This is a genomic window from Cupriavidus sp. GW821-FHT02F09, from assembly GCF_059421605.1.
The window spans coordinates 1-57,443 of record NZ_JBWKVH010000004.1 but is presented as its reverse complement, the minus strand read 5'-3'; the positions used below and the strand labels follow the sequence as shown (position 1 = coordinate 57,443).

The window sequence follows — 57,443 nt, the reverse complement described above, 5'->3', positions numbered from 1 at the left end:
AGGCCATGATGGCCTTCTGGTACCACTTTGCCATCCTGTTCGAGGCGCTGTTCATCCTGACCGCGGTGGACGCGGGCACCCGCGCCGGGCGCTTCATGCTGCAGGACCTGCTGGGCAGCTTCGTGCCCTCGTTCCGCCGCACCGACTCGCTGCCGGCTAACCTGATCGCCACCGCGCTGACCGTATCGTTCTGGGGCTACTTCCTGTACCAGGGCGTGGTTGACCCGCTTGGCGGCATCAACACGCTGTGGCCGCTGTTCGGCATCTCCAACCAGATGCTGGCCGCGGTGGCGCTGGTGCTCGGTACCTGCGTGCTGGTGAAGATGAAGCGCGGGCAATACGCCTGGGTCACCCTGGTGCCCACCATCTGGCTACTGATCTGCACGCTGACCGCCGGCTGGCAAAAGCTGTTCGACGCCGATCCCAAGGTCAGCTTCCTGACCCACGCGGCCAAGTTCAGCGACGCCATCGCCCAGGGCAAGGTACTGGCCCCGGCCAAGTCGATGGAGCAGATGCACCGCATCGTCTTCAACGACTACCTGGATGCCGGGCTGTGCGCGCTGTTCATGTTCGTGGTGCTGTCGATCGTGTTCTACGGTTTCAAGACCGCGATGAAGGCCCGCGCGGAAAACCGGCCGACCGACCGCGAAACCCCGTTTGAACCGATGCCGGCTTCGGCTTCGGCACAGCATTGAGTGCGTGCGCTGGCCACCGGCCAGCGCTCACCCGATGTCGGGATTGGAATTGGATTTGGAAACAGGAGATCCATCATGCTTGAGCAACTTGGAACCATGGGACGCTACCTGGGCCAGTCCCTGCGCCTGATGGTGGGTTTGCCGGATTACCAGACCTATGTGGCGCACATGGAGGCCACCCATCCCGACCGCGAGCCCATGACCTACGAGGCGTTCTTTCGCGAACGGCAGGAGGCCCGCTACGGCGGGGGGCAGGGAAAATGTTGCTGATCTGCACGTGGCACGCGGTTCGCTCAGGGGGGGAATGCGAGTGCGCGTAGCCGCACAACAGTCCTAACCCCGTAGTAACTCCGCGCTTCACGCCGTTAAAGAACGGGCCGCCAATTCTGGCGGCCCGTTTTACGTTTCTGCAGCGGTTACAGGGCCTTACACGTGGTTACAGCAAGCTCGCGGCTACATCTCTACACTTGCGTCACAGTTGCTCAACCCAAGGAAGAAGAACATGTCTCGGCATCCCGTTCGCAGTTTCACCCTGGCCATCGCCCTGGCGGCATCCGCGCTGCCGGTGTTTGCGGGCGATATGAATAATGCCCTCGGCGGCGCACTCGGCGGTGTCGCCGGCGCGGCGGTCGGTGGCGCGCTCGGCGGCTCGACCGGTGCGGTGATCGGCGGCGCGGTTGGCGGCGGCGCAGGCGGTGCGGTCACGTCCAACCGCCGCGAGCGCACTGGCGCCATCATCGGCGGCGCGCTGGGCGGTGGCGCAGGCACGGCAGCGGGCAACGCCATGGGCGGGCGCACCGGCGGCCTGCTGGGTGCAGCGGTTGGCGGCGGTGCGGGCGCCGCGCTGGGCGGCAACGTCTCGCGCAGCAACTCCTACGCGGACGAGCGCGGCCGTGGCTATCGCGACGACCGCTACTACCGCAGCGGCTACAAGCGCAAGCACGGCCGTGGCCACCACCATCACGACGACTGATCTGGCTGGCGCAGGCGGGGATCATCCCCCGCCCGCCGGCAGCCGGCCTGCGATGCCGGCAACAAGAACGGGCCATGACTGGCCCGTTTTTTTATGCCGTGATTTATGTCGCTGCGGCCCGAAAACCTCGCCGGAGGTATCATGCATCACCCGACACCGACAAGCGTGTACAACAAAGCGGTGCCCCAAAAGCAAACACGCCCGTACCGGCGTGGTACGGGCGTGTCCTCCAGTTAGTACGGAGAAGGCGCTTTCGCACCCTCCCCGTCGGCCTGTGGAGATCAGCCGAAAGGGGCGAAACCGCCATAGGACGCGGTTCCCGCCGACAGGCCGCCTGAATTACAGGGCAGCGGCGCCGTCGGTAAATACGTCGAACTTGCCGGCACGGGCGCCGTCGGTGAAGCTGTCGAACTTGCCAGCCTTGCCGCCGTTGCTATAGACCGAGGTCTGGGTGGCGCGGGCGCCATCGGTGTAGGGGTCGAACTTGCCGGCCTTGGCAAAGGCGGGGGCGGCGGTCAGGGCGGCTGCGAGCGTGGTGGCAGCGGCGATCAGGGCGAAACGTTGGCTTTTCATGATTGAATCCTTTCCACAGGCAGGACACCTAGTCTTCTCAGCAGCCTTCGCTGCAATGCGGCATCCGATGGCTCCATATTAGGTATTTCCCTGATATGAATAAACATTGCCCCCGACAATGATTAGTTGTAGTTTCAACAATAAATAACCCACTTTCCGTAAAAGTTCGCGGGCAAGACTGGAGACTATGTCATGGACCGGTTGCAATCGATGCGCGTCTTTTCCAAAGTGGTCGAACTGGGCAGCTTTGCTCGTGCAGCGCAACAATTGGAAATGTCCAATGCGGTAGTCACGCGCTACGTAGCCGACCTGGAGAGCCACCTTGGCACGCGGTTGCTGAACCGCACCACCCGCAGCCTGTCGCTGACTGACGCCGGGGAGACCTACCTGCAGCGTTGCCAGCAGATCCTGGAAGATGTGGAGGAGGCCGAATCGGTAGTGACGGCGCGCAGCCAGTCGCTCTCGGGCACACTGCGGCTGGTGGCGCCGGTGATGTTCGGCCTGCACCTGCTGCCCGCCACGCTGGCACGTTTCCAGGCCCTGTATCCCGAGGTGGTGTTCGACGTGCTGTTATCGGACCGTATCGTCGATATCGTCGAAGAGGGGCGCGACGTAGGCGTGGTGTTGTCCGACCTGGGGCTGGGCTCGCACCTGGTGGCGCGCCCGCTGATCTCGGCAGAGATCATCCTGTGCGCCTCGCCAGGCTACCTGCGCCAGCACCCGCCGCTGCGCCAAGCGCACGAACTGACCAACCACCGCTGCATCGCGATGCGCATCCCCACCGCTGAGCATGAATGGACGCTGTCGGGCCCGGAGGGCGAGGTAACGGTGCCGATCCGCCCGGGCCTGCTGTGCAGCAATGCCGAGTTGGCGCACCAGGCGGCGCTGGCCGACATGGGTGTGGCGATGCTGTCTGCCTATCTGGCGCGGCCGAATATTGAAGCGGGGCGGTTGACGCACATCCTCCAGCAATACCGACTGCCGAAGCGCGATGTCAGCGTGGTCTATCCCAGCCGCAAGTTCCTGCCGACCAAGGTCCGCGCCTTTATCGATTTCCTGCTCGAAGAGGGCAAGATCCGCAACGACAACCAATAAGGGGACCGCAGGATCGAGGGCTACTAAAGGGGGGGAAGGGAAGCGCGGAGCCGGCGTCCTGCCGGCTCCGCGAGCAACTCACTCTTCCTCGGCGTCGGCCGTGGCTTCGTCGTCGGCGCGGGACTTGCCGGTAGCGCGCTTGGCTGCTGGCGTCTTGGCCGCGGCTTTCTTCGCTGCGGGGGCCTTCTTGGCGGCTGGAGCTTTCTTGGCCGCCACCTTCTTGGCCGGCGCCTTGGCCTTGCTCACCGTTTCGCCAGCCTGATCCTCGTCGCCAGCCTTGGCGGACGCGGTCTTGGCCGCGGCGCCCTTGGCCGCCGTCTTGGCGCCCGCCTTGGGCTCGCGTGCCTCGAACTCGAAGCCGATCTTGCCGTCCGGCTGCTTGGCCAGGAAGGCCTTGAAGTTGCGCCCGGTGCGCGATGACTTGAAGCCGGTCAGCAGATCCGTACGGCCCGCGCCCAGCAGCTTGCCGATCTGCTCGCGCGAGATCTCCTGCTGCAGGATGATCTTGCCCGTGGTGAAGTCGCAGCTCTTGGGCACGGCCACGCTGTTCTCGCACACGTACTTCATGCCGTGCTCGTAGACCGAGCCACCGCACTTCGGACAAGCGCCAACCGCTTCCTGGCCGCTGAAGTCGACCGGCTCGCCGTCGTTGTCGTCGTCATTCTGGCCGAAGTCGAATTCCATCTTGTAGTGGCCTTCGTCGTCCTTGCCCAGCTTCAGGATGGCGGCAAACGGCCGGCCCATCTTGCTGCGGAAACCCTGCAGCGGACCGATTTCCTTCTTCAGCAGCAGTTCTTCGACTTCGTCGATCTCGAACTGGCGCCCACCCGGGATCTTGCTGATCGAGAACTCGCACGCGGTGCAGGCAAAGCGGCGGTAGTTCTCCTTGACCTGGCTGCCGCACTGCGGGCACGGCGTGGCCAGCGTGGCGTAGTCGCCCGGGATGGTGTCGCTGTCGTATTCCTTGGCGCGCTTGACGATCTGCTGCGTCATCTGCGCGATCTCGCGCATGAACTCGTCGCGCTTCAGGCCACCGCGCTCGATCTGCGACAGCTTGTGCTCCCATTCGCCGGTCAGCTCGGCCTGGGTCAGTTCCTGCACGCCCAGGCCGCGCAGCAGCGTCATCAGCTGGAAAGCCTTGGCGGTGGGAATCAGCTCACGGCCTTCGCGCACCAGGTATTTCTCGGCGAGCAGCCCTTCGATGATGGCCGCGCGCGTGGCTGGCGTGCCCAGGCCCTTGCCGGCCATGGCCTCGCGCAGCGCGTCGTCGTCCACCAGCTTGCCGGCGCCTTCCATGGCGGACAGCAATGTGGCTTCGTTGTAGCGTGCGGGCGGCTTGGTGGTCAGCATCACGCCGTCGACCTTGTCGACCTTGACGCGCTCGTCCTTGGCCACCGCCACCAGGTTGGCATCGTCGCCCTGGGCTTCACGCCCGTAGACCACCAGCCAGCCGGGATTGACCAGGACCTTGCCTTCGGTCTTGAAATGATGGCCCGCCACCTCGGTGACACGAGTGGTGACCTGGAACTCGGCCGCCGGGAAGAACACCGCCAGGAAGCGGCGCACCACCAGGTCGTACAGCTTCTGCTCGGGCTCCGAGAGGTTCTTCGGGGCTTGCAGCGTCGGGATGATAGCGAAGTGATCGCTGATCTTGCTGTTGTCGAAGATCTTCTTGTTGGGCTTGATCCACCCGCTGGCCAACACCTTCTTGGCATGCGGCAGGTAGTTGGGCGAGCTCTCGGCCAGCATGTCCATGGTCTGCTTGACCGTGTCCATGTAGTCCTCGGGCAGCGCGCGCGCGTCGGTACGCGGGTAAGTCAGCACCTTGTGCTTTTCGTACAGCGCCTGGGCCAGGCCGAGGGTGTTCTTGGCCGAGAAGCCGAAGCGCGAGTTGGCCTCGCGCTGCAGCGTGGTCAGGTCGAACAGCGCCGGCGACTGCTGCGTGGACGGCTTGGACTCTTCGGTGACGGTGCCGGTCTTGTCACGGCAGGCCGCCACGATGCTCTTGGCCTCGGCCTCGCTCCACAGGCGCGACTCGCGCGTCTCGGGATCGAACTCGCTCTTCTTGAACTTGGGGTCGAACCAGCGGCCTTCGTAAAGGCCGGCGGCGGCGATGAACTCGGCGCGCACTTCCCAGTAGTCGCGCGGGACGAACTTCTTGATCTTCTCTTCGCGCTCTACGACGATCGACAGCGTGGGGGTCTGCACCCGGCCAACCGTGGTCAGGAAGAAGCCGCCGCCCTTGCTGTTGAACGCGGTCATGGCGCGCGTGCCGTTGATGCCCACCAGCCAGTCGGCTTCCGAGCGGCAGCGCGCGGCGTCCGCCAGCGGCAGCATGTCGGCATCGTCGCGCAGGCGGGCAAAGCCGTCGCGGATCGCCTGCGGCGTCATCGACTGCAGCCACAGGCGCTGCACCGGTTGCTTGGCCTTGGCATGCTGCTGGATCAGGCGGAAGATCAGTTCCCCTTCGCGCCCCGCGTCGCAGGCGTTCACCAGACCGGTAACGTCCTTGCGCTTGATCAGGCGGTTGAGCACCTTCAGCCGCGACTCGGTCTTGGCGATGGGGCGCAGGTCGAAGTGGGGGGGAATCACCGGCAGGTTGGCGAAGCTCCACTTGCCTCGCTTGACTTCGTATTCGTCCGGGGCGGCGATTTCAACCAGGTGGCCGACGGCCGACGAAAGAACGTAATCGTCACTTTCGAAGTATTCGTCATGCTTGGTAAAGCCCCCGAGGGCACGGGCTATATCGGCAGCAACCGATGGCTTTTCCGCGATGATGAGGGCTTTTGACATGGATCGGGTCCTTGCTGGCCGCACTCTGGCGGCCTGCGAATTGTTGCCACTAAGGGCTCTGCACTATATGTAAACAGCGAGCTTGGGGCTTTGAGGCGCCAATAATAAGCGCGGTTCCGACGGCGGTGCAAGCAAGCTGCCGTCGCCGTCGCCGTCAAACAGGCGCTGCTGGCATGTGGGCCGGCCCTGAACAGCCACCGCCCACTTCGTTTTTTGACTGCGATCCGGCGCTCATGCTCCTGGCTTGCGCCAGACGCCGATGACCGGGGTTAGTCGTCGTTAGCGTGCGGCGCCAGCCACTCCAGCACGTTCGGCACCGCTGCGCCGGCCGTTGGCACCATCGCCGCGCCGCGCGCCAGCATGCGCTCGAGCACTTCAATATGCGGCAGCAGCGTGCCGTAGAACTGCGGCGCGCCGCCCGCCGCGGGTTGCACCAGCAGCGTCGGAAAATTATCGATATCGAGATCGCCCAGCTGGTCGGCATGGGTTTCGATATCGATCCAGACGAAGCAATCGCCGGGAAACCGGACGGCAAGCGCCGCGAACGCCTCCTGGTAGGTCCCGCAGGTGCCGCACCAGGCTGCGCACAGGCAGGCTACCAGGCGGCCTTGCGGACGCGCTGCCAACACCTGGGCGATTGCGCCCGAGTCCTGCTCCGGAAAGTAAACGGTCATGATGGGGGAAACATGAGCCTTTTCAGGCACGGGAAATCGTTTGATTGTAGCGGTCGCCAGGAAATCCGTATTTCGGCCGGCGGTACCAGGGTCGCTCACTAGCTTACCCGGCGATAGGCATTGCCCGGCAGCCGCTCCACCGAGCCCGCCAGTTCCAATGTCAGCAGGCTGGCCACCACTTGCTCGGGCGGCAGGGCAGTGCGCGCACACAGCGCGTCCAGCGTGACGGGGTCGTGGGTGAGCGTCAGGCCCAGGACATCGTCCAGCGCCGGCATGGGCGCAGGCGCCACCGGCCGGGCGGCATCCCCGGCCATGCCGAGTTCCTCGAGCACATCCTGCGCGGTTTCCACCAGCTTGGCGCCCTGGCGGATCAGCAGGTGGCAACCCTTGGACAGCGGCGCATGGATCGAGCCGGGAATGGCATAGACCTCCCGTCCCATCTCGGCTGCCAGCCGCGCGGTAATGAGCGACCCCGATCGCGCCGCCGCCTCCACCACCAGCACGCCGCGCGCGAGCGCCGCGATGATGCGGTTGCGCTGGGGAAAGTGGTGGCTGCGCCCGGGCATGCCAAGCGCAAACTCGCTGACGATGGCGCCATGGGCCGCGATGCGGTGGGCCAGGTCGCGATGGCGAGCGGGGTAGACCAGGTCGGCACCGGTGCCGATCACCGCCACGGTGCCGCCAGCACCTTCCAGAGCGCCTTCCAGAGCCCCCTCGTGCGCTGCGCCATCGATGCCCAGCGCAAGCCCCGACACCACCGTCAGCCCGGCGCCGGACAACACGCGGGCAAAGCGTCGCGCATCCTCCGTGCCCTGCACGGTGGCGCTGCGCGCACCGACCATGGCAATGGCCGGGCCGCCAAGCGCACCCAGCTGGCCTTTGACGTACAGCACCAGCGGCGGGTCGGACAGATCCAGCAAGGCACGGGGATAGGCGGCATCGGCCAGCGTCACCACATGGTTGCCCGGCTCGGCGGCCCAGGCCACGGTGCGCTCGACCAGCGCCATGGTGACAGCATCGGGCGGTGCCAACAGCGCCCGGGCTTGCTTCTCGGGGATGACCGCCGCCAGTGCGCTGACGGTCTGCGCCAGCAGCTGGTGCGGCAGCCCGAAGGTGGCCAGCAACTGGCGCAAGGCTCCTGTGCCCAGGCCACGGGCACCGGTCAGCCGCAGCCACGCCTCGATATCGGCAGCGCTGCGGGTGGTGGGCACCGGCGCCGGGTTGGCGCCGGTTGCTGCCAGCCCGGTCAACGCGGCGAAGTCACGCGGTCGCCCACCTCGATCGCGTTCGAGGCATCGGTGACCAGGGCATAGGCCACGCCGGGAAACACGCGGAACACGAAGGCCAGGCCATAGCGCTCGTCGGGCAACTGGATGGCGCGGTTGCCATCCGTGCGATCGCGCACCACCTGGCCGGCGCGGGACAGCGCGAGCACATGGCCGGGCTCGAGGCCCGCGGCGGTGCCGATATTGAGCACGACCACCTGCTTGGCGCCGCCGAACTGCACGCCGCCGTAGACCGCCGCGATGCGGCCATCGAGCATGACATCCGGCGCGCGGGGCACATAGCGCACCGGCTCGCGCGCCGGCTGGGGCATCAGCAAGGTGCCAGAGCCCATTTCCTGCTGGGCCGCCGTGACCTTGACGGTAGTTACCGCGTCGAAGCCTTCCGGCGGGCGCGACACACGGACATTGCCCTGGTACTCGGCTTCATAGCCCAGCACGCGCCCGGTAACCGGGTCCTTGACCGGCTTGACCGGCTTGAAGGCCTGCCAGTCGCTGCCGACCACCGCCTCGGGCGGGGAAATGCCGCGCGCATAGGCTGTGTCGCCCATGCCCAGGTAGACCCGCGACTCGGGCAGGGCGATGATGCGCGCCGAGGTCTCCAGCGTGCCCTGGTCCACCACCAGCGGGCGGATCAGGAACGGCTCGATGTCCTTGGCGGGAATGCTGGCGATGGCGCCATCGGGCCCGCCTTCGCTGCGCACGCTTGGCGTGAGCCGCACCGTGCCGCCAGCATCGGGGCTGGTGGAAAGCCAGGCGCGGCCGTCGCGCTGAATCAGGTACAGGACCTGGCCGGGATAGATCAGGTGTGGATTGCGGATCTGCTGCTGGTTCATCCCCCACAGCTCGGGCCAGCGCCAGGGCTGGCGCAGGAAGCGCCCGGAGATCCCCCAAAGCGTGTCACCCCCTCGCACGACATACTGCTGGGGCGCGTCCGAAGCCAGGTCAGCAGCGGCAATGCCTTGCTGCGCGGTAACGGCGGCCTGGGCCCGCTGGGCCGGGGTAACGGTAAGATCGGCGGCATGTACTGGCGCCCCTGTGACGGCAGTGATTCCGGCCGCACACAACATCCAACGGGCAAACGCGTACGGCCTGCGGCCCGGCGCCGCCTGGTGTTCTTTGGTAAGATCGCGCATTTTCTCGAACCGGCTGGCAGAACAGCCGGATTGACCCTGGAGAGCGTGCCTGTTGCGGCGCGCCTTGAATTTTTGTACTTGCGCCCCGATTCTGCATGTAAACACCCGTAGCCGCAACGCGCGGGTCACATGTGTGAGCGGCAGGCGTTGCGCCCCAGCATCATGGCTAAACTCGATATCCTGACCTACCCCGATCCCCGCCTGCATACCGTGGCAAAACCGGTTGCCGTGGTGGACGACCGCATTCGCAAGCTGGTAGAGGACATGGCCGAGACCATGTACGAAGCCCCCGGCATCGGACTGGCCGCGACCCAGGTGGACGTGCACGAACAGGTGGTGGTGATCGATATCTCCGAGACCCGTGACGCACTGCAGGTCTTCATCAACCCGGAGATCGTCTGGTCCAGCGACACCCGCAAGGTGGCGGAAGAGGGCTGCCTGTCGGTGCCCGAGGTCTACGACCGGGTCGAGCGCCCGGACCATGTGCGCGTGCGTGCCCTGAACGAGAAGGGCGAGCCCTTCGAGATCGAAGCCGACGAGCTGCTGGCCGTGTGCATCCAGCACGAGATGGACCACCTCAAGGGCAAGGTCTTCGTCGAGTACCTGTCGCCACTGAAGCTTCAGCGCATCAAGTCCAAGCTGGTCAAGCTGCACAAGCGCGAACGCACCCGCATGTAAGGCAGCCGCGGCCGGCCGCGCGCCGGCACTGGCCTGCTACCGGCCAGCTAGCGGTCTGCTATCGTATTGCCTTCCCGATGAATCAAGTTACCGGCCGCTGATGCGGCCGGTGCCGCTTTATGCCGGAGCGTGCCATGTCCCAAGCCGCAAGCCCATCCCAAGCGCTGCGCGTTGCCTTTGCCGGCACGCCCGAATTTGCCCGCGTGGCGCTCGAAGCCATCCACGCCGCCGGTTTCCCGGTGGTGGCGGTGCTCAGCCAGCCCGACCGGCCAGCCGGCCGCGGCTTGCAGCTGCAGGCCAGCCCGGTCAAGCAGTACGCGCTGGAGCAAAGCCTGGGCCCGGTGCTGCAGCCACGCTCGCTGCGCCGCAACGGCAAGTATCCTGAAGAGGCCGGTGCCGCCGTGGACGCGCTGGCGCAGATCGCCCCGGATGTCATGGTGGTGGCCGCCTACGGCCTGATCCTGCCGGCCGAGGTGCTGGCGTTGCCGCGCTACGGCTGCCTGAACATCCATGCCTCGCTGCTGCCGCGCTGGCGGGGCGCCGCGCCCATCCACCGCGCCATCGAGGCTGGCGACGCGCAGACCGGCATCACGCTGATGCAGATGGACGAAGGGCTGGATACGGGCGCGATGATCCAGGGCGAAACCGTGCCGATCGGCCCCGGCGACACCACCGGCACCCTGCACGATGCGCTAGCCGCGCTGGGCGGGCGCATGGTGGTGGAGGCGCTGCGCCGCCTCGCCGCGGGCCAGCCGCTCACCGGCACGCCGCAGCCGGCCGAGGGCGTGACCTATGCCGAGAAGATCGCCAAGGAAGAAGCCCCGCTGGACCTGCGCCGCCCGGCTGCGGCGCTGGCCGCCCAGGTGCGCGCCTTCAATCCGTTTCCCGGCGCCACCGTGCAGGTCGGCGAGACCGTCATCAAGTGCTGGCAGGCCCAGCCCCTGGCGTCCACGGCCAGCCACCCGCAGGCGCCGGGCACCGTGCTCGCGGCGGATGCCGATGGCGTGGTGATCGCCTGCGGCGAAGGCGCGCTGCGCGTGACCGAGTTGCAAAAGCCGGGCGGGCGCCGCGTGCCGGCCCAGCAATTCCTGCAGAGCATGCCGCTGCCGCCGGGTACCTGCTGCGCCGTGCCTGGCGGCACGGCATAATCGCCCTGCGCTAGCGGCAAAGCCACGGTGGCTGACTTGCCGCAGCGCGCTGCGCGCCCCATTTCTGTAGCTCATCCACCGGCAGCCAACCATGCTCGGCATTACTGACCTTCCCTTGTTCGTCGGCGCGGTGTTCCTGCTCAATGTGACGCCTGGCCCGGATACCGCCTATATCGTCGGGCGCAGCGTGGCGCAGGGCAGGGCGGCAGGCGTGGTCTCGGCGCTCGGGGTCAGTGCCGGATGCTGCGTGCATTCGCTGGCCATCGCCTTCGGCCTGACTGCCTTGCTGGCGGCATCGGCCACCGCCTTTACCCTGATCAAGTTTGCCGGCGCTGCCTATCTGGTGTGGCTTGGGCTGCGCCTGATCTGGCAGCGATCCGCGCCCCCCGGCGCGGACGCGGCCCCCGCTGCCCAGCCGGGCACGCGCGGCCTGCGCGCTTTGTTCATGCAGGGCTTTCTCACCAATGTGCTGAATCCAAAGGTGATCCTGTTCTTCATTTCCTTCTTCCCGCAGTTCGTGGATCGCAACGCCGAGCATCAGGCCCTGGCATTCCTGGCCCTGGGCGGCGTCATGGTGGCGATGTCGACGCTATGGAACAGCCTGGTGGCATGGATGGCGGGCACCCTGACCCGCCGCGCCAGCGAGGTGCCGCGCCTCAAGTGCTGGATGGATCGCATTGTGGGTATTGCATTCATCGGGCTGGGTGCGCGCCTGGCCTTCGCCCAACGCTAGGAACCGTTGCCGAACCTGCTGGCGCAACGAATGGCCGCCGGCACCGGCTGCCCTTTTTTTAGGCAGGTGACGGTTGAATTTCCGGGGCGGGGTACTATCTAAACAGCACCGCGTCACGCTTTCCGTAGCACGGCCAGCCCGGCCACCGGGCGCGCGCGCGAGGATGATTTTTTCGGAGATCACGACAATGTTCAACTGGGTCAAGACCTTCATGCTGATGGCCGCCATCACGGCGCTGTTCATCGTCATCGGCGGCATGATCGGCGGCCGCAGCGGCATGATGTTCGCGCTGATCATGGCGCTGGGCATGAACTTCTTCTCTTACTGGTTCTCGGACAAGATGGTCCTGCGCATGTACAACGCGCAGGAAGTCGACGCGAGCACGGCACCGCAGTTCTACGGCATGGTGCAGGAGCTGGCGCAGCGCGCCCAGCTGCCGATGCCGCGCGTGTACCTGATCAACGAGGATGCGCCCAACGCCTTTGCCACCGGCCGCGATCCGGAGCATGCCGCCGTTGCGGCCACCACGGGCATCCTGCGGGTGCTATCGGAGCGCGAGCTGCGCGGCGTGATGGCCCACGAGCTGGCTCACGTGCAGCACCGCGACATCCTGATCTCGACCATCGCCGCCACCATGGCCGGCGCCATCGCCGCGCTGGCCAACTTCGCCATGTTCTTTGGCGGGCGCGACGAGAACGGCAACCGCTCCAACCCCATTGCCAGTATCGCGGTGGCAATCCTTGCCCCGCTAGCAGCCTCGCTGATCCAGATGGCAATCTCCCGCGCCCGGGAATTCGAGGCGGATCGCGGCGGCGCCACCATCAGCGGCGACCCGCAGGCGCTGGCGATGGCGCTCGACAAGATCCATCGCTATGCGCAGGGGATTCCGTTCCCGACCGCGGAGCAGCACCCGGCCACGGCGCAGATGATGATCATGAACCCGCTCTCGGGCAGCGGCATCGCCAACCTGTTCTCGACCCACCCGGCCACCGAGGAACGGGTGGCGCGGCTGATGCAGATGGCACAGACGGGCGTCTATCCGGTGTAAGCGCGGCCCAATCGAGGCACAAGCGCGGTCCAAGCCGCCGCGCTACCCCCTCGCCGCGGCCAGCCAGGCGCAAAATCGCCGGTCCCCGCCACATACAGGGTAAACTGCCCGCCGTGCTTCCCCGGAAGCGGCGGGCAGTGTTTTTTTGGCCTCGCCCGGCCTTGCCGCCAGTCCTCGCCGCTTGCGGCTTGCCCCCTGCCACCCCGTCTTACCGTCTCACTGCCCCACTGTCATGCGCCTGCAACACGAATCCCTCGCCTTCCAGATGCTCGCCGCCGCGGCTGCCGTACGCGGCGTCAACGAAGGCAGCGCGCTGCCGCTGGCCATCGAGAACGCCGCTGCCCAGTACCGCCTGGACCGCGTGCGCGACGCCGCCACGCGTGGCGCCCTGCAGGACCTGGCCTATCGCACCATGCGCCAGTTCGGCACGGCGCGCGCGCTGGTCACCAAGCTGGTGACCCGGCCGCCCGGCGCGCTGGTGGACTCACTGCTGGCCGTGGCGCTGGCGCTGCTGGTCGAGGACGAGCAGGGGGAAGGGGGCTATACCGAGTTCACCGTGGTCGACCAGGCCGTCAGCGCGGCAGCCTCCGAGCCCAAGACCGCGCACGCACGCGGGCTGGTGAACGCCGTGCTGCGCCGTTTCCTGCGCGAACGCAAGGCACTGCTGGCCGAGGTGCGCCAGGACGACGAAGCGCGCTGGAACCTGCCCGCATGGTGGCTGGATGCGCTGCGCAAGGCGTACCCGGACCAGTGGACTGCGCTGGCCGAGAGCGCCAATGTGCGCCCGCCCATGACCCTGCGCGTCAATACGGCGCGGGTCTCGGTGCCCGACTACCTCAAGCGCGTGCTCAATGCCGGCATGGCGGGCGTGGCCATCGGCCCGCAGGCCGTGCGGCTGGTGCGCGCGTTTCCCGTGTCGCAGATCCCCGGGTTTGCCGAGGGCGATGTCTCGGTGCAGGACGCCGGCGCGCAACTGGCCGCTGCGCTTCTGGACCTGGCCGACGGCCAGCGCGTGCTCGATGCGTGCGCTGCGCCCGGCGGCAAGACCGGCCACATCCTTGAACTCGCCAACGTGGAAGTCACCGCGCTGGAGAGCGACGCGCAGCGCGCCACCCGCATCGACGAGAACCTCGCGCGCCTGGGCCAGCAAGCCACCGTGGTGGTAGGCGACGCAAGCCGCCCGCAGGACTGGTGGGACAACCGCCAGTACGACCGCATCCTGGCCGACGTACCGTGCTCGGCCTCGGGCATCGTGCGCCGCCACCCGGACATCCGCTGGCTGCGCCGCGAGGTGGATATCCCCCGGCTGGTCACCGAGCAGCGGCGCATCGTGTCACAGCTCTGGAGCCTGCTCAAGCCGGGCGGCATCCTGGTCTATGTCACCTGTTCTATTTTCCCAACGGAGAACGAAGAGCAGGCGCGCTGGTTTGGTGCACAGCTACCAGATGCGATACGATTGCAAGCGCCCGGCCAGATGCTGCCGGGCAGCAAGGATCAGTTGGCCGGTGGCGGAAATGGCAGCCAGGAAGGCCTGCCCACCGATCACGATGGCTTCTTCTACGCCCGTTTCCAGAAACGACCCTGACCGATCCCAATCGATCCCAATGCCGAACCCGCTTCGCTTGTTCGTCCTTCGCGTCCCAGACGACAGTGCGTGCGTGTCCCTTGCTGCAGCCCGGGCAGCTGGTTCAGTAGCCGGCGCCGGCCCGCTATGCGGCGCGCGCGCGCGGCTGGCGTCGTGGTGGCTCGCGGCGACGATCATGCTCGGTATCCTGATGACGCTGGTTGCGCTGCCGGGCACGGCGCGCGCCGACGGCATTGAAGTCAACGAGGCCCGCATCGAGTACCAGGATGGCGGCTTCGATCTGGCCGCGAGTTTCGATTTCGATCTGCCGCCGCCGCTTGAAGACGCGCTCAACAAAGGCATCTCGCTGTATTTCGTCGTCGATTTCCAGCTTTCCCGCCCACGCTGGTACTGGTTCGATGAAAAACCCGTCAATGCCAGCCGCAGCGTGCGGCTGTCCTACCATCCGCTCACGCGCCAGTACCGCGTGTCCACCGGCGGCCTGCAATTGCCGTTCATGCGCCTGAAGGGCGCGCTGCAGTTCATCCAGCGCGTGCGTGGCTGGCGCGTGTTCGAGCGCAGCATGGTCAAGCCGGGCGAGACCTACCAGGCCGAAGCGCGCATGCGCCTGGACCTGACACAGCTGCCCAAGCCGTTCCAGATCAACGCCGTCAACACCCGCGAGTGGAACCTGGCATCGGAATGGCGGCGCTTCAGCTTCACCGTGCCGAGCGAATTCCCGCCGCCGCCCGCGCCCACGCCACCGCCACAATTGGTGCCCGTGCCGACACCGGCGCCGGCGTCTGCCGCGTCCGCCGCGGTGGCCGGCGAAACGCGTGCGGTGCCGTTCGCGCAGACCGTATCGACCGTGCTCTCTCCCACCACCCTGGTGCAGCCGGCCGCGGGCCAGCCATGAGCGCCCCCCCCAGCCTGTGGGACAGCCGGTTCCGGCGCGTGCTTTACCGCGTCGTGGCGGGCATCATCGTGTTCCTGGCGCTGGTGCTGGTGGCACTGCTCGCCGGCGCCTCGGCCAATACCGAATTCTTCGATCGATACTTCACGCTGCTGTTCAAGATCAACCTGGTGATCGGCATCCTGCTGGTGCTGATCATCGGCGCGCTGGCGCTGACCCTGTGGCTGCGCTACCGCCGCGGCAAGTTCGGCACGCGGCTGATGACCAAGCTCGCCGTGTTCTTCGGCGTGGTGGGCGTGCTGCCCGGCGTGCTGATCTACCTGGTGTCGCTACAGTTCGTCTCGCGCAGCATCGAGTCCTGGTTCGACGTTCGCGTCGAGACCGCGCTCGAGGCCGGCCTCAACCTTGGCCGCTCCACCATCGACAGCTCGTTGTCGGACCTGCAAGGCAAGGCGCGGCTGATGGCCGACCAGCTCACCAGCTCGCCCAACGTTGCCACCTCGCTGCAGCTCAACCGGCTGCGCGAGCAATACGGCGTGCAGGAAGCCGCCATCTTTACCGGCAGCGGCCGCGTGATCGCCACGGCGTCGAGCAACTATGCGTCGCTGGTGCCGGACCTGCCCTCTGGCGTGCTGGCCGAGCAGGCCCGGCTGGCCGGCGGCTATGCCGCGGTGGAAGGGGGCACCGATCCATCGGTCGATAGCCATCACCAGCCCGAGCGTACCGATGGCGCCCACCTGTACCGGCTGCGCGTCATCGTGCCGCTGGGCCCAGCGCCCACCGCGCAAACCGAAGCACCCCCAACCGCGGATAGCGCCGGCCGGCCCGCGGGCAAGCCGGCCCTCAATGCTGCCGGCCGCTGGGCCGGGTCGGGGCTGTCGGTCGAGCGCCGACCCGAGGACGCCGCATCGTCCGGGTTCGGGCTGGTGGGCGACACGGTGCGCGAGGAGCGCTACCTGCAGGTCGTGCATCCGGTGCCGGCAGCGTTGGCGCGCAATGCCGACGAAGTCCAGCGCGCCTACCAGGAGTACCAGGAAAAGGCGCTCGGCCGCACCGGCCTGCGCAAGATGTATATCGGCACGCTGACGCTCACGCTGTTCCTCGCGGTGTTCATTGCCGTGATGCTGGCGCTGTTGCTCGGCGGGCAGCTGGCGCGGCCGCTGCTGATGTTGCTGCAAGGGACCAAGGAAGTGGCCGAGGGCGACCTCTCGCCCAAGCGCGAGCTCAAGAGCCGCGACGAGCTCGGCATGCTGACGCAGCAGTTCAACATGATGACGCGCCAGCTGTCGGAAGCGCGCATCGCGGTGGAGCAGAACCGCAGCGCGCTCGAGAAATCGACGGCGTATCTCGAGAGCGTGCTGCAGAACCTCACCGCCGGCGTGTTCGTGTTCGATCGCCGCTTTGTGCTGATCACCGCCAATCCCGGGGCCGAGCGCATCTTCCGTCAGCCGTTTTCCGGCGCTCTGGGCCAGCCCATCGACAGCATCCCGGTCCTCGGCGAGTTCGGCGACATCGTGCGGCAGGCCTTCTCCGAGCAGAGCACCAGTGAAATGCTGGGCGGCGCGCAGCACTGGCAAAAGCAGATCGAGCTGCCGCAGAGCGACGAGGAACAAGCGCTTACGCTGCTGGTGCGCGGCGCGCGCCTGCCGGGCGGGCGCGGCGACGAGCGCGACGAACCCGGCTACGTGGTGGTATTCGACGACATTTCCGATGTGATTTCCGCTCAACGCTCGGTGGCGTGGGGCGAAGTGGCACGGCGCCTCGCGCATGAAATCAAGAACCCGCTGACCCCGATCCAGCTCTCGGCCGAGCGCCTGCAGATGAAGCTCTCGCCCAAACTGGAGGGCACCGACGTCGACGTGCTCAAGCGCGGCGCCACCACCATCGTCAACCAGGTGCAGGCCATGAAGCGCATGGTCGACGACTTCCGCGATTACGCCCGCACGCCGCCAGCGCTGTTGCAGTCACTACAGCTCAACGGCCTGGTCGCCGAAGTGCTGCATCTCTACGGCATCGACGACACCGGCACGTACGAGCACGCCGTGATCCATCCGTCGCTGGCGGCCTGCCTGCCCGAAATCAAGGGCGATCCGACCCAGCTGCGCCAGGTGATTCACAACCTGCTGCAAAACGCGCAGGATGCGGTGGCGGACAACCTCGGCGCGGCTAGGGCGGCGCCCCATATCGCTCTGCACACCGAGACTGTAGAATACAAAGATTCTGCCGGCGAAGACCGGCAGGCCGTCAAGCTCACCATTGCGGATAACGGTCCCGGTTTCGCTCCGCGTATCCTTAGTCGCGCGTTCGAGCCGTATGTGACCACCAAGGCCAAAGGAACAGGCCTGGGTCTTGCAATGGTGAAGAAGATCATTGACGAACACGGCGCACGCATCGAGTTGCGCAATCGCATGGAGGGCTCCGACATCATCGGGGCGCAGATCTCCATCCTGTTCGTTAAACTGGCATAGTCAATGTGCGGCCCCGAACCCGGCAAGCCGCGGTGGGGTCAAGAGGGGAAGTATGGCAACCATCCTCGTAGTCGACGACGAAATGGGTATCCGGGAGTTGCTCTCGGAAATCCTCAGCGACGAAGGCCATGTGGTCGAAGTGGCAGAAAACGCGCAGAAAGCGCGCGAGTACCGTGCCGGCAATACGCCAGACCTGGTGCTGCTTGACATCTGGATGCCCGATACCGACGGCGTCACGCTGCTCAAGGAGTGGTCGGCCCAAGGCTTGCTCTCCATGCCCGTCATCATGATGTCGGGACACGCAACCATCGATACCGCGGTGGAGGCAACCAAGATTGGCGCGCTCAATTTCCTCGAGAAGCCAATTGCCTTGCAAAAGCTGCTTTCGGCAGTCGAGCAGGGCCTGGCGCGTGGCATCGAGCGTCCGCGCTCGGGCGTGGCCGCAGGCGCGGCGCTGCCCGCGAACGGCAATGGCGAGGGCACGGCGGCGATTGCCGCGGAAAGCGCCGCCGAGACCGCCAATGGCAGCCCGCAACGCTTGCCAGAAGCCGAGATGCATTTCTCTTTCGACATGCCGCTGCGCGAAGCACGCGACCTGTTCGAGCGCGCTTACTTCGAATACCACTTGCTGCGCGAGCACGGCAGCATGACCCGCGTCGCAGAGAAAACCGGCCTCGAACGCACCCACTTGTACCGCAAGCTCAAGCAGCTTGGCGTGGAACTCGGCCGCAACAAGCCGGAACCTGCGGAACAATGATGCGGTGATGCACGCAGCGCTTGACCGGGTCGAAAAGCGCTGTTATAGTTTCGCTTCTTTGGCCCGGTAGCTCAGTCGGTAGAGCAGAGGATTGAAAATCCTTGTGTCGGCGGTTCGATTCCGTCCCAGGCCACCAGCATTACGAAAAAGCCCAAGGTCTGAAAAGGTCTTGGGCTTTTTTCATTGTGGCCATCGTTTCATCGCTGCCTTGCAGGCCTTCTTCCGGCGCGTCTCAGAGGCGCGGCCCTGGGCGCTAGACCCTCCCCCCATCCACACGCATTTGGCCACTTAGAACACGGCCTGGACGCGGCTATCGCCTCTGCTGCTGCGGCCTCGCCGCACGCGCGCAAACCCTTGCTATATCGCCTGCCACCGCCTAATGTTTAGGCACGAATTCGTCCGTCCAGTGCCATCGCGTCCGCGATTATCGGCATTGCGCCAATTACCCCCAAAATCCGCTTTTCGCATTTGATCCTGACCTCCGATTTTCGCGATGTCATGCCACCATCCATGCCATCCCGATAGCGATTCAGCCAAGCACGCCAAGCATTCGATACCACCGGTTCATTCAAAACAACCCAAGCATGCATTGACGCTGCGAGGCGAAAGACGAAACACTGCGCGCTCCCGCCCATCACTGCAAACCCGATGCACGCGCCTTCCCCCGACACCATGGCCGACCCGGCCCACGCTGCCGAACCACACAGCGCAAGCGTACCTGCGGCTGCGAGCACGCTCTGCCAGCGCCTGGTCGCGGAAGGACTCGGCACGGCGCTGCTGGTAGCGGTGGTGGTGGGCTCGGGCATTCGTGCGCAGCAGCTGGCCGGCGGCAATGTCGCGCTGGCCTTGCTGGCGAACTCGCTGGCCACGGGCGGCGGGCTGATTGCATTGTTGCTCGCGCTGGGACCGGTCTCGGGTGGGCACTTCAACCCGGTCGTCACGCTCTGCGCGATGGTGCGCGGCGCGCTGCCGGCGCGCGATGCCTGGCGCTACGGACTGGTGCAGATGGGCGGCGCCATCGCAGGGGTCGCCTGCGCGCATGCGATGTTTGGCGAGCCGACGCTGGCCTGGTCGGCGCAAAGCCGTACCGGGCCATCGATGTGGTGGAGCGAGTTTGTTGCCACCTTTGGCCTCGTCGGCATAGCGATTGGCACCGGGCGCAGCCGGCCCGGGCTGGTGCCGTTCGCAGTGGCGGGCTATATCACTGCAGGGTACTGGTTCACGGCATCGACGTCATTCGCCAACCCGGCGCTGACCCTTGCGTGCGCGCTGACGGCAACCTTCACCGGCATTCGCGCCATCGATGTGCCGGGCTTCGTGCTAGCGCAGCTAGCGGGCGGGCTGAGCGCCGCGCTGGTCTTCCACTGGCTGCTGCGAGCACCCGCGGTGCTGCCGGGCCGCGCGCCGCTCACGCGCAAGGCGCCATGGCGAGCAGCGGCTGCAGCCGCTATCGCGCCTACCAGCGGCGATTGAGCTGTACGCCGAAGATTGAGCCCGAGGTCTGCGAAGCCCAGGTATCGGTGGGTGAGGCAAAGGCGATGCCGTCCACGTCGTTGGCCTTGCTGTAGGTGTAGAAGGCGCGCAGGTTGGCATTGCCGGCCGCCTTGCCAAGCGTGAAGGTAGGCGCCACGGTCACCGCAGTGCGCTGTCCGCTGGCGCCGAAGCCCGAAGAGATCTGGTCGTGCGCCACTTCGAAGGTCAGCTTGAACTGGTCGCTGGCGATATAGGCGGGGCGCACGCGCGTGGCCATCCATTGCAGCGTGCCCACCGGCGAGCGGTCGAACTGCATGCTGGACTCAACCGAGCCCGCCAGGCCCAGCCCCGAGCGTTGCTTCCACTCCATCGATTCGGCCACGCGTACCCGCGACAAGGCGGGCCCCATGCCGGTGTAGCCGGTCAACGCGTTACGGCTGCCCTCGCCAAACTGCATGCCGAAGCGGTTGGTGCCGGCGAGCACGCCTTGCTGCTCGTGCATGGCCGACACCCACCACGCACTGCCGGTCTGCTGGATCAGCGGCTGCGCTTCCACCCGCGTATAGCCCAGTTGCACCGAGCCTTTCTCATTGGTGGCGATGGGCGCGGTGCGCAGCGAGTGATAGCTCGGCAGGTTGGCGCCGTTCAGGTCATTGCGCGCGGTGTACTGGTAGTTGAGCGCGATGTCGCCAAAGCGGGCGTTATCCACGCCGAAACGCATCGCCGGCGATGTAGGCGGCAGCAGTCCCGACGACATCAGGAACGATGCGCTCTCGCGCCGGCCGGCCCACATCGTGGCGCCGTCCAGCACCGACAGCCCGCTGACCGAGGTATAGATCTGCGGCAGCAGGGCATAGGGATCAACCGCGGCCGGGCGGCCATTGATCGACGTGGCATCGGTCCCCTTGGCCTGCGCCACCAGTTGCACCTGCGCGCCGCCGTCGAGCGAGAACAGGGACTCCTTGACCTTGACCTCGCCGGTGCTGCGGCACGCGAGTCCGCCACCGATGCCGGTGGACAAGGTGCCGCCGCCAGCGCAGGCACGGGTGGCGGTGGTGCGATCGTCATACGCGGCGCGCCCGCTGTAGCCAAGCCGCCAGACCTGCTCGCCGGCAGGATCATCGGCGGGCAGCTGGGACACCAGCGCATAGCTTTCGCCGGCCAGCGCCGGCGTGTCGGCATCCTCGCCCTCGGCGGGCGTGGCAGCCTTCGGCATGGCGTCCGCCACGAACTCGCCAAGGCGCTTGGGAAAGAGCACCACGGGCGGGGGAGGCGCAACAACCGGCTCCGGGGGCAAAGGTGGATCGGGCGGGCCGGCGAGCTCGATACCGTTGTCATCCAGCCCGGCATTGGCCCAGGTAGCAGGCGGAGGCGGCTCAGGCAGGGCGGGGGGGGTGGCGGTGCTGGTGGCGGGCGAAGCACCATCAGCGGCGGCGGCTTTGGGCGCTTCCGGCGCGATAGCCGCGGCAGGGGCGTCGCCGGCTATCGGGGCCGCGGCCGCTTGTTCATTCGAAATCAGCGCTGCCAGCGGATCAGCCTCAGGCGGGGTCGCCGCACGCTGTGCCGCCGTGGGCGTGGCCGGCACATCGGCTGCCGCCAGGTCAGGCCCGGTCTGCGCGCACGCGTTCCATCCCCAGGCGGCCAGCACGGCAACGGCGAGGCAACGCGAGCGGAGCGCCGGCAGGCGGCCGGAGGCGGGCGAAACGGCAAACAACATAGGGCAGAACCAGTAAGGCGTGATTTTTTAACAGTCGACCGATTGGACCGCAAGCGGGGTTACAAAATCCGCGGCGGGGCGTCCTTCTCACCATATGGAATACGTCGCTTGCGGCATCTGGCACGCGATGGCGCGGTCATGCCAATGGGAGCGGAGCGGGATGACAGGACGATGTACGGCCGCCCCTAAATCTGCACTTTCCTAGCGAAAACCCGGACTTGCGCGGCCCCCCGTGGCGAAAGGGCCACCGCTATAATCATCGGGCCTGTCCGACGGGTACGGACCGGCGCCCCCGAGCCTGTTACGAAGGCATGCCAGGATACGCCACATTCCTGGCGTGTCTCCGTAACAGGCTCATTGTTGCGCGGTGGCCTTACCCTGGCTGCTTGCGCGTCTCGGTACAGAGCGCAATGCCCGCGCATGACGCGGGCGTGCCTACCCCCTGCTGCCGCACTAAAAATCTATAAAAGAGGAGAAGTCATGGAACGTCGTTCCTTTCTGTTGAAGGCATCGGCCGTGGCCGCCACGGGTGCGCTGGCCGCGTGCGGCAAGGAAGAAAAGGCCGCCGCGCCGGCCGCCGCCGGTGCCAGCGCGCCGGCCGTGATCGGCAGCAATCCGGCCGTGGAATGGCGCCTGGCTTCGAGCTTCCCCAAGTCTCTTGACACCATCTACGGTGGCGCCGAGCTGCTGTCGCAACGGGTCAAGGAACTGACCGACGGCAAATTCAACATCAAGGTCTTCGCCGCCGGCGAACTCGTGCCGGGCCTGCAGGTGCTGGACGCGGTGCAGAACAACACCGTCCAGATCGGCCACACCGCCGGCTACTACTACTTCGGCAAGAACCCGACGCTGTGCTTCGACACCACCGTCCCGTTCGGCCTGACCTCGCGCCAGCAAAACGCCTGGATGATGCAGGGCAACGGCATGAAGCTGATGCGCGAATTCTTCAAGGAATACAACGTCGTCAACTTCCTGGGCGGCAATACCAACGCGCAGATGGGCGGCTGGTTCCGCAAGGAGATCAAGACGGTTGCCGACCTGCAGGGCCTGAAGTACCGGATCGCAGGTTTCGCTGGCGTGGTGCTGTCGCGCCTGGGCGTGGTGCCGCAGCAGATCGCTGGCGGCGACATCTATCCCGCGCTGGAAAAGGGCACCATCGATGCGGCGGAATGGGTTGGCCCGTACGATGACGAGAAGCTCGGCTTCTACAAGGTCGCTCCGTACTACTACTACCCGGGCTGGTGGGAAGGCAGCGCGCAGCTATCCTTCTATTCGTCGGCAACCGAGTACGAGAAGCTGCCCGCGCTGTACAAGCGCGCGCTGGAAACGGCCACGATCGAAGTCCACACCAACATGATGGCCAAGTACGACGCGGTCAATCCGCAAGCGCTGGCCCGCCTGCTGGAAAACGGCGTGAAGCTGCGTCCGTTCTCCAAGGAAATCATGGAGGCCTGCTTCAAGGCCACCCAGGACGCCTACGCCGAGGAAACCGCCAAGAACCCGTCGTTCAAGAAGATCTACGACGACTGGCGCGTCTTCCGCAACAACGAAGCAGCGTGGTTCAACGTGGCCGAGCAAGCATTTTCGCAGTTCAGCTTCGCGCGCAAGCTGTAAGCGTGCTGCCGCCATCCATGCGAGGTGGCGCAAGCCAGCCAAAAGCCCGTGCCCGGCACGGGCTTTTTTACGCCGGTAGAATCCCCCGATTCCTTGGGACTCTTCATGCAAACCGGCATCTTCTACGCGTTGCTCGCCTACATCATCTGGGGCTTGCTGCCGCTCTATATCAAATCCCTCCACGGCATCGCGCCTATGGAGATCCTGCTGCACCGCATGGTGTGGTCGCTGGTGTTCCTGGGGCTGGTGCTGACCTGGCGGCGCCACTGGGGCTGGCTGCGCGGCGTCTGGACCAATCCGCGCCTGCTGGCCGGCTTCGTCGCCAGTGCGCTGCTGCTGAGCGGAAACTGGTTTCTCTACATCTGGTCGGTATCGAACGGCCGGGTGGTCGACGCCAGCCTGGGCTACTTCATCAACCCGCTGTTCAATGTACTGCTGGGCGTGCTGTTCCTGCACGAGCGGCTGCGTCCCGGCCAGTGGGCCTCCATTGCGCTGGCTGCGGCAGGCGTAATCTGGCTGACCGTGGCAGCAGGCCAGTTGCCATGGATTGCGCTGGCGCTGGCCGCCACCTTCGGCGGCTACGGGCTGCTGCGCAAGACCGCTACGCTGGGTGCGCTGGAAGGCCTCTCGCTGGAGACCATGCTGCTGTTCCCGCTGGCGGCAAGCGCCCTGGCGTACCTGTTCGCGACGGGGCAAGCCGACTTCACCGAGGTGGGCGGCGGGGTGCAGTTGCTGGCGCTGCTTGCCGGGCCGGTCACCGCCGTCCCCTTGCTGCTGTTTGCGGCCGGCGCGCGGCGTATCCCGCTGTCCTTGCTGGGGCTGCTGCAGTACACCGGCCCGACGCTGCAGCTGCTGCTCGGCGTATGGCTCTGGAACGAGCCGTTCCCGGCCAGCAAGCAGATCGGCTTCGCGATGATCTGGATATCGCTGCTTGTTTATGCGGTCGAGGGGATATGGGCGGGGCGCCAGCGCGCGAAGCTGGCGACGCAAGGGTGAAAAAGGGGCCTCATGGAGGCCCCTTTATATTTTCGCAAACAATGAACTAGACCGATTATTAATAGAAAATATTTCTCACGTAGATAATTTTCGTGTCTTCAAGGCAATTCACTCAACGAGCAGTGGGCCAAGTCTTGGCAATTCAGGTCAAAATAATTCTTACTATCTATTGATCACAAAATAGATAGGCCATCTTGATTAGTGGCATGAATACCCAACTCCGTTACCCGGACACACCCCGTCAATAAAGCCCACGCACCTGCGCATGTAGCCGTACCAGCCCCAGCAGCGCATCGATGTTGGGGGTCGCGATCCCGACGTGCTCGCCGATTTCCCGCACCGATGCCACCAGCGCATCGATCTCCACTGGCCGCCCGGCCTGCGCATCCTGCAGCATCGAAGTCTTGAAAGCGCCCAGCTTGCGCGTGACCTGGCTGCGCTCCTCGCCGCTCTGCGCAATCGGGCAACCGATGACCGCGCCGATCTTGTTGGCTTCTTCCATCACCGCCAGGCAGAAACGATTGACCAGCGGATCGTCGAGGATGCGGTCGCAGGTGGCACCGGTCAGCACGGAGACCGGGTTCATCGTCATATTGCCCCACAGCTTGAACCAGATGTCCTGCTGGATCGCGGCGCTGCGCTCGACCTCCAGGCCACCACTGGCGAGCAGGCTGGCCACGGCCTCGAGCTTGCCGGCTGCCATGCCCGTAGCGCCACCCGCGGCGCCCAGGATCAGGCGCGCGCCAAAGCCGTGGCGCACAGTGGCCGGGGCCGGCGTGGAGGCGGTCAGGTGCACCACGCAGCCGATCACCTGCGCGGCCGGGATGGCGCGCGCAATGGCACCTTGCGGATCCACGGTGCGCAGCGACAATCCGGCATGCGGGCCGGGCCGCTCGAAGAACCACCACGGCACGCCGTTCATCGCTGTCACCACCACCGTATCAGGGCCGATCAGTGGCCCGATGGTCTGCGCCAGCTGCGGCAATGCCGGGGCTTTCACCGCCAGGATCACCACATCTTGCGTACCTAGCGCTGCGGGATCGCCTTGCGCATTGACCGGAAACGTCTCGGTGCGCTCGCCCTCGATCAGGGTCAGGCCTTGCGAGCGCAGCGCCTCCAGCGTCTGGCCGCGCGCCAGTGCGTTCAGCGCCTGGCCGGAACGGGCGAGCCGCGCGCCGATAAAGCCGCCGACGGCGCCTGCGCCGACGATGCATAGGGATGTCATGACTGCCTTGTTTCTGTAAGTTTATTCTCGCAACGAATCAATGATTGCTAATCACGATACGATTCATCGATGCGATCAATTTCACGGGTCAGTGCTGCGAACACATCTTCGCCCGCGCCGAACTTGGGATTGAATTGCAGCGAGTCGCGCGTGCACTTGCGCTGGACCTCTTCGGGCACCGGCAGCGCCGCCCCCATGGCCAGCGTGGCCAGCTGGATCTCGCAGGCGCGGTTGAGCAGCCAGAGCGTGGAAAAGGTACGCGCAATGCTGTCACCCCAGGCCAGCAGGCCATGATTGCGCAGGATCACAGCGGGCTTGTCGCCGATATTGCGCACCAGGCGCGGCCCTTCGTCTTCGTGCACGGTGATGCCCTCAAACGGATGGTAGGCCACCTTGTCGAACAATTGCGCTGCGTAAAAGTTGCTCATCGACAGGCCCTGCGCCGAACAGGCGACCGCCATGCCCGCCGTGGTGTGCGTGTGCATGACGCAATGCGCGCCCGGGATGCCGGCGTGGATGGCCGCATGCACAGTGAAGCCGGCCGGGTTGACCGGCCAGCGGCTCTCGCCGATGACCTGCCCCGCCAGATCGATCTTCACCAGGTTGGAAGCAGTCACCTCCGCATAGCGCAGGCCGAAGGGATTGATCAGGAAATGGGGATTGCTGCCATCGCCGCCAGCCTCCGGCGGCAAGCGCAAGGTGATGTGGTTGTAGATCAGCTCGGTCCAGCCCAGCCGGTCGAAGATGCGGTAGCAGGCGGCGAGCTTGACGCGCGCCTCCCATTCCGCCGGATGACAGTTGGCAACAGCCATGCAGGTCTCCTCTCGCGTTGCTTGCGGCGTCGGTGCGCGCGCTTCCGGAATGCGGTTCAGGTGGGGTCGGGCCAGGATGCTAGCGCGGGAAAAACCATGCCGCTGCCCGATTGATTACCATGTTAATGATTTTGCAGGACTGGTCAAGCCGGGGGCTACCCGCGTGCGCCGGCCTGACGGCCGGGCAACCAGCAACGCCTCAGCCTCAAGGCAGCGTGTTGCGCATGATCAGCAGCCACGGCATGTGCGAGTTGGTCACGCTGTCGATCATGCCGGAGTCACCGAGCTCGATCAGCTCCATCGACACCGATTGCTGGACATTGCCGCCGATGGCCTTGACCAGGCGTGCCGCCGGGTCGACCTCGACCACGATGTCGCAGTGCATGGGCGTGGTGCCAAAGCCGATCTCGGCCACGCTGTCGAGGTACTTGTCGCGCCCGCGCGCGGCGCAGATCACATCGCCCGGGCGGGGCATGGCGGGCAACGGCTCGATGCGGAACGCCGGCGCGGGCAAAATGCCGTCGCGCGCGTCCACCACGTACATCGAGTGCGAATCGCCGGTCAGGAACTGGCGGTCGTCCAGGCCGGCCTTGCGCATCACCCAGGAAATAAACACAGCAGACCAGGCCCAGTTTCCCTGGGTGATCTGGCGGCAGGTGACAGCCTTGCCCACGATGGCCCAATAGCGTTGGGCGAGCTTGCAACCCTGGGGCGTGGCCTCCATGCCGGTGCCATCGGGAAAGCGCAGGCAGGCTGACTCGCTGCCATCCTCTTCCTCGCGATCGGCGGAGCGGTCCGCGGCATCCACACCATCCTCATTGGCCCCCGCCACCGGCATGCCGGGCAATACAGGCGCCGGTAGCGGGCTGTCGGCCACGCACGCGGTGTCGTCGCGGCCCAGGCGCACGGTCTGGCCACCCCAGCGCTGCCACTCCTGCCAGGCGATCTCGACGATGCGCTGGCGCTGCGTGGCGCCGGACGTTGTCACGGGTCTCTCCGTATCGGGGAGGGGGGTCGCCTGAGGCCGGGCGGGCGGAGAAGGCGTGGTGCAACCCGAGACCAGCGCGAGCGCCATCAGCAGGCGCAGGCCAAGCCCTCGTGCCTGTGGAAAATTTTGTGGGAAACGTTGTGAATAAAGCTGTGGAAATCTGCCGCGCGGCGAACGAAGGTGCATGAGAGGCCTACTGAGCAGGACGCCCTAGACCCTTGTATTTACAGAGAGAAGGCGCCGATAGGGCACGATCTTACCGGGCTGGCGGAGGGTGCGGCGTATACGGCGAAGCGGCAGGATAACCGCGGGTCAAACACTGTGGATAACGCGCCCCGCCTGGCGCTCACCCATGCCATCAGGCAACTGGTGGCGGCACGGCGGGGTTGATCCAACGGGGCTGGCACGAAACCGCCCGCGGGACTCACTGGTTCACTGCGTCCTTGAACTTCTGGCCAGCCTTGAACTTGACGGTCTTGGCGGCTTCGACCTTGATTTCTTCGCCGGTGCGGGGGTTGCGCGCCATGCGTTCGCCGCGCTCGCCCTGGCTGAAGGTGCCAAAGCCGATCAGGCTCAGGGTGTCGCCCTTGGCCACGGCCTCCATGATGGCGCCAAGCGTCACGTTCAGCGCTTGTTCTGCCTTGGCTTTGGTCAGGCCGTCCACGCCGGCCGCGATGGCGTCGATCAGTTCGGTTTTCGTCATGCTTCACTCCGTGTCGAGTTGATAAAACAAGGACGCCTGGCTGGGCCGGCGCACTGCGCACCGGCGCCGGCAAAGGCGCCGCGGGCCACATCATACCGTGTCGGGCCATGCCAACCGGGAACAGATTGTTACAGCGCATCCTGCTCCAGGCCGCGCTGGCTGGGGCTTTGTGGGGATTCGCGGGGATAGGCAGGGCCTTCACCGGCGTCAGGATGCGCCTCAGGCGAGTTAACACGCCCAGGTGTCCCAGAGGGCATCCACGCCTGAAAAACGGCTCAAATCGCCTTGTAGGCCCTCTCAGGGGCATTGCATCGCAGAAGCGCAGTCCGGTGCGTATAGGGCGAAATCGCTCTGATGCCCGGGCCTCGGGCGTGTGCCAGCGGCAGTTGGCCGGCGCGCAGCGACTATCCCGGCCCGTGAAGGGGCCTGACAGGCGCTGTGGGCGATTCTTTCGCTGGAGCCGAGCTGCGGGGACTGCGTACCCACCGCAGCGTAGCAACGAGGCTCAAGGGGCTGCCAGCAGGATATGCACTATTGTGCATGGTGCTCGATAGGCAAGCGCGGCCGGCATCCCGGGGCTATTCGCGTCATGCATGCGCCGACCGGGGGGCAAACGGTGCGCGTTTACGCGCCAGGCGGCGCGGACGTATACCGCGACCAAGCGGCACGTATACGACGTCCGCGCCTAGCATGGCGACGGGACGTATACGCACTCTTTCTCGTCAAAAAAACATGGGAGCGGGCCAGTAAACCGTGCCTCGGCCAGCAAATTCCTTCTGCTCAAAAAAGAAACCACGTCTGAAGCGGCTCTTCAGCCATTTATTTTTTGCCTGGTTCTCTTTGCTCGCCGATAGCAGGACGCAGTCCTTTCTGTTTACTTCTTTCTTTAATGTATACAGATAGTAGTAGTAGGTAAACGGCGGCCCTTTCTGTGGATAACTCAGTAAACGATTTTAAAATCAGTGTGTTGTAAGAAGCAGAAGTGGTGGGACCCGGTGTTGGCGGACGTGGATGACTTAGCCTTTTGGTGGAGGGGGTCGGGCGCAACCCTCCGACTTATGCCTGATGCATCCCCATGCCAACCCCAGGCAGCCCACATGAATTGCATGTCTTTATCCCCAGATTTTTGCCGGGTTATCCACAGGCGATCGACGGGGTTTCGGTTGTATACGTAAACGCCGAAGCGCTGATTGAGGCTGTTTTTGATGATGGGCCTCCCCGTAAACCAGTGCGTCGTATACCTGGCTCGGTGTGTGCAGGTTCAGGCGGGCTGCGCGTATACGGCTATTTGCCGGCAAGGGGATGCCGCGGTCAATATGGGCAGGTATCATCGCCATCGCGCCCGGGCGGCGCGCAGCCACGCGGGGTGGCAGGCAGGCGGATCTATACGGGATGGCACATGGCGGAACAGGCAAAGCAAGAGGAATTGAAGCAGGAAGAGACTGAGGCGAAAGACGCCAAGCGCGTCAAGAGTCCGAAGGAAGGCAAGCGCAAGACCGCGTCCGACCGCGTTGAAGTGCGCCGCTCGGGGGTGCATGGCAAGGGCGTCTATGCGAACGCGCCGATTGCCGAGGGCGAGCGCATCATCGAATACAAGGGCGAGCACATTTCTTGGAAGGAAGCGCTCAAGCGCCATCCGCATGATCCGGCGGATCCCAACCATACCTTTTACTTCAGCCTGGAAGACGGCGACGTGATCGACGCCAAGTTCGGCGGCAACCGCGCGCGCTGGATCAACCACGCCTGCGAGCCCAATTGCGAGGCGCGCGAGAAGAAGGGGCGGGTGTTCATCCACGCGCTGCGCGACATCGCCGGCGGTGAGGAGCTGTTCTATGACTATGGGCTGGTGATCGACGCGCGCTACACCAAGAAGCTCAAAAAGGAATTCGAGTGCCGTTGCGGCAGCCCGAAATGCCGCGGCACCATGCTGGCGCCGAAGGAAAAAAAGGCCAGGTAGAGCGCTGGAAAAGAGAGGGGCGAGCCGCTTCGCGGCTTGTCCTGCCTCAGGCCGTCCCCGCGGCCTCGCACGGGATGCGGATTACAAAGCGCATGCCGCGCACCTCGGCCTCCTCCCCGGAGGCGGGCACATCCTCGATGCGGATGGTGCCCTGATGCAGGCCGATGATCTCATGCACGATCGCCAGCCCCAGGCCCGCGCCGCCGGGCGGTTGCGCCGGTGCATTGGGCCCCGGCGTATGGTCGCCGCGGAAGAAGCGCTTGAAGACTTCCTCGCGGCGCGCCAGCGCAATGCCGGGCCCGTTGTCTTCCACCATCACCACCGCCATGCCGCGATGGCCGAGCGCCTCGCCGCCGGCGCGCACGGTGATGCGCCCGCCAGGCGGCACATATTTCACGGCATTGTCGATCAGGTTGCTGAGCGCTTCGCGCATCAGCAGGCGGTTGCCGCGCACCGTCGAGGGCGCCGCGCCGGTAAAGGTGGGGCCGGGCAAGGTCTCGAAGCCCAGGTCGATCTGGCGGGCCAGCGCCTGGGGCACCCACTCGGCGCCGGTCTCGAAGGCCAGCGTGGCCAAGTCGAAATGCTCGATCGGGCCCAGCCGCTCCAGCGATAGTCCGGGCTCCGCACGGGCCAGCGAGAGCAGCTGGTTGGACAAGCGCACCGCGCGGTCCGCCGCCGATTGCAGCTCGCGCAGCGCGTGGTCCGTCACTGCGGGATCCACCGACTGCACCGCGCGGTCGGCATGCAGCTTGACGGCGGTCAGCGGCGTGCGCAACTGGTGCGCGGCATCGGCGATGAACTTGCGCTGCGCGTCCAGGGCATCGCGCAGCCTGGCCAGCAGTGCGTTGAGCGCGCGGATCAGCGGCTCCACTTCGGCCGGCACCTGGGTTTCATCGAGCGGCGCCAGCGAGCGCGCCGTCTGGCGATTGAGCTTGTCGGTGAGGATCTGCAGCGGCACCAGCTCTTCCTTGAGCACGTGCGAGAGGATCAGGCTGCCTACCACCAGCAGCAGGATCAGCGGCACCGAGACCGAAAGCAGGATCTCGTTGGCGGCGGTCTCGCGCCGGTCCAGCAGCTCGGCCACTTCCACCACGATGGGCCCGCGCGGGACGCGCCCGGCCTCGCTGGTGGCCAGTTCATCCGAGGCTGGGCTGGGCAGGTTGACCGGCAGCCGCACGGCGCGCACCTGGCGCCCGCTGAACCAGGCGTAGAAGAGCCGCGCATCGTGCAGCGAGGTTTGCCCGGTGCCGTAGCCCAGCCAGGTATCCATGCCGCCGATCAGCCCGTCGGGGCCGTGGATGCGCCAATAGATGCGGTCGGTGCCTTCGGCCTCGACCAGCGTCTGCGCAATCATCGGGATGTCTTGCTCCAGCCGGGGGCCGGCAATGCGGATCTGCTGGGCGATATTGTTGGCCACGCCATACAGCGCGCGGTCGAATACCTGCGTGGTGTAGTGCGCCGCCAGCCAGTAGGAGAGCGAGCCGCTGGTCAGCACCAGCGCGAACAGTGGCGTGGCCAGCGCGCGCAGCAAGTGCACGCGCAGGCTTTGCGTGGAGGCCGAGCGTGCGGATGGCGTCGCGGCGGCCGTTGGGGCTTTGCCGGATGCGCCGCTGGTGGCATCGGTCAGGGCCTTGGGAGGCTGGGTAGGACGTGGGCGCAGCCACATGGCGGGCTTCTCCCTCGGCGCGGCGTCAGGTGCCGGCGCGGATCTGCAACAGGTAGCCGAAGCCGCGCACGGTCACGATCTCCACGTCGCATTCTTCAAGCTTCTTGCGCACGCGGTGCACGTAGACCTCGATGGCGGTATCGCCGACCGTGTCGCCGCCTTCCCCTGCGGGATGGGCGAAAGTGGCGAGGTGGTCCTGCAGCTGCGCCTTGCTGACCACACGGCCCTGGCGCTGCAGCAGCAGCTCCAGCACGGCGAATTCGCGCGGCGAGAGCTCCAGCGGCTTGCCATCGATGAACATGCGGCGGTCGTTGCCCGACAGGCGTAGCCGGCCGAGCCGCACGTCGCGCTCGGGCGCGGCCTCGCCGTGCTGGCTGCGGCGCAGCAAGACGCGCACGCGCGCCTCCAGCTCGGGCAGGGCGAAGGGCTTGACCAGGTAGTCGTCGGCGCCGGCGTTCAGGCCGGAGAGCTTGTCTTCGAGTTCGTCGCGCGCGGTCAGGATGATGACCGGCGTGGTGCGGTTGCGGGCGCGGTAGCGCGCCAGCAGGGTCATGCCGTCGATGCCGGGCAGGCCCAGGTCGAGGATCACCAGGTCGTGTTGTTCGCGCAGCAGGTGCTCGGCGGCGTAGACGCCATCGTGCACCACGCGCACCTGATGGCCGGCTTGGGCCAGGCCGGCTTCGACGCCACTGGCGATCTGACGGTCGTCCTCGATCAGAAGGATACGCATGGTGGCAGGCTGGGAGGCTGGAAAGGGATCGGGAGAGTAACGAAAGTTACAAACGGTCAGCCACCGATTGTACAGCGCACGACCGCCAGCGAGCTTTCGGTTTGCCTACAGTCTCCAGCGTGTCCCGCCTTGCCGCATGCGTACTCAGGCTTTCGCCAGCGAAGCAGCCGCGCGGTCCATGAAGGCGGCCAGGTCGGTGTCGCGCCGGGTCAGGCCGTTGGCGTCATGGGTGGACAGGGTGACGTCGACCCGGTTGTAGACGTTGAACCACTCCGGATGGTGGTCGGCCTTTTCCGCGGCCAGCGCCACGCGCGTCATGAAGGCGAAGGCAGCGTTGAAGTCGGCAAAGGTAAAGCGCTTGTGGATCGCATCGCGGTCATCGACGGTGCTCCAGCCGGGCAGGCTGGCCAGCAGCGGTGCACGTTCTTCAAGCGTTAGGGGCACGACAGGCGCAGGGGACATGATGGGCTCGATGGTCGAAAAGGAAGTTGGCAAGGGTCAATGCCGGCCCGCCGGCTCGGCCTCCCGGCCCTTGCGATGTGCATTGAGGCGGAGGCGGAGCGGGCACGCCGTCATTGTTTCACAAAGGGCGCGCGCGGGTAGCGAGGGTAGCGCGTGTCAGACGTCGCCGCTGTCGGCCCAGCCTTCGCGCGAGCCGCGCTGGAGCACGAGGTCGGATTGCCCCACGTCGCCCGCGCCCAGCGTGGGCTGTGTGCGCAGTTCCTCATACAGCGGCGCAAAGTCGGGGCGGGTGGCGTCGAACAGTTGATCGAAGCTGTCGATCACGAAGTACGTCTTCTGGAAAGTGTCGATGCGGTAGCGCGTGCGCATGATGCGCCGCACATCGAAGCCGATGCGGTTGGGGCTGGCCGAGTCCAGGCTGTAGATCGATTCGCCCTGGCTCGACAGGATGCCCGCGCCGTAGATGCGCAGGCCTTCCGGTGTGCGGATCAGGCCGAATTCCACGGTGTACCAGTACAGCCGCGCCAGCATGTCGAGCGCGCCCAGCGAGGCGGCCTTGAGCCCGCCCTTGCCGTAGGCCTCCATGTAGTTGGCAAAGACCGGGTTGATCAGCAGCGGCACATGGCCGAACACATCGTGGAAGCAGTCGGGCTCCTGCAGGTAATCGAGCTGCTCGGGCTTGCGCATCCACCAGCTGGCGGGAAAGCGGCGGTTGGCCAGGTGCTCGAAGAACACGGCATCCGGCACCAGGCCGGGCACCGCCACCACCTGCCAGCCAGTGGCGCGCATCAGGGTTTCGTTGAGCTGGTCGAAGCTGGGCACGCGGTCGCGCCCCATGCCCAGCGTGGACAGGCCTTGCAGGAACTCATCGCAGACGCGGCCGCGCAGCATCGAGGCCTGTCGGTCATAGAGCTTGGCCCACACCGCGTGGTCGGTGTCCGTATAGCGGTCCAGTGGCTGCGCGATGCTGAAATCGGGGCGCAATTCCTGGCCGGACAGCAGGCCGGCGTCGAATTGTTCCTTGAGCTTGTCGGTCAGGGTGCCGGAAAAGCTGGCCTGGGCGTCGCCAGCGTGGGTGGCGGTAGCCATTGCGTCCATGATGTTTTATCTCCTGCAGATTTACCGCACAGTTTAGCGAGGAGGTGACGCGAATGGCCCGCAAAAGCGGCTTGGTTTCGTCAGGTGATGCATCAAGTACGCAAAAATTTGGTATTGTTTGCGGGAAATATGCGCGGGTGCGCTGCCAGTGACAATCGGCGTGCCGACAGGCGGCGGCGGGGGTAGCATTCCTACCCGCAGGCCTGGTGCACAACAAGAAGCGATTCCGACTCGACTAACGCGTCGAACGTGTCCAAGGCGACCAAAGCGACCGAAGCGACATGACCATGATCAATCTCGACCCATTCGACCTCGCGCTGCTGGCAGCGTTGCAGACCGACGGCCGCTCCACCCACCAGCAGCTCGCCGAGCGCATTCATCTCTCACCCAGCCAGATCGGGCGTCGGCTCGCGCGGCTGGAGGCCGACGGCGTGATCACCGGCTACCGCGTGGTGCTCTCGCCGCCATCGCTCGGGCTTGGCGTGCTGGTGTTCACCAGCGTCAAGCTGGCCCATCACGGCGACACCATTGTCGAGCGCTTCCGCGAGGACATCCTGCTGCTGGAAGAAGTGCAGGAGTGCTACTCCGTGGCGGGCGAGGCCGACTACCTGCTGCGCATCATGGTGCCCGACCTGCCGACGCTGGCTGAATTCACGATGAAGAAGCTCATGCGCGTGCCGGGTGTGGAAAGCGTGCGTTCCAACATCGTGCTGACCGCGCTCAAGCGCGACGGGCCGTTGCCACTGTCGCATTTGCGCTAGCCGACGGGCCGCTCGCAGCGCGCGCGGGCTTGCGCTTGCCATCGGCGCATGTCACCCTCGCCGGGTGCCGTAATCGGGAGGGGGCAGGATGACGCAGATCGTCGCGCGGATGGACAAGCGTGAGAGACGTGAGATACGTGGGTACTGGTGGGCCGCCGCGGCCTGCCTGCAGGCAGTGTTGGCGACGATGCCGGGCTCCGGCCAGGCAGCGCAGGTGGTCCGCTTCTCGCCGGAGGGCGAGGTCGCTCGCGTGCGGCAGGTGGCGATCCGCTTCGACGAAGCCATGGTGCCGCTGGGCGACCTGCAGGCGAGCCCGCCCGCCACGGTGTCCTGCAAAGGCAGCGCGATCACCGGACAGGCACGCTGGATCGACGCGAAGAACTGGGCATTCGATTTTGCGCGCGACCTGCCGCCAGGCGTCAAATGCACGGTGCGCATGGCGGCCGGCCTCAAGAGCGAGGCCGGCAAGGCATACACCGGCAAGCCGGAGTATCGCTTCGAGACCGGCGGGCCCACCGTGGTCTCCGCGCGTCCCGGCGGCGGTGAGATCGAAGAGGACCAGGTCTTTGCGCTGCGCTTCAACGGCCCGGCCACCGCCGACTCGGTGCGCAACGCCACCTGGTGCCAGGCGCAAGGCCTGGGCGAGCGCATCCCCGTGCGTCTCGTCGCCGGCAAGGAGCGCGACGCCGTGCTGGGCGCGCTGCACTGGAAGCTGAAGGCCGACGAGGTGGATGCCGTCCACCTGCTGGCCTGCCAGCAGCGCCTGCCGTCCGGCGCACGCATGCAGCTGGTGCTGGGCAGCGGCGTCGCCACGCCTTCGGGGCTGGCCACGCGCGACGAACGGCGCTTCGACTACACCGTGCGCGAGCCCTTCACCGCGAGCTTTACCTGCGAGCGAGAGCGCGCGCAGTCGCCCTGCACGCCATTGCGGCCGATCTCGCTGTCGTTCTCCGCGCCGATCTCGCGCAAGGACGCCGAGCATATCCTGCTCAATACGCCGAAAGGCCCGCGCGCCCCGCAGTTCGAGCCGGAAGCGGCGCGCGACGCGCCCGTCAGCAGTGTCAGCTTCAAGCCACCCTTTGCCGAGAAGGCCGAGTTCACGTTGTCTGTACCCGCTGGCCTGAAGGATGACAGCGGCCGCGTGCTGTCCAATGCCGAGCTCTTCCCGCTCAAGGTGGGCATGGCCGCGATGCCGCCGCTGGCGAAATTCTCGGCCGCGCCGTTCGGCGTGCTCGAGCGTTTTGGCGAGCTGCCCAAGGGCAAGCCAGCGGCCGACTATCCGGCGCTGCTGCCGGTGACGCTGCGCAATGTCGAGGCCGACCTGCCGGTGCAAGGCGTGCGCGCGCAAGCCGGCACGGTACGCCGCCTGAAGGTGGACGACGATGGCGCGGTACTGCGCTGGTACGGGCTGGTTCGCCGGCTGCACGAAGGCAGCTGGACGCGCGGCGAGCTTGATGCCATTCTCGCCGGCCGCTCGCCGTCCGCGGTCAACAACCCGCGCAATGCGCCTTCCATCGAGACCCGCTCCATCTCGCTGCTCGATGGCGTGGCCGGTGCGCGCAAGCTCGCCATTCCGCAACTGGTTGAGCCGGGCGGCAAGGCGCCACGCCCGTTCGAGGTGGTCGGCATTCCCCTGCCCGAAGCCGGCTTTCATGTGGTGGAGATCGCTTCGCCGATGCTGGGCGAGGCGCTGCTCGGCAAGCCGGCGCCCATGTACGTGCGCACCGCCGCGCTGGTGACCAACCTCGGCGTGCATTTCAAGCTCGCGCGAGGCCCCGGCAAGATGACCGCGCTGGCGTGGGTCACTACGCTCGACGATGGCAAGCCGGTGGCCAACGCCGCGGTGGCGCTGCGCGATTGCAGCGGCAAGCTGCTGGCCTCGGGCCGCACCGATGCCGCCGGGCTGGCGAGTTTCAACGGCCTGGACGACGTGCGCGAGCGCAGTTGCGACGACACCGGGCTGTCCGGCTATTTCGTTTCGGCACGCATCGCCGCGGACCATCCGCAGGCACGCGGCCAGGCCGACATGGCCTTCGTGATGTCCGACTGGAACCAGGGCATCGAGAGCTGGCGCTTCAACGTGCCGACCGACACCAGCGCGGTGCCGGACGTGCGCGTCCACACCATCTTCGATCGTACCTTGCTGCGTGCCGGCGAGACCGTGTCGATGAAGCACATGATCCGCACCGAGACTGCGAATGGCTTCGCATTGCCGGGCGCGGGCGATCCCTTGCCAGAGAAGCTGGTCATCCAGCATGAAGGCAGTGGCCAGACTTACGAGCAGCCGGTGCAATGGCGCAGCACTGCTACCGGTGGGCGCAGCGCCGAAAGCACGTTCGCGATTCCCGCGGCGGCGAAGCTGGGCGTCTATACGGTGTCGTTCAGCGATGCGAAGGACCGTGTGCTGGACAGCGGCAGCTTCCGCGTCGAGGCCTTCCGCCTGCCGGTGCTGGCGGGCACGCTCAAGGCCGGCGGCGGCGGGGCGCTGGTGGCGCCGCCCGAGGTGCCGCTCAACCTGGAAGTGCACTACGTGTCGGGTGGCGGCGCGGCAGGCTTGCCGGTGCAGGTGTCGGTGCTGCTGCGCGACAAGTACGTGCGCTTTGCCGACTACGACAGCTATGCCTTCGCCCCGCCGCGCAAGCCGCAAAAGGACAGCAGTGGCGATGAGGACGAGGGCGAGGACGGCAATGCGCAGCGCGACGACGCGCAGAAGCTGGTGGCCGACAAGCTGCCGCTCAAGCTCGACAAGAACGGCGGCGGCACGCTGACCCTCAAGAACATGCCGCGGCTCGAGGCACCCAAGGACCTGGTGGTGGAGTCGGGCTTTGCCGACCCCAATGGCGAGATCCAGACGCTGCGCCAGACCGTGCCGATGTGGCCGGCGGGTGTGGTGGCAGGCATCCGCACCGAGAGCTGGGTCTCGGTCAAGCAGAAGCTTCCCGTGCATGCCGTGGCGCTCGATCCGCAGGGGCGGCCGCAGGCCAACGTGCCGATCTCGCTGCGCGCGCAGGTGCGCATCACCACCTCGGTGCGCAAGCGCGTGGTGGGCGGTTTCTATCGCTACGACAACCGCAACGAGAACAAGGACCTGGGCATCGTGTGCGAGGGCCGAACGGATGCGCAAGGCCGCATGCAATGCGACGTGACGCTGCTCGAGGCCGGCCAGGTGGAACTGATCGCGCAGGCTCGGGATAACGCGGGACGTGTATCGCAGGCCGCCACCTCGGTCTGGGTGACGCGCCAGGGCGAGCTGTGGTTCGGCGGCGAGAACAACGACCGCATCGATCTGCTGCCCGAAAAGAAGGCCTACGCGCCGGGCGAGACCGCCGTGTTTCAGGTGCGCATGCCGTTCCGCCACGCCACCGCGCTGGTGGCGGTGGAGCGCGAGGGGGTGCTGGAGACCAGCGTGGTGGAGCTCAACGGGCGCGATCCCACGGTGCGGGTCAAGGTAAGGCCGGAGTGGGGCCCCAATGTGTATGTGTCGGTGCTGGCGTTGCGTGGACGCTTGCGCGAGGTGCCCTGGTATTCGTTCTTCACCTGGGGCTGGCGCCAGCCAACCGAGTGGTGGCAGGCGTTTCGCAGCGAGGGCCGCGAGTACGCCGCGCCGAGCGCGCTGGTGGACCTGTCCAAGCCGGCATTCCGCCTCGGGCTGGCGGAGATCCGCGTGGGCAACGAGGGCTACAAGCTCGACGTGAAGGTGACGCCCGACAAGACGAGCTACCCCGTGCGCGGCAAGGCGCAGGTAGCGGTGCAGGTGAAGCTGCCCGACGGCAAGCCTGCCGCCAATGGCGAAGTCGCGCTTGCCGCGGTGGATGAAGCCCTGCTGGAGCTGATGCCGAACACGAGCTGGGATCTGCTCGACGCCATGCTGCGCCGGCGCAGCTATGGCGTGGAGACCGCCACCGCGCAGATGGAAATCATCGGCCGGCGCCACTATGGCCGCAAGGCCGTGCCGGCGGGCGGCGGCGGCGGCAAGAGCCCGACCCGCGAGCTGTTCGATACCTTGCTGCTGTGGAATCCGCGCGTGCAGCTCGACAGCGAAGGGCGCGCCACGCTGACGGTGCCGCTCAACGATTCGCTCACGCGATTCCGCATTGTGGCCGTGGCCGACCTGGGCGTGGGCCGCTTCGGCAATGGCAGCGCCACCATTGCTGCCACGCAGGACCTGCAGCTGATCTCGGGACTGCCGCCGCTGGTGCGCGAGGAAGACCGCTATCGCGCCATGTTTACGCTGCGCAATACCACGCAGCGCGCGATGACGGTGCAGGCCGTGGCGCGTGTGAGCCCGCCGGGACAATCCGCGCAGCCGCAGGCGCTGGCCGCGCAGACAGTAGAGATTCCCGCGGGCGAATCGCGCGAGGTCGGCTGGGATGCGGCCGCGCCGCTGTTGCCGGCGGGCTCGTCGGCCCAGGACGGCATGGTGCAGTGGGAGGTGGAAGCGACCGAGGCCGGCAAGACGGGCGGCGCCAGCGACCGCGTCAAGCTCTCGCAGCAACTGGTGCCGGCGGTGCCGCTCACCGTGCAGCAAGCCACGTTGGCGCAGCTCGCGCCAAACCTGTCGGTGCCGGTACGCGCACCGCAGGGCGCGCTGGCCGATGGCGCGGGCCAGCCTCGCGGTGGCCTGCAGGTGAACCTGCAAGCCTCGCTGGCAGGCGGCATGCCGGGCGTGCGCGAGTGGTTCCGCAACTATCCGTTCTCGTGCCTGGAGCAGCGTGCCTCGCGCGCGATCGGGCTGGGCGATGCGGCGCAGTGGAATGCACTGACTACGCAACTGCCCGGCTATCTCGACAACGACGGGCTGGCCTCGTATTTCCCGCTGCAAAACGACGGCAACGCCGGCAGCGAGGTGCTGACCGCCTACCTGCTGGCGGTGTCCGACGAAGCCGTGCGCGCGGGGCTGCCGCTGCGCCTGCCCGACGAAACGCGGGCCCGCATGGAAAGCGGATTGGCCGCGTTCATCGAAGGCCGCATCAAGCGCGAACGCTGGGCACCGACGCAGGATCTGGAAGTGCGCAAGCTGGCCGCGCTAGAGGCGCTCTCGCGCAGCGGGCACGCGCAGGCGCGCATGCTGGGTTCGATCCAGATCCTGCCGGCGCAGTGGCCCACCTCCGCGCTGCTCGACTGGATTGCCGTGCTGTCGCGCGTGCAGGATATCCCGCAGCGCGACGAGCGCCTGGCGCAAGCGCAGCAGATCCTGCGCTCGCGGCTGACCGTGCAAGGCACGCGGCTGGCGTTTTCCACCGAGCGCGACGACAACTGGTGGTGGCTGATGAGCGGCGGCGATCTCAACGCCGCGCGCCTGCTGGCCTTGTCGCTCGACCTGCCCGGCTGGAAGGACGAAAGCGCGCAACTCGCTACCGGCTTGCTCGGCCGGCAGATGCGCGGCGCCTGGGGCACGACCACGGCCAACGCCTGGGGCTCGCTGGCGATCACGCGCTTTGCGCAAGCCTTCGAGAAGACGCCGGTGTCGGGCGCCACGCGCGTGACGCTGGAGGGGGTGCCCGATGCATCGCGCAGCTTCGACTGGGCGCGCGCCGGGAAGGTGGATGGCGTGGCAAGCGGCAGCATCAGCCTGCCGTGGCCACGCGCGGGCGAGTCCGCCACGCTGCAGGCCGTGCAGCAAGGCGCCGGCAAACCCTGGGCCACGGTGCGCGCGCTGGCGGCGGTGCCGCTGGCCGCGCCGCTCTCGGCGGGCTACCGCATCACGCGCAGCGTGACGGCGGTGGAGCAGGCGGTGGCCGGCAAGTGGTCGCGCGGCGACACGTATCGCGTGAAGCTGGAGATCGATGCGCAGGCCGACATGACCTGGGTGGTGGTGAGCGACCCGGTGCCCGCCGGCGCCACCATCCTCGGCAGCGGCCTCGGGCGCGACTCGGAGATCGCCACGCGCGGCGAGCGGCGCAAGGGTGCATGGCCTGCGTTCACCGAGCGCACGCCGCAGGCCTTCCGTGAGTATTACGCCTACATGCCGCGCGGCAGTGCCACGGTGGAATACACCGTGCGCCTGAACAATGCCGGCGAGTTCGCTTTGCCGCCCACCCGGGTCGAGGCGATGTACGCGCCGGATGTATTCGGCGCGCAACCCAATGCCAGACTGACCGTAGGAGCACGCCCTTGAGCTGGCTTGCAATGATGATGCCCGCGCGGGTGCGCGAGTGGTGGCTGGCCGGCACCATGGCCGGCCTGGTCTACGGCGGCCTGCTGGTCACCGTCGCGATGGACTCGCCGCCAGGCGCGCCGTTGAACGGGCAGATCGCCTTCCAGCCTTTGTGGAAGACTGCCATGGCGCTGCTGCTGGTACGCGCCGCGCACTTCCATCCCTTGCGCCGCGAGCGGCGCTGGCTGATGGCGGCGCTGCTGTTCTCCGCGCTGGGGGACTTTCTGTTGGCGATGCCGTGGCTGTCATTCTCCTTCATCGGCGGCCTTGGGGCTTTCCTGATCGCGCACTTCGCTTACCTCGGCTTGTTCGTGCCCATGGCGGGCGACGGGCGCGCGCATCGCCTGATTGCTTGCGGTGTGGTCGTGGGCGCGGCCGGCGTGATGCTCGCGCGCTTCTGGCCCAATCTGGGCACGTTGGCGGTGCCGGTCTCGGTCTATGTCGGCGCGCTCGCGGCGATGGCCTGCGCCGCGTTGCTGGCGCAACTGCCGACGCCGCTGGCGGCAATCGGTGCGCTGTGTTTCGCCGTGTCTGACGGCTTGCTTGGCACCGCCCGGTTCCTCGTGCCGTTCGATACCTTTGCGCTCGGCATCTGGTGGACCTACGCGGCCGCACAAGTGCTGCTGGTGGCCGGCGTGGCGGCCGGGCGGGACAAATGAAGGCGGGCCTGCGCGCGCTAGCCGTGATGGCCTGCGTGGCCTGTGCGCCCGCGCATGCGCTTGCGCTTGCGTCCTTCGACAGCGTGCGCGCCAGCTGGCGCAGCGCGGATGTGGTGGTGCTCGACCGTCATGGCGAAACCCTGTCCCGCGTGCGCGACGATTTCCGTGCGCGCCGCGGCGACTGGGTCACGCTGGCGGAGATATCGCCCGCGGTGCGCACCGCTATCGTGCTGTCGGAGGACCGCCGCTTTTATGCGCACAGCGGCGTGGACTGGCAGGGCGTCGCCGCTGCCGCGTGGGCCAACCTGTGGAACACGCGCACACGCGGCGCCTCCACCCTGACCATGCAGCTCGCCGGCTTGCTCGACGAGGACCTGCGGCGAGCCGACGGCGGCCGCAGCGCGAGCCAGAAGATGGCGCAGGCCGTGCGTGCGACGGCACTGGAGCGCAACTGGAGCAAGGACCAGATCCTCGAGGCGTATCTCAACCTGGTGCCGTTTCGCGGCGAGCTGGTCGGCCTGTCCGCGCTGTCGCAGGCGCTGTTCGGCAAGTATCCGAGCGGCCTCGACGCACGCGAGGCGGCGCTGGCGGTGGCGCTGGTGCGTGCGCCCAACGCGCGTGCGCCGCAGGTGGCGCAGCGCGCGTGCGGCATCCTGCGCGAGCAACAATTGCCCAAGGCATGCGATGGGCTGGACGGCTTCGCGCAACTGGCGCTGCTGCGCAGCAGCGGCAGCACCGCAGGCTCAGCATCGACGCAGAACCTCACGCCGAACCTCGCGCCGCATCTGGCGCGCTTACTGGTATCGCAAGCCCGCGTCGCCGGCCCGGTGCCTGCCACCATCACGTCCACGCTCGATGCCGGCCTGCAACGCATCGCCACGGCGAGCCTGGATCGACATCTGCGCGAGCTTGCCGGGCGCAATGTGGAAGACGGCGCCGTGGTGGTGATCGACAACGCGAGTGGCGACGTGCTGGCCTATGTGGGTTCGTCTGGCGCGTTGTCGGCGGCCGCGCAGGTCGACCACGCGGCCGCGCCGCGCCAGGCCGGATCCACGCTCAAGCCGTTTCTCTATGAGCAGGCGCTGGAGGCACGGCGGCTGACCACGGCATCGCTGCTGGACGACCGGCCTGTCAACCTGCCCACGGGCGGCGGCGGGGGTCTCTATGTGCCGCAGAACTATGACCGGCAGTATGCGGGCTGGGTGAGCATGCGGGCCGCGCTGGCGTCGTCGTTGAACGTGCCCGCGGTGCGCACGCTGGTGATGGTCACGCCGTATCGCTTTCACCAGCGGCTGACCGCGCTCGGCTTGCCGCTGGCGCAGGCCGGCGATTACTACGGCTACAGCCTTGCGCTGGGCAGCGCCGATGTGCCGCTGGTCGCGCTTACCAATGCCTATCGCGCCTTCGCCAACGGTGGGCGTTTTGCGGGCGTGCGGCTGCGCGCCGATGCACCGCCAGTGACCGTGCGCGCGGTGATGTCGCCTGCGGCAAGCTATCTGGTTGCCGACGTGCTGTCGGATCGCCACGCGCGGGCGCGCACGTTTGGCCTGGACAGCCCGCTGACCACGCGCTTCTGGACCGCGGTCAAGACGGGCACGTCGAAGGACATGCGCGACAACTGGTGCGTGGGCTGGTCGCAGCGCTACACGGTTGGCGTGTGGGTGGGAAACGCCAGCGGCGCAAGCATGCATGAGGTCTCGGGTGTGTCCGGCGCCGCGCCGGTGTGGCACGAGATCATGGAGGCGCTGCACCGCTCGGTGCCGAGCGTGGCGCCGGCCATGCCCGCCGGCGTGGAGCGTGTGCCGTTGCGCTTCGCCGACGATCTCGAGCCCGCGCGCGATGAGGTCTTCCTCGCGGGTACCGCCATGCGCGTTGTCAACATTGCCAGCGCGGATAGCGTGCGTGCCACCAAGGATCGCGTCACTGCCATCGCCAGCCCTGCCGACGGCACCGTGTTCGCGCTCGATCCCGATATCCCGCCGGCGGCGCAGCGCGTCTGGTTCCATGCCGAGGGCGTCAGCGGACAGACCGCGCGACGCGTGAGCTGGCGCATCGACGGCAAGCCGCTGGGGCGCGGCGGCCAGCTCTCCTGGCTGCCCTGGCCGGGCCGGCACGAAGTGGAGTTGCTGGATGCCGCGGGCAAGGTGGTTGACCGTATCGGCATCGAAGTGCGCGGCGCCGTAGCCAAGGCGCCGCGCCGCTGATTACGCTGGCGCGAGCGGTGCGCGCGCCTTGAGGAAGTCGACGAACACGCGCAGCTTGGCCGGCATCAGCAGGCGGCCCGGGTAGTAGAGGTAGAAGCCATCGAACGGCGGCAGCCAGTCGTCCAGCACCGTGACCAGCTGGCCCGAGGCGAGAGGCGCGTGCAGCAAGGCCTCGAACTCGTAAAGCAGGCCGAGCCCGGCGAGCGCTGCCTGGTGCAGCAGGGCCTTGTCATTGGCGATCAGCGCGACGCCGGTATCGACCGTGGCCTGGCGCGCGGCGTGCATGAACTCCCAGCGATAGACCTGGCCCGCGGGGCCGAAGCGGTAGTGCAGGCAGGCATGCGCCTGCAGGTCGCGCGGCAGCTTCGGCTCGCCATGGCGCGTGAAGTAGTCCGGCGTGCCGGCCACCACCATGCGCATCGGGCCGGTGATGGGAATCGCCACCATATCGCGCTGCAGTGCTTCGCCCAGGCGCAGGCCTGCATCGAATCCCTCCGCGATCAGGTCGGTAAAGCGGTCGTCGACGGCCACGTCGACGCAGATCGACGGATAGAGCCGCATGAACTCCACCAGCACCGGTTGCAGCGCGGTGGCCGCAGCCGAGTATGAGGTGGTGATGCGCAACGTGCCGGCGGGCATTTCGCGCTGCTGGCGCGCGTCGTCGGCCGCAGCCCCGATCTCCGTCAGCGCGGGCTCCACGCGGGCCAGCAGCGCGGCGCCGGCTTCGGACAGGCCGACCCGGCGCGTGGTCCGTTGCAGCAAGCGTACGCCCAGGCGCTGCTCAAGCTGGCGGATGGTCTGCGAGATGGCCGATGGGCTGACCGCCAGCGCGGCGGCGGCGGCGGTGAAGCTGCCCAGGCGCGCCACGCGGACGAAGGCGGCCATGGCGGGCAGCAGGTCGGGGTCAAGGGAGACGTCAGGCTTCATGGTGCGGCGAGAGTAGCATGGCGCGCCTTGCCGCGAAGCATGCGGCGACGCGTCGCTAACGCAAGGCTTCTGGCGCGGATACTGACAGATGCGGCAACCGTGAATGGCTGAGCAAGGCAAATACCAATGCCGCCGACGCAACGGTGATCGCTGCGAGGATATACAGCAGGAGCCGGAAGGCATCGCCATAGCCTTGCACCAGTGCCTGCTCGCTCGCCTGCGGCAGCAGGGCCATGGCGCGGGGCAGGTCGCCCATGGCGAGGCGGTGCGCGGCTTGCGCCAGCGCGGCCGAGGGCGCAGTGGCGATGGCGTGCAGCCTGGACTGGGCAAGCCCGGCAAGCATGGCGCCAACGATGGCCAGGGCAATGCCTTCGCCCGCCACCCGCGTGGTGCTGAAGATGCCGGTGGCCATGCCCGCGCGCTCTTTGGGTACCACGCTGACGGCGAGGCCATCCATCAGGCCCCAGGGCAGGCTGATGCCAAGGCCAATCGCCAGCATGGGCAGCGCCAGCCCGGCGCTTGGCTGGCCCGGTGCGCATTGGGCCAGCCATAGCAGGCCGCCGGCGCACACCAGCAAGCCCAGGCCGCAGATCAGGCCGGCCGAGAGCCAGCGGGTCAGATGGCCGGCCAGCAGCGGCACCACCAGCATGGGTGCGGACAGTGCAATCATCATGCGGCCGGCTTCGATCGCGCTGTAGCCTTCGATGCCGATCAGGCGGACCGGCAGCAGCACTTGCAACACCACGTACGAATACGCGGGCGCGGCGGCCAGAAATTGCACGCCGACAAAGCGCGGATAGCGAAACAGCGACAGGTCCAGCATAGGCGCAGGCACGCGCTGCTCGATCATGACGAACGCCAGCATCAGCACGGCAGCGCTGGCCAGCAGCACGACCACCGGCACGCTGCCCCAGCCGCTGTCCGGTGCGCGCAGCACGGCATAGGTGAACAAGCTCAGCGCGCCGGTAAAGGTGCCCGCGCCTGGCCAGTCGAGCCCGCTGGCGGCGGGGTCGCGCGACTCGCGCATGCAGCACGCGCCCAGCACCACGGCGCAAATGGCGATCGCTGCCGCGCTCAGGAAGACGCTGCGCCAGCTGGCTTGCTCGATCAGCCATCCCGCCAGCACCGGCCCGAAAGCGAGTCCCACGCCGAACGTGGTGCCCAGCAAGCTGAACGCGCGGGTGGCGGCCTGCCCCTCGAACTCCTGCGCCAGCGCTGCCATGCCCCCGGCGAAGGCGGCGGCGCCAGCCACCCCTTGCGCTGCGCGCAGGCCATCCAGCCAGGCGATGTCGGGCGCTGCGGTGAGGGCGAGCGAGCTAAGCGCAAAGCCGGCAATGCCGGCGAGGAAGACGCGCTTGCGCCCGAAGCGGTCGGCCAGCGCGCCGGCTGCCATCAGGCAACTGCCAAAACACAGCATGAAGGCGTTGGTGACCCAGTTCAGCGCGATGGGGCTGCCGCCGAGATCGGCAGCGATCGCTGGCAAGGCCACCGCCGGGCCGGTGAAGCTCAGGGGCATGGCCAGCGCGGCGAGACAGACCGCGCCAAGGATCAATAGTTTTTGCGCCGTGGTGTGCGCGGCGTCAGGTGCAGCTTTGGGCATCGGGAGTCCGGGTTGGAGGGCGGGGCGGGCGTCGCACGTTGCTGGCGCCGATAGCACGTGGCTGTGGCCAATCGCGAAAGTGGACTAATGATAGGATGGCATTAATACGTCTTAAAGCACCTGGATTTCCGTGTTTTGCGGACAAAAATTCTCTAATGAAGCGGTATAGATAGTCATGAATCGTCATGGACAGTCTTAGTGGCCTGTACGCCTTTGTGCGCGCGGCGCAGACCCGGAGCTTCGTCGCGGCGGGACGGCTTCTCGGCGTCTCGCCATCGGCCATCGGCAAGAGCGTGATGCGGCTCGAGGCCAGGCTTGGCATCCGGCTGTTTCACCGCAGCACGCGGCAGATCCGGCTGACGGAAGAGGGCGCGCTTTTCTTCGAGCGCTGCCGCCGCATCCTCGAGGAAATCGACGACGCGGAACTGGAGTTGTCGCGGCTGCAGGAGGCGCCGCGCGGCCGGCTGCGCATCAGCGTCCCGGCGATCGGCTATCGCCTGTTGCTGCCCGAGCTGGCCACGTTTTGCGCTGCCTATCCGGAGATCGAGTTCGACCTGGATTTCAGCGACCGCATGGTGGACGTGGTGGAGGAGGGCTTCGACCTGGTGATCCGCAGCGGCGAGTTGGTGGATTCCCAGCTGATGGCGCGGCGCCTGCGGCCTTTTCGCCAGGTGGTGTGCGCCGCGCCGGACTACTTCGCGCGGCGTGGCATGCCCAGGCGGCCGAAGGACCTGGAGCAGCATGTTTGCCTGCGCTATCGTTTCCCCTCCAGCGGGAAACTGCAGGATTGGGTGTTGACGCAGGATGCCGAAGGCGAGGAAGTGCGTTTGCCGGGCTCGTTCGCCTTGAACAACATCGAAGGCGTGCTGGCCGCGGCGATCGGCGGCCTGGGCATTTGCTACGTGCCGGATTTCGTGGCGCAGGAGGCGCTGCACGACCAGCGGCTGGTGACGGCGCTGAACACGTTCAACGTGGTGCAGGGCACCTTCTGGATGCTGTGGCCATCGAGCCGGCACATGCTGCCTAAGCTGCGGGTGCTGGTTGACTTCCTGTCCCGCGGGGAGAACCCGGGATGAGAGCCCATGGCCCTTCCCATCGCCCATGGTGTCCAGCTTAAGAGGGTAGCCCGATTGTGAAGCTGCGCTTCATGACGCATGCAGCGTAGCCGGCTGTTTCCGCGCCCCGGCCTTGGCGATACTGCCGAGGTTCCTCAACCAAGGAGTTCCGCATGACCGCACTACGCAAGCTGGGCCGGCATGGCCCACAAGTATTCCCGCTTGGCCTGGGCTGCATGGGCATGAGCGAGTTCTACGGCGCGCATGACGATGCCGAATCTATTCGCACTATCAATCACGCCATTGATAATGGTGTTAATTTTATCGATACGGCTGATATTTATGGCCCGTACACCAACGAGAGCCTGGTAGGCCGGGCCATCGCGGATCGCCGCGACAGCGTGGTGCTTGCGACCAAGTTCGGCATCGTGCGCGACGCCGCCAACCCGGTGGCGCGCGGCGTGGATGGCCGGCCCGAATATGTGCGAGCCAGCTGCGACGCCAGCCTCAAGCGGCTCGGGGTGGAGCATATCGACCTGTACTACCAGCACCGGGTCGATCCGCAGGTGCCCATCGAGGAAACCGTGGGCGCGATGGCGGAACTGGTGAAGGCGGGCAAGGTACGCTGGCTGGGACTGTCGGAGGCCGGCGCGCAGACCATCGAGCGCGCGCATGCCGTGCATCCCATCACCGCGCTGCAAAGCGAGTATTCGCTGTGGACGCGCGACGTGGAGGCGGGTGGCGACCAGAGCATTCTTGCTACGTGCCAGCGGCTCGGCATTGCCTTCGTGCCGTACAGCCCGCTGGGCCGGGGCTTCCTGACCGGTGCCATCCGCAGTCCTGAGGATTTCGCGCAGGACGATTACCGCCGTTCCAGCCCGCGTTTCATGGGTGAGAACTTCGCGCGCAACCTGGCGCTGGTCGACAAAGTGAACGCGCTGGCGCGCGACAAGGGCTGCAGCCCGGCGCAACTGGCGCTGGCGTGGGTGCTGGCGCGTGGCGAGATGCTGGTGCCGATTCCCGGCACGCGGCGCGTGGCCAACCTTGACGACAACCTTGGCGCGCTGGACGTGGTGCTGGACACGGCCGACATGGCGGCCATCGACGCCGTGTTCCCGGCAGACGCAGTAGCGGGTACGCGCTATCCGGGGCAGGTGATGTCCTTGCTGGCGCGCTGAACCGGCTGAACCTGTGGAGCGTGGGGGGCCGGTGGCGAGTTCGCCGATAATCCAGCATCGCGAACCGCCTCCGGAGTCACCCGTCATGTCCGTTGCCCTGCTAGACGCCGCCCAGACCGCGGTCCGCCTGCCTTACCCCGCGCTGGCCGGCGCCATTGCCGCCATGCTGGCCGAGCTGCGCGCGGGCACGGCCATGGCGCCGCCGCGCATTGCGTTGCCTGTTGGGGACCCCGCCGGCGGGGAAGGCACGCTGCTGGTGATGCCGGCGCGCAACCGGGAGCTGGTGATGACCAAGAACATCACCGTGCACCCCGGCAATCCGCAACGCGGCCTGCCCAATATCCTCGGCGAGGTGGTGGTGGCCGACGCCCATACGGGACGCCGGCTGGCGCTGCTGGACGGGCCCACCGTGACGGGCCGGCGCACCGCCGCCGTGTCATTGCTGGCGGCGCAGAGCTTCGCGCCGGATCCCGCTGGCGAGCTGTTGATCGTCGGTGCTGGCGTGCAGGCGCTGACCCATCTGGAAGCCTTCGCCGCCGGCCTCTCGCCGCGCCGGGTGTGGCTGCATTCGCGCACGGCCGCCAAGGCCGAAGCCCTCGCCGCGCATGCGCGCACGCTGGGCGTGGAGGCGCAGACGGTGGATGACGTGCGCAAGGTCCTGCCGCGCGTGTCGATGGTGGTGACGGTGACGTCCAGCCTGGTGCCGGTGCTGCCGGACCTGGATAGCGGGCTGTGGCGCGACGATCATTTCATCGCCGCGGTGGGCGCGTTCCGCCCGGAGATGTGCGAGCTGCCGCCGGCGCTTTGCCAGGCGGCCTCGGCGCACGGCCGGCTGCTGGCCGACACCTTGTTCGGCATCGAGGAGGAGGCGGGCGACCTGCTGCAGGCGGGCATCGCTTGGTCCACCGTGCAGCCGTTCGAGCACGCGATCCTCGCCGCGGACGCACTGCGCGCGCGCCGCGGCAGCCCGCTGGTCTTCAAGAGTGTCGGTTACGCCCTGTGGGACCTGGCCGCGTGCGTGCTGGCGAGCGCCGGCACAGCGTAATTCCCTTGCCACGAGTAGGCCTATACCGTGCAGTAGGTTTTTGTCCGGCGAGCGTCGCAAATTGCATACGGTTTCGCCGACCGATTTGGCTCGTTTGCCCGCTTTTTTAATGGTTAACCCGTGATTTAGGGGCGGGCTTCTACAAAAGTGTTAAGCGTTTGAAACAGACGGGTCACACCAGACGGGATAATGCCTGCCTCGGGTAGAGAGTTAATAAGGAGCAAGAGGCATGTCCCCCAAGAAGATCCTGCTGGCCAGCGTAGCCATGCTGATTGCTGGCGCCGCGCAAGCGCAGAGCGCCGGCAGCAATATTGTCAGCCTGGGCTGGTTCCGCGTGATGCCGACGAGTTCGGCCGATGCGCTGGTCGTCGATAGCATCGGTGGCTTCCCCGTCAACCAGACCGAAGCCGGCACGAGTGCCAAGATCAAGTCCGCGGATACGCTTGGCATCGCGTTCACGCACTTCTTTACCGACAATATCGCAGGCGAAATCGTGGCGGGGATTCCGCCGAAGCACGACGTAGAGGGCGCTGGCACGTTTGCCAAATACGGCACGCTGGGCAATGTGAAGCAATGGAGCCCGGCGGTATTGGTGAAGTACTACTTCGGGGAAGCGAAGACCAAGTTCCGCCCCTACGTGGGCCTTGGCGTGAACTACACGTGGTTCACCGACGAGACCATCAACAACCAGACTTTCGTGCGCTCCGAGTTTGGTCCGAACGCCAAGATGACCGCGAGCGCCAAGAGCTCGTGGAATCCGGTGTTCAATGTCGGCGCGAACTACGCCATCACCGATAACTGGTTCGTTGGCCTGTCGGTGTCCTACCTGCCGCTATCCAGCACGGCCACGCTTACCACGCAGAACGCGGGCGCGGCAGGCAATGCTACCGTTGTGTCGCATACCAAGATCAAGATCGATCCGGTCGTGACCTACCTGAACGTCGGGTACCGCTTCTAAGCGGCTCGCCAGACGACAAAACGGGCGCCATCGCTGGCGCCCGTTTTGCTTTGTGCCGCTTCTGGCTCAGCCCGCGGCCTGGGTGCTGCCCTTGACGGGATAGCCTGCAGCCTCGATGGCTTCGCGCAGCGCTTGGCCGCTGGCGGTGGCTTCTACCGTGACTGCCTGCGCGGGGATGTCGGCCGACACCTTCGCGGCGGGATCGAGTGCTTGCACGGCGCGGGTGATGGCGCCCACGCAATGGCCGCACGACATGCCTTCAACCTGGAACTGGATCATCTGGAATCTCCTGTTTGTACCTGGGGTAAGGAATCAAGGTGAGCATCCGGCCGTCCAAAAAGCGTACCTGTCGCTGCGCTGGCCGGGCCGGACTTCGGTCTACCCCTGAAGTTTGCACCTTCCCACCGTGGGAAGCGCAAGGCCTTTTCCAGACGTTCTCGCGTTCTGCACGTGATGAATGCGTTGCTTGCGCGCGGGCTTGACCTTCCCAACATGGTAAGGTCCATGATGTGGTTGTCATCACTGTGGACCCGATCCCTGCCATGCCCGCTAACTCCCAACTCCTTCCCGTACCCGGCGCAGCAGCAGGCGCGCCGCCCTCCGAATGGCGGCTGCCGATCGGCGGCATGACGTGCGCCTCGTGCGTGCGGCGCGTCGAGACCGCGCTGGGCAAGGTGCCTGGCGTGCGCCAGGTCGCCGTCAACCTCGCCACCGAAGAAGCCACGCTGCAGGCCGATAGCGCTGCCGTGCTGCCGGCCGCCGCCGAGGCCGTGAGGGCTGCCGGCTACGAGGTGCCGCACCAGGCCATGACCTTGTCCATCAGCGACATGACGTGCGCTTCCTGCGTGGCCCGCGTCGAGCGTGCGCTGAAGGCCGTGGCCGGCGTGGTGGATGCGCAGGTCAACCTGGCGACGGAGCAGGCTGAGGTGACCGTGCTGCGTGGTGCCGTGGATGCCGATGCGCTGGCCGCTGCGGTGGCGCGCGCCGGTTATGGCGCGGTGACGGTCACCGGCGAATTGCCGGCTGGGGCGGTGCCTGGCGAAGGCTTCTGGTCTGGGCCATGGCCGGTGGCGATCTCGGCGGCGCTATCGTTGCCGCTGGTGGCGCCCATGGTGGCCGAATGGTTCGGCGTGCACTGGATGCTGCCGGCCTGGGTGCAGTGGCTGCTGGCCACGCCGGTGCAGTTCGTGTTTGGCTGGCGTTTCTACAAGGCTGGCTTCAAGGCGGTGCGCGCGGGCGCGGGCAACATGGATCTGCTGGTCGCGCTCGGCACCTCGGCGGCTTATGGCTTGTCCTTGTGGCTGATGTGGCGTGGCGCGGACGATATGCCGCACCTGTACTTCGAGAGCGCGGCAGTGGTCATCACGCTGGTGCGCCTGGGCAAGTGGCTGGAAACCCGCGCCAAGCGCCAGACGGCGGACGCCATCCGCGCGCTGGCCGCGCTGCGCCCCGATAGCGCGATCGTGCGCCGCGACGGCGCGGAGATGAGCGTGCCGCTGGGCTCGGTGCGGGTCGGCGATGAGATCGTGGTGCTGCCGGGCGCACGCGTGCCCGTGGATGCCAAGGTGATCGAAGGCAGCAGCCATGCAGACGAATCCATGCTGACCGGCGAGAGCCTGCCGGTACCGAAGGCACCCGGCGCGCTGCTGACCGGCGGCGCCATCAACTACGAAGGCCGCCTGGTGGCGCGCACGGTGGCGGTGGGCGCGGAGACGGTGCTGGCGCGCATCATCCGCATGGTCGAGCACGCGCAAGCGGCCAAGGCGCCAATCCAGCGCATGGTCGACCGCGTGAGCTCGGTGTTCGTGCCGGTGGTACTGGGCATCGCGCTGGTCACGCTGCTAGGCTGGGGCCTGTTAGGCGGCAACTGGGAGGCAGCCTTGCTGAACGCGGTGGCGGTGCTGGTGATCGCCTGCCCGTGTGCGCTCGGCCTGGCCACGCCGACCGCGATCATGGCGGGCACGGGCGCGGGTGCGCGCGCCGGCATCCTGATCAAGGACGCCGAGGCGCTGGAAGTGGCGCACCGGGTCAAGGTGGTGGCCTTCGACAAGACTGGCACGCTCACGGTGGGTAAGCCGGAAGTGGTGGCGCTGGCGGTGCCGGCAGGTGCCGGTGACGATGACGATGCAGAGCCACGCTTGCTGGCGCGTCTGGCCGCGCTGCAGGCCGGCAGCGAGCATCCGCTGGCGCACGCGGTGCTGGCAGCGGCCCGCGCGCGCGGCATCCACGCGCCGACGGCTACCGATGTGCGTGCATTGCCCGGCATGGGCTTGTCCGGCAAGGTCGATGGCGTGGCATTGCAGCTTGGCAGCGAGCGCCTGCGTGCCTCGCTGGGCGCAGCGGCGGGTACCCTCGAAGCGCAGGCGCAGGCACTGCAGCAAGCGGGCCGCACCGTGTCCTGGCTGATCGAGACGGGCGCGGCGCGGGATGCGTCGCCCGCGCAAAACCGCGTGGTGGGGCTGGTTGCCTTTGGCGACGCCATCAAGCCTGGTGCGCGGCGCGCGATCGAGCGGCTGCGCGCCGCCGGCGTGCGCACGGTGATGCTGTCCGGCGACAACCGGGGCGCCGCCGCGCGCGTGGCCCAGACGCTGGGGCTGGACGAGGTGCAGGCGGAAGTACTGCCGGCCGACAAGGCCGAGCGAGTGAATGGGCTCAAGGCGGGCGGCACCGTGGTGGCCATGGTTGGCGACGGCATCAACGATGCGCCGGCCCTGGCCGCGGCGGATGTCGGCATCGCCATGTCGACCGGCACCGATGTGGCCATGCATGCCGCCGGCATCACGCTGATGCGCGGGGACCCGGCGCTGGTGGCCGACGCACTGGCGATTTCGCACCGCACCGTGCGCAAGATTCGCGAGAACCTGTTCTGGGCCTTCTTCTACAATGTGATCGGCATCCCGCTGGCGGCGGCCGGCCTGCTCAACCCGGTAGTGGCCGGCGCGGCCATGGCATTCTCCAGCGTGAGCGTGGTCGGCAATGCGCTGCTGCTGCGGCGCTGGAAGCCGGCGGGAGAGCAAGCATGAATGTCGGCAGGAATATCGGCGAAGCGGCACAGGCTTCCGGCGTCTCCGCGAAGATGATCCGGCACTACGAGTCCATCGGCCTGCTGGCGCCACCGCCGCGCAGCGAGGGCGGCTACCGCCGCTACGACGAGCGCGCGGTGCACACCTTGCGCTTCGTGCGGCGTGCCCGTAATCTCGGGTTCTCGCTGGACGAGATACGCGGGCTGCTGTCGCTGTGGCACGACCGCGCGCGGGCCAGCGCCGACGTCAAGGCGCTTACCTTGCGCCACGTGGCGGACCTGGAGCAGCGCATTGCCGAACTTGCCGCCATGCGCGACACGCTGCGCCAGCTGGCCGAGGCCTGCAGCGGCGATGCGCGGCCCGACTGCCCGATCCTGGCCGATATGGCGCAGGCAGGATTCGGCCTGGCGGCGGAGCAAGCGGATGCGGGCGGCAACAACGATGGCGCGGTGCCGGCCTGCCATCGTCACGGCGAGGACAGCACCGCGGCCTCCTAGTCAGGGAAGGCTGGCGGCATCGTAGCGGAACACAGATGGAGATCAACCGAATGGATCGACCGAGTACCGCTGCTTGCGCCGAGCCGGCCGACGTCGGCGCCGATGGCGCCGGCCCTGCCGCGGCGGCCCCCGCGCGGCCCGTCACCCCCATCGAAAGCCGCCAGCGCATGCGCGACGGCACGGAACTGTTCCTGCGCACCTGGCAGCCCGATCCCGAGCTGTTCCCGGAACCTGCCGGTTCGCTATTGCTGGTGCACGGCCTGGCCGAGCATTGCGGGCGCTACCAGCACGTGGCGGAGCTGTTGTGCGGCCTGGGCTTGCGTGTGCGCGCCTACGACCAGCGCGGCCATGGCGCCAGCGGCGGTCCGCGCATGGTGGCGGAGCATCCGGATGTGTTCGTCGAAGACCTCACCGAAATCCACGACGCCGCGGTGGGCCAGTGGCAGGAGCTGCCGTTCCTGCTGGGGCACAGCATGGGCGGGCTGGTGGCCGCGTGCTTCGCCACCGCGCGCGTGCGGCCCATCCGCGCGCTCGTGCTGTCATCGCCGGCGCTGGCCTTGAGGCTGTCCGCCCCGATGCTGGCCCTGCACCGCATGCTGCTGACGCTGGTGCCGCGCCTGCGCGTGCCCAACCCGATCGATGCGCGCTACCTGTCGCACGACGCCGCGGTGGTGGCGCAGTATCGCGCCGATCCGCTGGTGCAGGGCACCATCAGCGCTGGCGTGCTGGAGACTTTTGTGCGCGGCATGGCGCAGGCGCAAACCGACGCGCCCCTGCTGGAAGCACCCATGCTGATGCTGGTGGCGGGCGACGATCGCATCGTCGATCCGGCCGGCAGCCGCCGCTTCTTCGACAACGCGCCGCCCGACCTGCGCGACGCGCTCTGGTTCGACACCGGCTACCACGAGATCTTCAACGAGGCACAGCCGCTGCGCGGCGAGGTACTGGCCGCGCTCACCGGCTGGCTGCGCAAGCATCTGCAGCCGCAGGCGGCGTGAGCGCGCATGATGTGTCCCTGGCTGCCATCACCTGAACCATTGCGCGCAGCCATGGCCCAAGTTCGGCATGCCGCGCATGGACGCACGCATTTGCCATCCTGGCGGGATATTCCCGCGCGGGCTCATCATCAACCTTTCCAAACGTGGCGCAAGGCCTGACAAGAGAAAGCATGGAGACATACGACTACATCATCGTCGGCGCCGGATCGGCCGGCTGCGTGCTGGCCAACCGCCTGACCCAGGACCCTGAGGTGAGCGTGCTGCTGCTGGAAGCCGGCGGGCGCGACGACTACCACTGGATTCACATCCCGGTGGGCTACCTGTATTGCATCGGCAACCCGCGCACCGACTGGATGTACCGCACCGTGGCGCAAGCCGGCCTGGGCGGCCGCTCGCTGGGCTACCCGCGCGGCCGCGTGCTGGGTGGCTCGTCCTCGATCAACGGCATGATCTATATGCGTGGGCAGCGCGAAGACTATGACGACTGGGCGCGCCTGACGGGCGACGACGGCTGGCGCTGGGACAATGTGCTGCCGCTGTTCAAGCGCAGCGAGGACCATCATCGCGGCGGCGACGAATTCCACGGCGCAGGTGGCGAATGGCGGGTGGAAGGGCAGCGCTTGCGCTGGGACATCCTGGAGCGCTTTATCGATGCCGCCGAGCAGGCCGGCATCCCGCGTACCGATGACTTCAATCGCGGCGACAACTTTGGCGTGGGCTATTTCGAGGTCAACCAGCGCCGCGGCATTCGCTGGAATACCGCGAAGGCGTTTCTGCGCCGCGCGGCGGAACGGCCGAACCTGACGATCGTCACCGGCGCCCAGGTGAGCGCGCTGACGTTCGAGGGACGCCGCTGCAACGGCGTGGACTATCTCGGCGGCGGCAAGCCATTCACGGCGGCAGCGCGCGAGGAGGTCATCCTGGCAGCGGGCGCGGTCAATACGCCGCAGTTGCTGGAGCTGTCCGGCATCGGCCAGCCCGAGCGGCTGCAGGCGGCGGGCATCGCGGTGCGCCATGCGTTGCCTGGCGTGGGCGAAAACCTGCAGGACCACTTGCAGCTGCGCAGCGTGGTCAAGGTGGAGGGCGTGCGCACGCTCAACACGCGCGCGGGCAGCTGGTGGGGCAAGCTTGGCATCGGCCTGCAGTACGCGGTCAACCAGAGCGGCCCGATGAGCATGGCGCCGTCGCAGCTCGGTGCCTTCGCGCGCTCGGATGCATCGTATGCGCGGCCCAACCTCGAGTACCACGTGCAGCCGCTATCGCTCGACAAGTTCGGCGATCCGTTGCATCGCTTCAATGCGTTCACCGCCAGCGTGTGCAACCTGCGCCCGACCTCGCGCGGCAGTGTGCACATCGCCGATCCGGATTTCCGCCACGCGCCGGTGATCGCGCCCAACTATTTGACGACCGACGCGGACCGCAAGGTAGCGGCGGATTCGCTGAGGTTGACGCGGCGCATCGTGGCCTCGCCCGCGCTCGCGCCCTACAAGCCGCAGGAATGGCTGCCGGGCGCGGCGTTCGAGACCGACGAGCAACTGGCCCAGGCCGCGAGCGAGATCGGCACCACCATCTTCCATCCGGTGGGCACCTGCCGCATGGGCCGACCCGATGACCCGCAGGCCGTGGTGGACCAGCGCCTGCGCGTGATCGGCATTGATGGCTTGCGTGTGGTCGATGCATCGATCATGCCGCTGATCACCTCGGGCAACACCAACTCCCCGACCATCATGATCGCGGAGCGCGCCAGCGACATGATCCGCGAGGACCGGCGCCGGCGCGCGAGCGGCGTGGCGCAAGGGGGTGCGCAGGGCGCTGTTTCCCCGGCGGGGGCTTCGCTGGCCAGCAAAGCGGGGGCCACAACCCAGGCCTGAGTACGCCGCTTGTCGCGAACGCGCGGCAAACCTGACACCAACCTGACATCTGGTTCATGTTTCATAATCAGTGCAAACCCGGATGTTTTGCGACGCAGCAGACGCACACAATAGACGCCGAGATGCCGTGCAGCACCGCTCACATTGGCGCGCCCCCACAAGGGCGCGTCGCGCGTTCCGGGACGGGCGCGCACGGCGGACATCCAGGCAGCAATACAGGCAGCAAATAAATACAAGCAAATACAAGCGGCGCGAGAGCCGCAACAGCCACGGGGAGCGCAACTGGATTGGCGCGACCTGTGCGGTGGTGGTGCGACTGGCACCACAGTTCTGACCATTTGGCGGTGCCGACCAGAAGCCGGCGCCGCTGCAAGAGGGCGGGCAGGAGACCATGAATCAGCAAGAAACGATCCTGGAAACGCGGAACCTCACCAAGGAATTCAAGGGGTTCACCGCGGTAAGCGACGTCAACCTCAAGGTGCGGCGCGGCTCCATCCATGCCTTGATCGGCCCCAACGGCGCCGGCAAGACCACCTGC

Annotated in this window: 46 protein-coding genes and 1 tRNA gene (1 of these 47 running past the window's edge); 30 read left to right on the top strand and 17 right to left on the bottom strand. The window is 67.0% G+C overall.

The window, feature by feature from the left end; translation table 11 throughout:
* From AC07XB_RS06240 to AC07XB_RS06230, 3 genes are all read left to right on the top strand, one after another.
* Positions 1-695: the end of a carbon starvation CstA family protein gene (locus tag AC07XB_RS06240; protein ID WP_183035997.1), read on the top strand. It extends 1,378 nt beyond the left edge of the window; the window shows 695 of its 2,073 coding nt (coding positions 1,379-2,073); its start codon lies off the left edge, out of view; it ends in the stop codon at positions 693-695.
* A gap of 75 nt (positions 696-770) precedes the next feature.
* Complete coding sequence (locus tag AC07XB_RS06235; RefSeq protein WP_006162283.1) at positions 771-965, top strand: YbdD/YjiX family protein; 195 nt, start codon at positions 771-773, stop codon at positions 963-965.
* Between the two features lie 232 nt (positions 966-1,197).
* Complete coding sequence (locus AC07XB_RS06230) at positions 1,198-1,668, top strand: hypothetical protein (RefSeq protein WP_043350936.1); 471 nt, start codon at positions 1,198-1,200, stop codon at positions 1,666-1,668.
* Positions 1,669-2,007: 339 nt separating this feature from the next.
* On the opposite strand, the gene AC07XB_RS06225 is transcribed toward AC07XB_RS06230, so the two are convergent.
* Positions 2,008-2,241, bottom strand: coding sequence for a hypothetical protein (locus tag AC07XB_RS06225; protein WP_492827602.1), 234 nt, complete (start codon positions 2,239-2,241; stop codon positions 2,008-2,010).
* A gap of 192 nt (positions 2,242-2,433) precedes the next feature.
* Here AC07XB_RS06225 and AC07XB_RS06220 point away from each other — a divergent pair, with 192 nt between their 5' ends.
* Positions 2,434-3,336, top strand: a complete 903-nt coding sequence (locus AC07XB_RS06220) for a LysR family transcriptional regulator (protein WP_150987609.1) — start codon at positions 2,434-2,436, stop codon at positions 3,334-3,336.
* Between the two features lie 78 nt (positions 3,337-3,414).
* On the opposite strand, the gene AC07XB_RS06215 is transcribed toward AC07XB_RS06220, so the two are convergent.
* From AC07XB_RS06215 to AC07XB_RS06200, 4 genes are all read right to left on the bottom strand, one after another.
* The gene (locus AC07XB_RS06215) at positions 3,415-6,129 is read right to left on the bottom strand and encodes a DNA topoisomerase III (protein ID WP_492376173.1); all 2,715 of its coding nucleotides are present in this window, start codon (positions 6,127-6,129) and stop codon (positions 3,415-3,417) included.
* Between the two features lie 269 nt (positions 6,130-6,398).
* Positions 6,399-6,803, bottom strand: a complete 405-nt coding sequence (locus AC07XB_RS06210) for a thioredoxin family protein (RefSeq protein WP_492376172.1) — start codon at positions 6,801-6,803, stop codon at positions 6,399-6,401.
* A gap of 98 nt (positions 6,804-6,901) precedes the next feature.
* Positions 6,902-8,053 carry a DNA-processing protein DprA gene (dprA, locus tag AC07XB_RS06205; protein ID WP_492827604.1) on the bottom strand — a complete coding sequence of 384 codons (1,152 nt, stop codon included), beginning with the start codon at positions 8,051-8,053 and terminating at the stop codon, positions 6,902-6,904.
* Positions 8,050-9,222 carry a LysM peptidoglycan-binding domain-containing protein gene (locus tag AC07XB_RS06200; RefSeq protein ID WP_492376170.1) on the bottom strand — a complete coding sequence of 391 codons (1,173 nt, stop codon included), beginning with the start codon at positions 9,220-9,222 and terminating at the stop codon, positions 8,050-8,052. The genes dprA and AC07XB_RS06200 overlap by 4 nt, the downstream gene beginning before the upstream one ends.
* 162 nt (positions 9,223-9,384) lie before the next feature.
* On the opposite strand from AC07XB_RS06200, the gene def reads away from it, so the two are divergent.
* From def to AC07XB_RS06150, 10 genes are all read left to right on the top strand, one after another.
* Complete coding sequence (def, locus tag AC07XB_RS06195; protein WP_492376169.1) at positions 9,385-9,900, top strand: peptide deformylase; 516 nt, start codon at positions 9,385-9,387, stop codon at positions 9,898-9,900.
* A 134-nt stretch (positions 9,901-10,034) separates the two neighbouring features.
* Positions 10,035-11,048: a methionyl-tRNA formyltransferase gene (gene fmt / locus AC07XB_RS06190; RefSeq protein WP_492376168.1), complete on the top strand. Its 1,014-nt coding sequence runs from the start codon at positions 10,035-10,037 to the stop codon at positions 11,046-11,048.
* A gap of 91 nt (positions 11,049-11,139) precedes the next feature.
* Positions 11,140-11,781, top strand: a complete 642-nt coding sequence (locus AC07XB_RS06185; protein WP_492809208.1) for a LysE family translocator — start codon at positions 11,140-11,142, stop codon at positions 11,779-11,781.
* A gap of 187 nt (positions 11,782-11,968) precedes the next feature.
* Positions 11,969-12,829, top strand: coding sequence for a zinc metalloprotease HtpX (htpX, locus tag AC07XB_RS06180; RefSeq protein ID WP_174424359.1), 861 nt, complete (start codon positions 11,969-11,971; stop codon positions 12,827-12,829).
* A gap of 232 nt (positions 12,830-13,061) precedes the next feature.
* The gene (gene rsmB, locus AC07XB_RS06175; protein WP_492809207.1) at positions 13,062-14,414 is read left to right on the top strand and encodes a 16S rRNA (cytosine(967)-C(5))-methyltransferase RsmB; all 1,353 of its coding nucleotides are present in this window, start codon (positions 13,062-13,064) and stop codon (positions 14,412-14,414) included.
* 175 nt (positions 14,415-14,589) lie between these two features.
* Positions 14,590-15,309 carry a DUF4390 domain-containing protein gene (locus tag AC07XB_RS06170; RefSeq protein WP_150987592.1) on the top strand — a complete coding sequence of 240 codons (720 nt, stop codon included), beginning with the start codon at positions 14,590-14,592 and terminating at the stop codon, positions 15,307-15,309.
* Positions 15,306-17,774 (top strand): sensor histidine kinase, encoded by a 2,469-nt coding sequence (locus tag AC07XB_RS06165; protein ID WP_492827606.1) that lies wholly within the window; start codon positions 15,306-15,308, stop codon positions 17,772-17,774. The genes AC07XB_RS06170 and AC07XB_RS06165 overlap by 4 nt, the downstream gene beginning before the upstream one ends.
* A gap of 52 nt (positions 17,775-17,826) precedes the next feature.
* A complete protein-coding gene (locus tag AC07XB_RS06160; protein WP_043350899.1) occupies positions 17,827-18,531 on the top strand; it encodes a response regulator in 705 nt (234 codons plus the stop codon).
* A gap of 60 nt (positions 18,532-18,591) precedes the next feature.
* Positions 18,592-18,667: transfer RNA gene (locus tag AC07XB_RS06155), tRNA-Phe, on the top strand.
* Between the two features lie 536 nt (positions 18,668-19,203).
* Positions 19,204-20,004 carry an aquaporin gene (locus tag AC07XB_RS06150; RefSeq protein WP_492376174.1) on the top strand — a complete coding sequence of 267 codons (801 nt, stop codon included), beginning with the start codon at positions 19,204-19,206 and terminating at the stop codon, positions 20,002-20,004.
* On the opposite strand, the gene AC07XB_RS06145 is transcribed toward AC07XB_RS06150, so the two are convergent.
* Positions 19,988-21,721, bottom strand: a complete 1,734-nt coding sequence (locus tag AC07XB_RS06145) for a carbohydrate porin (protein WP_492827608.1) — start codon at positions 21,719-21,721, stop codon at positions 19,988-19,990. The two genes, AC07XB_RS06150 and AC07XB_RS06145, sit on opposite strands and share 17 nt — an antisense overlap.
* Positions 21,722-22,201: 480 nt before the next feature.
* Here AC07XB_RS06145 and AC07XB_RS06140 point away from each other — a divergent pair, with 480 nt between their 5' ends.
* Positions 22,202-23,335, top strand: a complete 1,134-nt coding sequence (locus AC07XB_RS06140; RefSeq protein WP_174424353.1) for a TRAP transporter substrate-binding protein — start codon at positions 22,202-22,204, stop codon at positions 23,333-23,335.
* 105 nt (positions 23,336-23,440) lie between these two features.
* A complete protein-coding gene (gene rarD / locus AC07XB_RS06135) occupies positions 23,441-24,331 on the top strand; it encodes an EamA family transporter RarD (RefSeq protein ID WP_492375414.1) in 891 nt (296 codons plus the stop codon).
* A 241-nt stretch (positions 24,332-24,572) separates the two neighbouring features.
* Here rarD and AC07XB_RS06130 read toward each other — a convergent pair whose 3' ends face one another.
* The 4 genes from AC07XB_RS06130 to AC07XB_RS06115 form a co-directional block, all read right to left on the bottom strand.
* On the bottom strand, positions 24,573-25,556 hold the full coding sequence (locus tag AC07XB_RS06130; protein ID WP_492827610.1) for a 2-dehydropantoate 2-reductase: 984 nt from the start codon (positions 25,554-25,556) through the stop codon (positions 24,573-24,575).
* A gap of 47 nt (positions 25,557-25,603) precedes the next feature.
* The gene (locus AC07XB_RS06125) at positions 25,604-26,368 is read right to left on the bottom strand and encodes a class II aldolase/adducin family protein (RefSeq protein WP_492809204.1); all 765 of its coding nucleotides are present in this window, start codon (positions 26,366-26,368) and stop codon (positions 25,604-25,606) included.
* Between the two features lie 205 nt (positions 26,369-26,573).
* On the bottom strand, positions 26,574-27,542 hold the full coding sequence (locus AC07XB_RS06120; protein WP_492809203.1) for a DUF2272 domain-containing protein: 969 nt from the start codon (positions 27,540-27,542) through the stop codon (positions 26,574-26,576).
* A 238-nt stretch (positions 27,543-27,780) separates the two neighbouring features.
* Positions 27,781-28,059, bottom strand: a complete 279-nt coding sequence (locus tag AC07XB_RS06115; RefSeq protein ID WP_006162250.1) for an HU family DNA-binding protein — start codon at positions 28,057-28,059, stop codon at positions 27,781-27,783.
* A 1,399-nt stretch (positions 28,060-29,458) separates the two neighbouring features.
* Here AC07XB_RS06115 and AC07XB_RS06110 point away from each other — a divergent pair.
* The gene (locus tag AC07XB_RS06110; protein WP_492375431.1) at positions 29,459-30,016 is read left to right on the top strand and encodes an SET domain-containing protein; all 558 of its coding nucleotides are present in this window, start codon (positions 29,459-29,461) and stop codon (positions 30,014-30,016) included.
* 46 nt (positions 30,017-30,062) lie between these two features.
* On the opposite strand, the gene AC07XB_RS06105 is transcribed toward AC07XB_RS06110, so the two are convergent.
* From AC07XB_RS06105 to phhA, 4 genes are all read right to left on the bottom strand, one after another.
* Positions 30,063-31,682: a sensor histidine kinase gene (locus AC07XB_RS06105; RefSeq protein WP_492375418.1), complete on the bottom strand. Its 1,620-nt coding sequence runs from the start codon at positions 31,680-31,682 to the stop codon at positions 30,063-30,065.
* 25 nt (positions 31,683-31,707) lie between these two features.
* The gene (locus AC07XB_RS06100; protein ID WP_492827612.1) at positions 31,708-32,412 is read right to left on the bottom strand and encodes a response regulator transcription factor; all 705 of its coding nucleotides are present in this window, start codon (positions 32,410-32,412) and stop codon (positions 31,708-31,710) included.
* Positions 32,413-32,556: 144 nt separating this feature from the next.
* Positions 32,557-32,874, bottom strand: a complete 318-nt coding sequence (locus tag AC07XB_RS06095; RefSeq protein ID WP_253929198.1) for a 4a-hydroxytetrahydrobiopterin dehydratase — start codon at positions 32,872-32,874, stop codon at positions 32,557-32,559.
* A 156-nt stretch (positions 32,875-33,030) separates the two neighbouring features.
* Positions 33,031-33,963 carry a phenylalanine 4-monooxygenase gene (phhA, locus tag AC07XB_RS06090; protein ID WP_492827645.1) on the bottom strand — a complete coding sequence of 311 codons (933 nt, stop codon included), beginning with the start codon at positions 33,961-33,963 and terminating at the stop codon, positions 33,031-33,033.
* A gap of 290 nt (positions 33,964-34,253) precedes the next feature.
* On the opposite strand from phhA, the gene AC07XB_RS06085 reads away from it, so the two are divergent.
* The 4 genes from AC07XB_RS06085 to pbpC all read left to right on the top strand — a co-directional run bounded on the left by AC07XB_RS06085 (position 34,254) and on the right by pbpC (position 43,753).
* Entirely contained in the window at positions 34,254-34,733 is a 480-nt protein-coding gene (locus tag AC07XB_RS06085; RefSeq protein WP_150987569.1) for an Lrp/AsnC family transcriptional regulator, read from the top strand.
* Positions 34,734-34,821: 88 nt separating this feature from the next.
* Positions 34,822-40,851 (top strand): alpha-2-macroglobulin family protein, encoded by a 6,030-nt coding sequence (locus AC07XB_RS06080; protein ID WP_492827614.1) that lies wholly within the window; start codon positions 34,822-34,824, stop codon positions 40,849-40,851.
* Positions 40,848-41,549, top strand: a complete 702-nt coding sequence (locus AC07XB_RS06075; protein WP_492827616.1) for a lysoplasmalogenase — start codon at positions 40,848-40,850, stop codon at positions 41,547-41,549. The genes AC07XB_RS06080 and AC07XB_RS06075 overlap by 4 nt, the downstream gene beginning before the upstream one ends.
* Positions 41,546-43,753, top strand: a complete 2,208-nt coding sequence (gene pbpC, locus AC07XB_RS06070) for a penicillin-binding protein 1C (RefSeq protein ID WP_492827618.1) — start codon at positions 41,546-41,548, stop codon at positions 43,751-43,753. Before AC07XB_RS06075 ends, pbpC begins: the two co-directional genes overlap by 4 nt.
* Here pbpC and AC07XB_RS06065 read toward each other — a convergent pair whose 3' ends face one another.
* Positions 43,754-44,680, bottom strand: a complete 927-nt coding sequence (locus tag AC07XB_RS06065; RefSeq protein ID WP_492375420.1) for a LysR family transcriptional regulator — start codon at positions 44,678-44,680, stop codon at positions 43,754-43,756.
* Between the two features lie 55 nt (positions 44,681-44,735).
* Entirely contained in the window at positions 44,736-46,280 is a 1,545-nt protein-coding gene (locus AC07XB_RS06060; RefSeq protein ID WP_492827621.1) for an MFS transporter, read from the bottom strand.
* Between the two features lie 185 nt (positions 46,281-46,465).
* On the opposite strand from AC07XB_RS06060, the gene AC07XB_RS06055 reads away from it, so the two are divergent.
* The 4 genes from AC07XB_RS06055 to AC07XB_RS06040 all read left to right on the top strand — a co-directional run bounded on the left by AC07XB_RS06055 (position 46,466) and on the right by AC07XB_RS06040 (position 50,516).
* Positions 46,466-47,356, top strand: coding sequence for a LysR family transcriptional regulator (locus AC07XB_RS06055; RefSeq protein ID WP_492827623.1), 891 nt, complete (start codon positions 46,466-46,468; stop codon positions 47,354-47,356).
* Between the two features lie 152 nt (positions 47,357-47,508).
* Positions 47,509-48,513, top strand: a complete 1,005-nt coding sequence (locus AC07XB_RS06050) for an aldo/keto reductase (protein WP_492827625.1) — start codon at positions 47,509-47,511, stop codon at positions 48,511-48,513.
* A gap of 85 nt (positions 48,514-48,598) precedes the next feature.
* On the top strand, positions 48,599-49,558 hold the full coding sequence (locus AC07XB_RS06045) for a delta(1)-pyrroline-2-carboxylate reductase family protein (RefSeq protein WP_492827627.1): 960 nt from the start codon (positions 48,599-48,601) through the stop codon (positions 49,556-49,558).
* Between the two features lie 229 nt (positions 49,559-49,787).
* Positions 49,788-50,516 carry an OmpW/AlkL family protein gene (locus AC07XB_RS06040; protein WP_492827629.1) on the top strand — a complete coding sequence of 243 codons (729 nt, stop codon included), beginning with the start codon at positions 49,788-49,790 and terminating at the stop codon, positions 50,514-50,516.
* Positions 50,517-50,582: 66 nt separating this feature from the next.
* Here AC07XB_RS06040 and AC07XB_RS06035 read toward each other — a convergent pair whose 3' ends face one another.
* Entirely contained in the window at positions 50,583-50,795 is a 213-nt protein-coding gene (locus AC07XB_RS06035) for a heavy-metal-associated domain-containing protein (RefSeq protein WP_043350852.1), read from the bottom strand.
* Positions 50,796-51,058: 263 nt separating this feature from the next.
* On the opposite strand from AC07XB_RS06035, the gene AC07XB_RS06030 reads away from it, so the two are divergent.
* The 5 genes from AC07XB_RS06030 to AC07XB_RS06010 form a co-directional block, all read left to right on the top strand.
* Positions 51,059-53,539: a heavy metal translocating P-type ATPase gene (locus AC07XB_RS06030; RefSeq protein WP_492827631.1), complete on the top strand. Its 2,481-nt coding sequence runs from the start codon at positions 51,059-51,061 to the stop codon at positions 53,537-53,539.
* Positions 53,536-54,036, top strand: a complete 501-nt coding sequence (cueR, locus tag AC07XB_RS06025; protein WP_492827633.1) for a Cu(I)-responsive transcriptional regulator — start codon at positions 53,536-53,538, stop codon at positions 54,034-54,036. The genes AC07XB_RS06030 and cueR overlap by 4 nt, the downstream gene beginning before the upstream one ends.
* Positions 54,037-54,086: 50 nt before the next feature.
* Complete coding sequence (locus AC07XB_RS06020; RefSeq protein WP_492375428.1) at positions 54,087-55,034, top strand: alpha/beta hydrolase; 948 nt, start codon at positions 54,087-54,089, stop codon at positions 55,032-55,034.
* Between the two features lie 170 nt (positions 55,035-55,204).
* Positions 55,205-56,905, top strand: a complete 1,701-nt coding sequence (locus tag AC07XB_RS06015) for a GMC family oxidoreductase (RefSeq protein WP_492827635.1) — start codon at positions 55,205-55,207, stop codon at positions 56,903-56,905.
* Positions 56,906-57,296: 391 nt separating this feature from the next.
* On the top strand, positions 57,297-57,443 hold a 147-nt coding region (locus AC07XB_RS06010), incomplete at its 3' end, for an ATP-binding cassette domain-containing protein (RefSeq protein WP_492387248.1).

What these genes read in the sequence shown, in the direction of transcription:
- AC07XB_RS06235 (WP_006162283.1), top strand. Translation starts at nt 771, where the DNA reads ATGCTTGAGCAACTTGGAACCATGGGACGCTACCTGGGCCAGTCCCTG.
- AC07XB_RS06230 (WP_043350936.1), top strand. Translation starts at nt 1,198, where the DNA reads ATGTCTCGGCATCCCGTTCGCAGTTTCACCCTGGCCATCGCCCTGGCG.
- AC07XB_RS06225 (WP_492827602.1), bottom strand. Translation starts at nt 2,241, where the DNA reads ATGAAAAGCCAACGTTTCGCCCTGATCGCCGCTGCCACCACGCTCGCA.
- AC07XB_RS06220 (WP_150987609.1), top strand. Translation starts at nt 2,434, where the DNA reads ATGGACCGGTTGCAATCGATGCGCGTCTTTTCCAAAGTGGTCGAACTG.
- AC07XB_RS06215 (WP_492376173.1), bottom strand. Translation starts at nt 6,129, where the DNA reads ATGTCAAAAGCCCTCATCATCGCGGAAAAGCCATCGGTTGCTGCCGAT.
- AC07XB_RS06210 (WP_492376172.1), bottom strand. Translation starts at nt 6,803, where the DNA reads ATGACCGTTTACTTTCCGGAGCAGGACTCGGGCGCAATCGCCCAGGTG.
- AC07XB_RS06200 (WP_492376170.1), bottom strand. Translation starts at nt 9,222, where the DNA reads ATGCGCGATCTTACCAAAGAACACCAGGCGGCGCCGGGCCGCAGGCCG.
- def (WP_492376169.1), top strand. Translation starts at nt 9,385, where the DNA reads ATGGCTAAACTCGATATCCTGACCTACCCCGATCCCCGCCTGCATACC.
- fmt (WP_492376168.1), top strand. Translation starts at nt 10,035, where the DNA reads ATGTCCCAAGCCGCAAGCCCATCCCAAGCGCTGCGCGTTGCCTTTGCC.
- AC07XB_RS06185 (WP_492809208.1), top strand. Translation starts at nt 11,140, where the DNA reads ATGCTCGGCATTACTGACCTTCCCTTGTTCGTCGGCGCGGTGTTCCTG.
- htpX (WP_174424359.1), top strand. Translation starts at nt 11,969, where the DNA reads ATGTTCAACTGGGTCAAGACCTTCATGCTGATGGCCGCCATCACGGCG.
- rsmB (WP_492809207.1), top strand. Translation starts at nt 13,062, where the DNA reads ATGCGCCTGCAACACGAATCCCTCGCCTTCCAGATGCTCGCCGCCGCG.
- AC07XB_RS06170 (WP_150987592.1), top strand. Translation starts at nt 14,590, where the DNA reads ATGCTCGGTATCCTGATGACGCTGGTTGCGCTGCCGGGCACGGCGCGC.
- AC07XB_RS06165 (WP_492827606.1), top strand. Translation starts at nt 15,306, where the DNA reads ATGAGCGCCCCCCCCAGCCTGTGGGACAGCCGGTTCCGGCGCGTGCTT.
- AC07XB_RS06160 (WP_043350899.1), top strand. Translation starts at nt 17,827, where the DNA reads ATGGCAACCATCCTCGTAGTCGACGACGAAATGGGTATCCGGGAGTTG.
- AC07XB_RS06150 (WP_492376174.1), top strand. Translation starts at nt 19,204, where the DNA reads ATGGCCGACCCGGCCCACGCTGCCGAACCACACAGCGCAAGCGTACCT.
- AC07XB_RS06145 (WP_492827608.1), bottom strand. Translation starts at nt 21,721, where the DNA reads ATGTTGTTTGCCGTTTCGCCCGCCTCCGGCCGCCTGCCGGCGCTCCGC.
- AC07XB_RS06140 (WP_174424353.1), top strand. Translation starts at nt 22,202, where the DNA reads ATGGAACGTCGTTCCTTTCTGTTGAAGGCATCGGCCGTGGCCGCCACG.
- rarD (WP_492375414.1), top strand. Translation starts at nt 23,441, where the DNA reads ATGCAAACCGGCATCTTCTACGCGTTGCTCGCCTACATCATCTGGGGC.
- AC07XB_RS06130 (WP_492827610.1), bottom strand. Translation starts at nt 25,556, where the DNA reads ATGACATCCCTATGCATCGTCGGCGCAGGCGCCGTCGGCGGCTTTATC.
- AC07XB_RS06125 (WP_492809204.1), bottom strand. Translation starts at nt 26,368, where the DNA reads ATGGCTGTTGCCAACTGTCATCCGGCGGAATGGGAGGCGCGCGTCAAG.
- AC07XB_RS06120 (WP_492809203.1), bottom strand. Translation starts at nt 27,542, where the DNA reads ATGCACCTTCGTTCGCCGCGCGGCAGATTTCCACAGCTTTATTCACAA.
- AC07XB_RS06115 (WP_006162250.1), bottom strand. Translation starts at nt 28,059, where the DNA reads ATGACGAAAACCGAACTGATCGACGCCATCGCGGCCGGCGTGGACGGC.
- AC07XB_RS06110 (WP_492375431.1), top strand. Translation starts at nt 29,459, where the DNA reads ATGGCGGAACAGGCAAAGCAAGAGGAATTGAAGCAGGAAGAGACTGAG.
- AC07XB_RS06105 (WP_492375418.1), bottom strand. Translation starts at nt 31,682, where the DNA reads ATGTGGCTGCGCCCACGTCCTACCCAGCCTCCCAAGGCCCTGACCGAT.
- AC07XB_RS06100 (WP_492827612.1), bottom strand. Translation starts at nt 32,412, where the DNA reads ATGCGTATCCTTCTGATCGAGGACGACCGTCAGATCGCCAGTGGCGTC.
- AC07XB_RS06095 (WP_253929198.1), bottom strand. Translation starts at nt 32,874, where the DNA reads ATGTCCCCTGCGCCTGTCGTGCCCCTAACGCTTGAAGAACGTGCACCG.
- phhA (WP_492827645.1), bottom strand. Translation starts at nt 33,963, where the DNA reads ATGGCTACCGCCACCCACGCTGGCGACGCCCAGGCCAGCTTTTCCGGC.
- AC07XB_RS06085 (WP_150987569.1), top strand. Translation starts at nt 34,254, where the DNA reads ATGACCATGATCAATCTCGACCCATTCGACCTCGCGCTGCTGGCAGCG.
- AC07XB_RS06080 (WP_492827614.1), top strand. Translation starts at nt 34,822, where the DNA reads ATGACGCAGATCGTCGCGCGGATGGACAAGCGTGAGAGACGTGAGATA.
- pbpC (WP_492827618.1), top strand. Translation starts at nt 41,546, where the DNA reads ATGAAGGCGGGCCTGCGCGCGCTAGCCGTGATGGCCTGCGTGGCCTGT.
- AC07XB_RS06065 (WP_492375420.1), bottom strand. Translation starts at nt 44,680, where the DNA reads ATGAAGCCTGACGTCTCCCTTGACCCCGACCTGCTGCCCGCCATGGCC.
- AC07XB_RS06060 (WP_492827621.1), bottom strand. Translation starts at nt 46,280, where the DNA reads ATGCCCAAAGCTGCACCTGACGCCGCGCACACCACGGCGCAAAAACTA.
- AC07XB_RS06055 (WP_492827623.1), top strand. Translation starts at nt 46,466, where the DNA reads ATGGACAGTCTTAGTGGCCTGTACGCCTTTGTGCGCGCGGCGCAGACC.
- AC07XB_RS06050 (WP_492827625.1), top strand. Translation starts at nt 47,509, where the DNA reads ATGACCGCACTACGCAAGCTGGGCCGGCATGGCCCACAAGTATTCCCG.
- AC07XB_RS06045 (WP_492827627.1), top strand. Translation starts at nt 48,599, where the DNA reads ATGTCCGTTGCCCTGCTAGACGCCGCCCAGACCGCGGTCCGCCTGCCT.
- AC07XB_RS06040 (WP_492827629.1), top strand. Translation starts at nt 49,788, where the DNA reads ATGTCCCCCAAGAAGATCCTGCTGGCCAGCGTAGCCATGCTGATTGCT.
- AC07XB_RS06035 (WP_043350852.1), bottom strand. Translation starts at nt 50,795, where the DNA reads ATGATCCAGTTCCAGGTTGAAGGCATGTCGTGCGGCCATTGCGTGGGC.
- AC07XB_RS06030 (WP_492827631.1), top strand. Translation starts at nt 51,059, where the DNA reads ATGCCCGCTAACTCCCAACTCCTTCCCGTACCCGGCGCAGCAGCAGGC.
- cueR (WP_492827633.1), top strand. Translation starts at nt 53,536, where the DNA reads ATGAATGTCGGCAGGAATATCGGCGAAGCGGCACAGGCTTCCGGCGTC.
- AC07XB_RS06020 (WP_492375428.1), top strand. Translation starts at nt 54,087, where the DNA reads ATGGATCGACCGAGTACCGCTGCTTGCGCCGAGCCGGCCGACGTCGGC.
- AC07XB_RS06015 (WP_492827635.1), top strand. Translation starts at nt 55,205, where the DNA reads ATGGAGACATACGACTACATCATCGTCGGCGCCGGATCGGCCGGCTGC.